The 57,671-nt window shown below is 44.0% G+C and carries 27 protein-coding genes and 1 pseudogene (2 of these 28 cut by a window edge); 24 read left to right on the forward strand and 4 right to left on the reverse strand.

From position 1 onward, the window contains the following. On the reverse strand, window positions 1–326 hold the 5' portion of the coding sequence (locus O0550_RS09120; protein ID WP_003339904.1) for an MptD family putative ECF transporter S component. 277 nt of this gene lie to the left of the window's left edge; the window shows 326 of its 603 coding nt (coding positions 1–326); its start codon is at window positions 324–326; its stop codon lies off the left edge, out of view. A 751-nt stretch (window positions 327–1,077) separates the two neighbouring features. Between O0550_RS09120 and O0550_RS09125 the strand changes: the two genes are divergently transcribed. From O0550_RS09125 to O0550_RS09215, 19 genes are all read left to right on the forward strand, one after another. After that, window positions 1,078–1,860, forward strand: a complete 783-nt coding sequence (locus tag O0550_RS09125; protein ID WP_258426089.1) for a thioesterase II family protein — start codon at window positions 1,078–1,080, stop codon at window positions 1,858–1,860. A 541-nt stretch (window positions 1,861–2,401) separates the two neighbouring features. Then, complete coding sequence (locus tag O0550_RS09130; RefSeq protein WP_258426090.1) at window positions 2,402–5,395, forward strand: salicylate synthase; 2,994 nt, start codon at window positions 2,402–2,404, stop codon at window positions 5,393–5,395. Window positions 5,396–5,422: 27 nt separating this feature from the next. Further along, a complete protein-coding gene (locus tag O0550_RS09135) occupies window positions 5,423–14,530 on the forward strand; it encodes a non-ribosomal peptide synthetase (RefSeq protein ID WP_258426091.1) in 9,108 nt (3,035 codons plus the stop codon). Between the two features lie 129 nt (window positions 14,531–14,659). Beyond that, the gene (locus O0550_RS09140; RefSeq protein ID WP_163245563.1) at window positions 14,660–15,775 is read left to right on the forward strand and encodes a saccharopine dehydrogenase family protein; all 1,116 of its coding nucleotides are present in this window, start codon (window positions 14,660–14,662) and stop codon (window positions 15,773–15,775) included. Between the two features lie 9 nt (window positions 15,776–15,784). Then, window positions 15,785–18,097 (forward strand): bifunctional Gfo/Idh/MocA family oxidoreductase/class I SAM-dependent methyltransferase, encoded by a 2,313-nt coding sequence (locus O0550_RS09145; RefSeq protein ID WP_258426092.1) that lies wholly within the window; start codon window positions 15,785–15,787, stop codon window positions 18,095–18,097. Window positions 18,098–18,164: 67 nt separating this feature from the next. Continuing rightward, complete coding sequence (locus O0550_RS09150) at window positions 18,165–23,681, forward strand: non-ribosomal peptide synthetase (RefSeq protein ID WP_258426093.1); 5,517 nt, start codon at window positions 18,165–18,167, stop codon at window positions 23,679–23,681. A 386-nt stretch (window positions 23,682–24,067) separates the two neighbouring features. After that, a complete protein-coding gene (locus tag O0550_RS09155) occupies window positions 24,068–24,664 on the forward strand; it encodes a TetR/AcrR family transcriptional regulator (RefSeq protein ID WP_428994074.1) in 597 nt (198 codons plus the stop codon). Window positions 24,665–24,671: 7 nt separating this feature from the next. Continuing rightward, a complete protein-coding gene (locus O0550_RS09160) occupies window positions 24,672–25,091 on the forward strand; it encodes a DUF3995 domain-containing protein (RefSeq protein ID WP_163245560.1) in 420 nt (139 codons plus the stop codon). A gap of 11 nt (window positions 25,092–25,102) precedes the next feature. Next, window positions 25,103–26,245, forward strand: a complete 1,143-nt coding sequence (locus O0550_RS09165; protein WP_258426095.1) for an FAD-dependent monooxygenase — start codon at window positions 25,103–25,105, stop codon at window positions 26,243–26,245. Window positions 26,246–26,438: 193 nt separating this feature from the next. Beyond that, window positions 26,439–26,735 (forward strand): hypothetical protein, encoded by a 297-nt coding sequence (locus O0550_RS09170; RefSeq protein ID WP_003336465.1) that lies wholly within the window; start codon window positions 26,439–26,441, stop codon window positions 26,733–26,735. Between the two features lie 346 nt (window positions 26,736–27,081). Further along, a complete protein-coding gene (locus O0550_RS09175) occupies window positions 27,082–28,182 on the forward strand; it encodes an ATP-binding protein (protein WP_003339890.1) in 1,101 nt (366 codons plus the stop codon). Then, window positions 28,143–30,524 (forward strand): DUF5682 family protein, encoded by a 2,382-nt coding sequence (locus O0550_RS09180; RefSeq protein ID WP_258426096.1) that lies wholly within the window; start codon window positions 28,143–28,145, stop codon window positions 30,522–30,524. Before O0550_RS09175 ends, O0550_RS09180 begins: the two co-directional genes overlap by 40 nt. Next, window positions 30,509–31,651: a VWA domain-containing protein gene (locus tag O0550_RS09185; protein ID WP_258426097.1), complete on the forward strand. Its 1,143-nt coding sequence runs from the start codon at window positions 30,509–30,511 to the stop codon at window positions 31,649–31,651. The genes O0550_RS09180 and O0550_RS09185 overlap by 16 nt, the downstream gene beginning before the upstream one ends. 33 nt (window positions 31,652–31,684) lie before the next feature. Next, window positions 31,685–35,236 (forward strand): DUF4132 domain-containing protein, encoded by a 3,552-nt coding sequence (locus O0550_RS09190; protein ID WP_258426098.1) that lies wholly within the window; start codon window positions 31,685–31,687, stop codon window positions 35,234–35,236. Between the two features lie 69 nt (window positions 35,237–35,305). After that, complete coding sequence (locus O0550_RS09195; RefSeq protein WP_258426100.1) at window positions 35,306–36,943, forward strand: SWIM zinc finger family protein; 1,638 nt, start codon at window positions 35,306–35,308, stop codon at window positions 36,941–36,943. A gap of 11 nt (window positions 36,944–36,954) precedes the next feature. Beyond that, window positions 36,955–37,242, forward strand: coding sequence for a hypothetical protein (locus O0550_RS09200; RefSeq protein ID WP_258426101.1), 288 nt, complete (start codon window positions 36,955–36,957; stop codon window positions 37,240–37,242). A 407-nt stretch (window positions 37,243–37,649) separates the two neighbouring features. Continuing rightward, the gene (locus O0550_RS09205) at window positions 37,650–38,126 is read left to right on the forward strand and encodes a hypothetical protein (protein WP_258426102.1); all 477 of its coding nucleotides are present in this window, start codon (window positions 37,650–37,652) and stop codon (window positions 38,124–38,126) included. 366 nt (window positions 38,127–38,492) lie between these two features. Then, window positions 38,493–40,130, forward strand: coding sequence for an AraC family transcriptional regulator (locus O0550_RS09210; RefSeq protein ID WP_258426103.1), 1,638 nt, complete (start codon window positions 38,493–38,495; stop codon window positions 40,128–40,130). Between the two features lie 116 nt (window positions 40,131–40,246). Beyond that, window positions 40,247–41,068, forward strand: a complete 822-nt coding sequence (locus O0550_RS09215) for an alpha/beta hydrolase (RefSeq protein ID WP_003339873.1) — start codon at window positions 40,247–40,249, stop codon at window positions 41,066–41,068. Window positions 41,069–41,149: 81 nt separating this feature from the next. On the opposite strand, the pseudogene O0550_RS09220 reads toward O0550_RS09215, so the two are convergent. The 3 genes and pseudogenes from O0550_RS09220 to O0550_RS09230 all read right to left on the reverse strand — a co-directional run. Then, window positions 41,150–41,643: pseudogene (locus tag O0550_RS09220) on the reverse strand (2-isopropylmalate synthase); the annotation flags it as partial. Between the two features lie 46 nt (window positions 41,644–41,689). Further along, window positions 41,690–42,400, reverse strand: a complete 711-nt coding sequence (locus O0550_RS09225; protein ID WP_174888167.1) for a DJ-1/PfpI family protein — start codon at window positions 42,398–42,400, stop codon at window positions 41,690–41,692. A 241-nt stretch (window positions 42,401–42,641) separates the two neighbouring features. Continuing rightward, a complete protein-coding gene (locus O0550_RS09230; RefSeq protein ID WP_003339868.1) occupies window positions 42,642–44,120 on the reverse strand; it encodes an Lsa family ABC-F type ribosomal protection protein in 1,479 nt (492 codons plus the stop codon). Window positions 44,121–44,630: 510 nt separating this feature from the next. Between O0550_RS09230 and O0550_RS09235 the strand changes: the two genes are divergently transcribed. The 5 genes from O0550_RS09235 to O0550_RS09255 all read left to right on the forward strand — a co-directional run. After that, on the forward strand, window positions 44,631–45,221 hold the full coding sequence (locus O0550_RS09235) for a TetR/AcrR family transcriptional regulator (RefSeq protein WP_258426104.1): 591 nt from the start codon (window positions 44,631–44,633) through the stop codon (window positions 45,219–45,221). Between the two features lie 21 nt (window positions 45,222–45,242). Beyond that, the gene (locus tag O0550_RS09240; protein WP_258426105.1) at window positions 45,243–45,872 is read left to right on the forward strand and encodes an HXXEE domain-containing protein; all 630 of its coding nucleotides are present in this window, start codon (window positions 45,243–45,245) and stop codon (window positions 45,870–45,872) included. A gap of 304 nt (window positions 45,873–46,176) precedes the next feature. Beyond that, window positions 46,177–54,042: an amino acid adenylation domain-containing protein gene (locus O0550_RS09245; RefSeq protein ID WP_258426106.1), complete on the forward strand. Its 7,866-nt coding sequence runs from the start codon at window positions 46,177–46,179 to the stop codon at window positions 54,040–54,042. Window positions 54,043–54,116: 74 nt separating this feature from the next. Continuing rightward, window positions 54,117–57,395, forward strand: a complete 3,279-nt coding sequence (locus O0550_RS09250; protein ID WP_258426108.1) for a non-ribosomal peptide synthetase — start codon at window positions 54,117–54,119, stop codon at window positions 57,393–57,395. A 2-nt stretch (window positions 57,396–57,397) separates the two neighbouring features. Beyond that, window positions 57,398–57,671, forward strand: the start of a protein-coding gene (locus tag O0550_RS09255; protein ID WP_258426109.1) for a GNAT family N-acetyltransferase. 359 nt of this gene lie beyond the right edge of the window; only the first 274 of its 633 coding nucleotides appear in the window; it begins with the start codon at window positions 57,398–57,400; its stop codon lies off the right edge, out of view.

The following is a 57,671-nucleotide window of genomic DNA, read 5'->3' on the forward strand; positions in this document are numbered from 1 at the left end:
GCAGCGCCTCCCCAAAGGATTAATTCGCAGATAATTCCGATCACAGCTAGTGTAAGCAGATAATAGGCATAACCAAAAGCTACGAAATACAAGCCTGTAATGATGCACGTAAAGAACAGTACACCGCGTTTGTTAATTTTGTTGGACATAACCATATAGATCGGCCCATTAAACAGTGCAGCGGCTCCTCCTACAACCAGATAAGAAACAACCGTAAAGATTGGACAAATCGTCATAATAATGAGCATCACCACATTGAAAATGGCAAGTGTAATGAAATCACGCATTTTCCATCTGTTTTGAGAGATTTCTGTCTGTGTTTGCATGTTAAATCCTCCTGTTTTTTCACATGTAGTCGATCGGCATACGGTTAGGCGGGATTTCCTGTACTGCCGAATTGTTTTCTTTTGCCTCCTGTCTGTTGACATGAGCCTTTATTTCAACTCAAATCGTACCCTTCAAATCAATAAAAGCCCCCTCTATTCCCTTTTTTGAAATGCTAGTGAAACGGTTATGTAGCCAGTCTCACGTAAAACGTAATGAAACTGGTATAGAATTACAATATTGATAATGAGAATCATCGTCAAAGTGGAAAAGCCTATATTTTGGCAGATATTCCTGCTATTTTCGCCAAATATCTCGAAGTTTCTTCGTATTTCTTGATCAATCCCCAAAATTTGGACTCCAAAAACTGGAATTTTAAAAAGAGAGACGATAGTCGAGCCATCAGCATGAAGCGAGAAGACAAAGAAATGACGCCCTTTTGACCCGATCATGCTTGGCGGCAATCAAAGTCGTTGCTAAGAAACTGGCATAATCTGCAAAAAAGTCAATCTGATGGACCTAGGACGAGATAATGGAGGAAAACTAGGGAAATTTACAAAAAATAGATCAAATGCAGATTTTGTAAATTTAGCGTTAATATGATTATGATAATCATTATCAAATGAATATTCATATCCACTATGGTCGAAGGTCGAAGTAGCACAGATCCAGTGACGCTCTCCTTAAAGAGCTTGTCAAAAGACATGGTGGAGCTTAGCACCCGACTCGACTGATGGAAAGAATGGGGGAGTTATGTTGGAAACTGATCAATCAGCCACTCCATGGCTGATTTCTCATCCTGAAGCGAAAGACACTATTCGTCTTTTCTGCTTGCCCTATGCAGGAGGAGGGGCATCAGCTTACCGAGGCTGGGCAAATGCGCTGCCCCGGGATATTGGAGTGTACCCTATCCAGCTTCCAGGAAGGGAGAACAGGATTGGGGAACAGGCTCTATGTGACATGGAGGCGCTAGTGGAAGCAATCTCTCAAGCAATTTATCCGTATTTGGATCGCCCATTTCTCTTTTTTGGTCATAGCTTAGGGGCGCGAATTGCTTTTGAGCTTGCACGAGCTGTTCGAAGAAAATGGAAGCTCCAGCCTTGCCGCCTGATTGTTTCAGGTAGTCGAGCTCCAAACATACCAGAGCCACATCCTTTGCACCATTTGCCTGATGATGAATTTGTCAGTGAACTGCGCCGTTTTTCCGGTACTCCCGAGGCAATTTTGCAAAACAGGGAGCTCATGAACCTGTTTCTCCCAGTACTGCGAGCGGATTTTGCTGTAGACGAAACGTACGTGTATGCAGAGGAAGCACTCCTCAAATGCCCGATATCTGCATTTTGCGGGACTGAGGATACGGAGGCGAATCGAGAGGAGATAGAAGCTTGGGAGGGTCATACCAGCTCTGATTTTACGCTTGAGATGATTGAAGGGGATCATTTCTTTTTGACAGCAAAAAGGGAGAGGCTTATGCAATCCGTTACAAAAATCATTTCACAGCAAAAAGAACGAACGCTTTCAAGAAGGGACAGCTAATGGATGGGGATCAATCGATCCAGCTAGAGAAATAAGACGCCTTTTTTCGCCATTGGGAATAACGAAATGGCAGGGATCACAACTAACATTGTTTCAACAGATCAGGCATGCACAGGAAGGCAAATTAGCCATAAAAGCGGGATATGGGAGTGTGTACGGACTACTTCCGCGCATCTTGTTGGTATAGTGGTGCCTTTTTGTCCAGAGCGCTATCGCATGCATCTCGACTGGAGAGTGTTCAAATGTCATTGAAGGAATCTTCTTAGTACTCTGGTAATACAAATGCCCGACGAACATGAAATGTAAGCCAAAAACCTGGCGGAATGAACGAAGGAAAAAGTGAGAAATTGGAAGGGAATTCAGCGTTTTTTTACCAATATCAAGAAAATTTGTGGCTGAAAACTATTGACAATGATTATCATTATCAATATCGTATTGTTAGACAAACCATCACGATCATGCAACCAGATTGACAGTACCCTGCATAATCCCGCTTTGGGTGCACAATGATTGACCCGCAGGTATTCAAGAGGAGGACATAATGAAAGCGACTACAGAATGGTTTGAGGATACTGCAAAAAATTACGAACAACTCGGATTTTGGGAGCCAAAAACGCTTGGTCAGCAATTGCGCATATGGGCCCAACAATACCAGAATCGAGAAGCGCTAGTGGAAGGAGATAGCAGACTCACCTACAAAGAGCTTGACAGTCAGGTTGATGAGCTAGCTTCTGGTTTCATTCAGATGGGAATCAAGAAAGGGGACAATGTGGCTGTACAGCTTCCGAATCGGATTTCCTTCGTACTCACATGCTTTGCTCTCTTTCGCATTGGTGCTTTGCCGATATTGGTCTTACCTGCTCATAGAGAGGCTGAACTAGACGGAATTTTTACACTCGCCAAACCGGTTGCTTATATAATACCAACTACGTTTCTTGGCTTTGACTACACCAAAATGGCGCAACAATTGGTTAAAAAGCATCCGTCCGTCAAATTTGTCATGACTGATGGAGAAAGCGACATCGGCATCAATCTTGCTGATATCAGCGGGACACCACAAGAGCTAGATGTACCATCATACAAGGACACGGCTCTGTTGCTCTTATCCGGTGGAACGACCGGTACTCCAAAGCTCATTCCAAGAACTCATGCCGATTACGCATACAATGCAAAAGCAGCCGCAACGCGCTGCAAACTGACTCCGCAAAGCGTCTATCTTGCTGTTTTACCGATTGCGCATAACTTTCCTCTCTGCTGCCCCGGAATTCTTGGCACACTGTCTGCTGGAGGCAAAGTCGTGCTGTGTCAAACAACAAGCTGCGACGAAGCTTTTCCCCTTATTGAAAAAGAGCGGGTGACCATCACTGCGCTTGTACCTTCTATTGTCCATGTATGGCTTGAAGTGCTGGAATGGGATACCTCCAACGATCTCTCAAGCCTTGAAGTTCTACAGGTAGGCGGCTCCATGTTAGATGAAAATCTCGCAAAACGCGTCATTCATGAAATGAAATGTAAGCTCCAGCAGGTGTTTGGAATGGCAGAGGGTCTCATCTGCTGCACATCCCTTGATGATCCAGAGTCTGTCATCATCAGTTGTCAGGGACGTCCACTCTCCGATGCGGATGAGGTTCGAATCGTTGATGAATATGGAAATGACGTTGAGGCAGGTGCATATGGGGAACTTATCGTTCGAGGCCCCTATACAATAAGCGGGTACTACAGAGCCCCGGAGCAGAACCGCGAGAGCTTCACTCCTGATGGCTTTTATCGTTCTGGAGACAAGGCAAGGATCACACCGGAGGGAAATTTCCAGATCGGGGGACGAATCAAGGAGCAAATCAACCGAGCGGGGGAAAAAATTATGCCTGCTGAAGTAGAGGCGTACCTGCGTATGCATCCAGATATCAAGGATGCCGCTCTGATTACTCTGCCAGACCCAACACTTGGTGAAAAAAGCTGCGCTTATATCATTACTGACAATCAGGACATCACCCTTGCTGACATTCATGCCTTTTTCCATGAAAAGGGAGTGGCGCGTTATAAGATGCCCGATCAAATCGAATTCATCGATTACTGGCCGCTTACTAGCGTCGGTAAAGTAAATAAAGCCAAACTCAAAGAATTAGCGACAGCACCAAAGAGCCATGCAACGACGTGCGAGGTCTCCTATCTGGAGGAAACGATTGCTTTTGAGGGAGACGTTCATTTGGCAGCTTCACAAATTGTTGAGCAAAGTCTATATGAAAACTATCTGCTTTATGAAAACGGTGATGAGCTGTCGTTGGGGATGGGAATTCATGCTCTTCTAACTGTAGATGAGCAACATACAACCCTAGCCTATGACAACCAAACAATCCGTTTTGAAAATAATTTGCTAAGTGCAACCATTGACAAAGCATTTGCTTCTATACCGCTAAAAAACTGGCGTGCTTATGGAACGGTTAACTTTGGAATGGCCCGTTATTATCAGAATCTGCCATTACTGTCTGAAGCCGGTCGTCTTATTAAGCTGTTTATTCCAGAGGTGGAGATTCGTTTTACCAAAGGCTCTATTCTGTTAAGAGCTCTACGTGAAGAAAAACGAAATGAATTCGCTGATTTACTGCGAAAGCTTCGAGAGAATGGACTCGACGACGAGAAAAATGCGCTTGTACAAAGAGTGGTCAGTCAAAAAATGGATGTTCCTGAGGTGGATACGTATGGCGCTGAAGCCTACATGCAAGGGGTAGCAGAGGCTGTTCGAGAGATTAAGGAGCGCAAATACCACAAGGTGATCCTATCTAGAAAAATTCCGATCCACCAAGAGCTTGATATGGTGGCTAGCTATATCGCAGGTAGAAGAGTCAACACTCCTGCTCGTTCCTTTTTGCTTAGCCTCGATGGTTTGCACGTGGCTGGCTTTAGTCCAGAAACGGTGGTTGAGGTTGATAGCAATGGATGGGTAAGTACCTTCCCGCTTGCAGGAACACGGTCGCGTGGATGCAACGAGGACGAGGGAGACAAGCTTAAGGATGAGCTTTTAAATGATCCTAAGGAAATCGCGGAGCATGCGGTATCTGTAAAACTTGCCTTTGAAGAGCTAAAAAGCGTCTGCGATTCTACGACGATCCTTTTAAGTGATTTCATGTCTGTTGCCAGTCGGGGAACCGTTCAGCATATTGCTTCAAGATTGAAAGGGAAAATAAAGCCTGAGTTTAACTCATGGGATGCGTTCCGTGCCCTGTTCCCTGCCGTCACTGCTTCTGGTATTCCCAAAAAAGAATCGATCGATGCCATAGGCAGACTTGAGTCTGAACCGAGAAATCTCTACAGTGGCTGCGTCATGACCTTTGACAGCGATGGTGCAATGGACGCAGCGCTGGTGCTACGAACAATCTATCAACAAAACAACAGTGCATGGCTGCATGCCGGAGCAGGCGTGGTAGAGATGTCTTTACCAACCAGAGAGCTGGAAGAAACACGTGAAAAATTGAGCAGTTTTTCCAGGCAGCTGGTTGTATCCAGCCGTGAAGTAGAAAAAGTAAAACCAGTATAGGCATTGCCTGGGAAGGTGGTAACTCTGATGAAACATCTGCGCATTGACAGCCAATCCACAAGCCCTGCCTCCTCATTAAGCTATGAGGAGGTGCGGAGGCAGATTCAGGCTATGCTGCCTGCGCCTGTCGAGTTTCATGATGATCAGAATCTGATCGAGCTGGGGCTGGATTCGTTACAAATGATGAGAATGGTCAACAAATGGCGAAAGGAAGGCGTGAAGGTTACGTTTGCTGAGCTGATCGCTTCCCCTCACCTGAGCGATTGGTGGGCGCTTCTGCAAAAAAACAGTCCAGCGCCTTCTTCCATAATTGACAATAATATAACAGTCCAAGCACAAACAGTCCAAGCACAAGAGGAGACGAATAGTCCTTTTGCGCTGACGGATGTGCAATATGCCTATTGGATTGGACGTCAAGATGATCAGCCGCTGGGCGGAGTTGGATGCCATGCCTATCTTGAGATTGATGGCACAGGCGTGGAGCATGGACGTCTGCAAGCCGCATGGGAACAGCTATTCAGGCATCATCCGATGCTTCGAGTAAGATTTTTGGCCGATGGACTGCAAGAGGTGCTGAACACTCCTTATACAACAACAGTGCCTGTACATGACCTGCGTTTATATACCGAGGATGAGCTCGCTCTGAAACTGGAGAGTATACGTGGCCGTCTGTCACATCGTCGTCTGGCGGTGGAGAAGGGAGAGGTAGCGGGTCTGGAGTTGAGTTTGTTGCCAGAGGGGCGTACCCGGTTGCATTTTGATATTGATTTACTTGTTGCTGACGTGCAAAGCCTGCACATTCTGTTACGTGATCTAGCAGCGGCATATGCACGTGGCTGCCAACCAGCGGCACCTGCTCATTGGAGCTTTGCCAGCTATCTTCAGCATGAAATACAGCACCGGACTTCAGATAGAAAGCAAGCCGCCCACTATTGGCAGGAGAGGCTGTCCACGCTACCAGGAGCGCCGGGCTTACCACTGAAGGAAAAACCGGAAATGATTAAGGCACCTGTTTTTACAAGAAGGAACTATTTCATGAAAGCTGAGGACTGGAAGCTTTTACAAAAACGATCCGCAGCCAAACGAGTCACACCGGCGATGGTACTGTTAACGGCATATGCAGAAATTCTTGATCGCTGGAGCACCCATTCGCAGTTTCTCATTAATATACCATTGTTTGATCGTCAAACCGGTGACGCTGGCATTGAAGAGGTTGTTGCCGATTTTACCAACCTGCTTTTGCTTGCTGTTGACCTACGTACCCGTCAATCCTTTTTGGACCGTGTTCATGCGGTGCAAGCACAGTTTCATCAGGATGTCGCTCACGCAGCTTATTCGGGCGTACAGCTTCAACGTGATTTGGCGAGAGTTCGCCCGGGGGAGCGGGATTTTGCTCCTGTTGTTTTTGCATGCAATTTAGGTACACCGCTCATCAATGAGGAATGCCGTCAGACTTTAGGACAGCTCTCCTATATGATTTCGCAAACGCCCCAGGTATGGCTTGATTTCCAGTCCTATGAAATGGATGGTGGCTTATTGCTGGCGTGGGATTCTATCGATCAGCTATTCCCGGACGGCATGATTGACCAAATGTTTACTGCTTTTGGCCAACTTATGGACTGGCTAGTTGCCCATGACAATGATTGGCAAGCTACGCCAAAGCTTCTCCCTAATCTGGAGCGGCAAAGGCAGAACCAGGACAGTGAATTGTTACTTGCACAACCGGGTCAATGCTTGCACAGTGCATTCTTTGCGCATGCTGCTACGAATCCGCAAGAAACGGCGTTGATTGATAGTCATACAGATACAAATATTTCGTATGGCGAACTATCTAGGTACGCGTTGCAGGTGGCGGCTTTTCTTAAGGAACAGGGAATAAAATCGAGCGATCCTGTTGCCGTTACCATGCCGAGGGGAATCAACCAAATCGCTGCGGTGCTTGGCATTATGGCACTTGGTGGCTGCTATGTTCCGATTGGCACCGGACAACCGGCTACTCGTCGCGAGCGAATTCATAAAAAAGCAGACATTCGATACGTTCTAACCGATGATGAATGGGCTCAAGCTTTGGATTGGCCAGAGGATGCCGTTGTCTTGTCAATCGCGAACGCGGTGAGCATAGCTCCTTTGAGTGAACCGGTTTCAATTTCTGGGGATAGTCAAGCTTATATCATCTTTACTTCAGGCTCTACTGGTGAGCCAAAAGGGGTAGAAATCAGTCATTTTGGAGCATGGAATACGGTTGCTGACATTAACACGCGCTATCAGGTTGGTTCCACTGATCGTATCTTAGCGGTTTCCGCTCTTGATTTTGACCTTTCTGTCTATGACATATTTGGACTATTGAGCGTGGGCGGCTCTCTTGTGCTGATTACCGAGGAGACACGCCGTGATGCTGGCCATTGGGCTAAGCTGGTTGACAAGTATCAGATCACACTCTGGAATTCGGTCCCAGTACTGCTCGATATGCTATTAATCGCCGCGGAAAGCGGACAGTACGACAGCTTGCCGATTCGCTTAACGATGCTGTCCGGTGACTGGATTGGCCTAGATTTGCCACCGCGTCTGAAACGTGTAGCCCCGCATAGCGAGCTGATAGCGATGGGGGGAGCTACAGAAGCATCCATCTGGTCAAATTTCTTCCAGGTTACATTGCCGTTGCCAGCGCATTGGACATCGATTCCTTATGGGCGTCCGCTGACCAATCAGGCGTATCGAGTGGTGGATATCAAAGGAAGAGATTGCCCCGACTGGGTAGCAGGCGAACTCTGGATTGGAGGAGCCGGTGTCGCATTAGGCTATCGGGGTGATTCGGTGCTTACCGAAGAACGTTTTGTTAATTGGAATGGTTCCCGTTGGTATCGAACCGGTGATCTAGGACGATATTGGCCTGACGGAACAATTGAATTTCTCGGACGCCAGGATTTTCAGGTCAAAATCAGAGGACATCGTATTGAGCTGGGTGAGATCGAAACGGCCATGAAACAGCATCCAGGTGTACGCGATGCAGTCGTCACAGCAGTGGGCGATTCTAGGGAAAACAAGCATCTGATCGGCTATGTGGTTCCAGAACAGGCAAATGAGTCATCCTTGTATGACAGCGTAAGCGCTGATCTGAAACAGACCGAGGTACTCTGGGACAATGTAATGAAGGCAGGACGCGAACAAGAATGGCTCAATGAGATTAGTCCAACAGATTTTCCTGTGTTTTGGGCCTATATGGAGCGCCTTGGTGTTCGCTATATTTGCCGTGCGCTGAAACAAGCAGGGGTAGATTTGCAGACAAATCAAAGCTACACGCTCGATTCTCTGATGCAGTATTGTAGCATTCAACCTCGTTACCGCGAGTTAATCAGACAGTGGCTTCAGATATTGGCCGACGAGGGCATTGTCAGAACAGAAGCACCGGACGCATTCGTGATCGTTCAGACCATATCGGAAGAACGGCTTGAGGAGACATTGGAAAGCCATTTACCTCCTGTATGGGAACAGCATGCACAAGCACTTTTACGTTATCTCCAGCAAATGGACAACGCCAATGCTGCACTTTTGACAGGAGAGCTTGATCCGCTGGCTTATTTCTTTTCAGATGAGCTGGGTTTGACCCCAAATGATCTGATGCAAGCACTTCCTGGCACAAAGCACAGAAATAGCATTGCACAATCAATCATGGAAGATATCCAACATGGCCTGCAAAACAGATCTGAACCGCTGCGTATTTTAGAAATTGGCGCAAGGAGCTCAGCGTTAACTGAATCGTTACTAGCTTTACTGCGCTCCGATGCAGCCCTTTATACATGCACGGACAACTCGACCTTCTTTACAAGTGCGGCTAAAAACAGATTCAAGAAGTATTCGTTTGTGCATTATCAGTTGTTGGATATCGATCAAAATCCACTGGATCAGGGCTATGATGCGCATCAGTATGACGTCATTATTGCCTCGGATTCTCTGCATCGTGCACGTAATCTTGAAACGGCTCTTTTACATATGCAATCCCTTCTTGCTCCTGGAGGCTTGCTGATTTTGCTGGAAATGACGCGCAATAGTCGTCTACAGCAAGTAAGTACAGGGTTCCTTGAGGACGGATTTATCCATTTTGAAGACGAAAGACACGCAGAACAACGACCGCTTTTATCTGTTGAAAAGTGGCAACAATTATTGCAGGAACAAACCTTCGCGCAGGTTGCCTCCTTCCCAGAGCAGAATGATCCGGCAAGTGTCTTTGGCCAGCATGTAATCGTTGCGCAGGCACCGCATCATGTTACACAATTCAGCCCGGGTAAGCTTTCTGGTTTTTTGAGCCAAAAGCTGCCTGATTACATGGTGCCATCAGCTTTCCTACTACTGAGCGAAATGCCACTCACTTCCAATGGTAAGGTGGATCGACAAGCACTGCCGACCCCTGACAAGCTGATCAAGGCTAAGGCGGAAAAGGCTTATACAGCTCCAAGGACGCCAATTGAAACAGACCTTGCGGCGATCTGGTGCCAGCTTTTTGATATGGATCGTGTTGGTATTACGGATAACTATTTTGAATTGGGCGGAGATTCTCTTTTGGCTACCAAATTAAGTGCTCTGGTACGCAGTAGGTTTGAGATAGAGCTGTCATTGGGGCGGATTTTTGAAAAGCCTACGATTGCAGGGATGGCAGAGCAAGTCCAGACGCTTAAGGACCAGAGAGGGCTGCATGACGATTCGGCGGAAGCTCTACCACAAATCGTACCGATACCACAGGATCGGAACCAGCCTTTCCCATTGACCGATATTCAGCAGGCGTATTGGGTGGGTCGAAGCGGTCTATACGCATTGGGCAATGTTTCCACGCATTGTTATTTTGAGATTGAAGGGCAAAATTTAGATATTGAGCGGATCAATCGTGCTTGGCAGAGACTGATTGATCACCACGAAATGATGCGGGCTGTTATCATGCCGGATGGCTGGCAGCAACGAATTTTAGAGGATGTTCCAGCCTATCTGATTCATGTCAATGACTTACGAGGAAAGGCCCCTGAAGAGGTCGAAGCCGAATTGGAGCAGATTCGGGAAGAAATGTCGCATCAGGTGCTTTCTACAGACGTGTGGCCTTTGTTTGACGTAAGGGCTTCCCGCTTTGGAGAAGAGTGCGTTCGTTTGCATATCAGCTTTGACAACCTGATTTTTGATGGGTGGAGCATGTTTCATCTTCTGAGCGAATGGACTAGGCTCTATCATGAGGCGGATGCACCGTTGGCGACATTAGAATTGTCATTTAGGGATTATGTTCTTGCCTTGGAAGAGCTTAAGGCATCTGAGCTGTATCAACGCGATCTCGATTATTGGATTGCTCGATTGCCTGATTTGCCTCCTGCTCCTCAGCTACCTTTGGCTCAAAGTCCAGAATCTCTTACGGAACAACGATTTAGCCGTTTGGAAGCAAAGCTGTCTAAACAAGCGTGGCAGAAGCTTAAAAAACGGACGGCGGAGGTTGGACTTACACCGTCAGGAATTCTACTGACAGCTTATGCTGAAACGCTTGGGGCTTGGAGCAAGAGCTCCCGTTTTACAATTAATCTGACACAATTCAACCGACTGCCGCTTCACGCACAGGTTAACGATATCGTAGGAGATTTCACTACATTGACCTTGCTGGCTGTGGAGCTTTCCAAAGGTAAGACATTGTTGGAGCGGGGACGGAATTTGCAGCAGCAGCTTTGGAGCGATTTGGATCATCCGTATGTTGGAGGAGTTCAGGTACAACGCGAATTGGCAAAGCAAACGGGTGAGCATCATGGTGTCACGATGCCGGTAGTCTTTACAAGTGCTCTTGGGGTTAGCCAGTGGAGCGGTAGCGAGACAGATGGAAAGTGGCTGGGCAAGCTCATGTATAACATTACGCAAACACCGCAGGTATGGCTCGACCATCAGGTAGTGGAGCAAGACGAGGAACTGCTCCTGATTTGGGATGCGGTAGAAGGGCTGTTCCCTGAGGGAATGCTTGCTGACATGTTCAGTGCTTATTGCCAATTGCTACAGCGTCTGACTGACGATGAGGCGATCTGGCAGAAAGAGACGTCTAGTCTTATTTCTGTTCCACGTTTAGAGGCAAGGATTGAGGCCAACGATACAGATGCGCCTGTATCTTCAGAAACGCTCACTGGACGATTTGCAAAACAAGCGGTTCAGCAATCGAACCATCCAGCCGTCATTTCTGCCAATCGGACTTTGACGTATGAGGAGTTATCCCTCTCTGCCGATAAAATTGCTAATTTGTTGCAGGCAAAGGGAGCCAAGCCTAACACACTGGTTGCCGTTGTGATGGAGAAAGGCTGGGAGCAGGTTGTGGCAACGCTTGGGATTCTGAAGTCTGGTGCGGCGTATCTGCCTATCGATCCAGCGCATCCTGACGAGCGTCGTTCGCAGCTATTGCGTGACGGACAAGTTCGCATTGTGCTTACTCAGTCATGGTTGGATGAGCGATTGAGCTGGCCTGAGGACGTTGAACGATTAGTAGTAGATCAGATGCCAGCAAGGGTTGAGGCAATGAGCCTACTGCCGTTTGCAGGGCAGCCAGAGGATTTAGCCTACGTGATTTACACCTCAGGGTCAACAGGTTTGCCAAAAGGGGTTATGATCGACCATCGAGGCGTTGTTAACACGATTGAAGATGTGAATCAACGTTTTTCTGTAGGACCACAAGATCGAGTACTGGCCCTTTCCAATCTGAATTTTGACCTATCGGTGTACGACATTTTCGGCATGCTGGCAGCGGGTGGAACGATCATCATGCCAGAAGCAGACAAGGCCAAAGATCCTGCCCACTGGATTGAATGGATGAAGCAGGAGCAGGTGACAGTCTGGAACACGGTTCCGGCACTGATGCAGATGCTGATCGAGTATGCTTCCGGAAGAAATTTAGAACTGCCGCAAACCCTGCGTCTGGTTCTGTTGAGCGGTGACTGGATTCCATTAGATTTGCCAGACAAGATTAAGGCTTATTTCCCACAAGTACAGGTGATCAGCTTGGGTGGAGCCACAGAGGCGTCGATCTGGTCGAATCTGTATCCGATCAAAGACATTGACCCAAGCTGGAAGAGTATTCCTTATGGTCGTCCGATGATCAATCAGCGCTTTTATGTGCTTAACGAATGGATGGAAAATTGTCCGGTATGGGTGCCAGGACAGCTCTATATCGGTGGAGTCGGCCTTGCAAAAGGCTATTGGCAGGATGAAAGCAAGACAAATGACAAGTTCATCAATCATCCGCATACAGGTGAACGTCTCTATCGTACAGGCGATTTGGGTCGTTACTTGCCTGATGGCAATCTAGAGTTTCTTGGTCGGGAAGACTTTCAGGTGAAAATCCGCGGCCATCGGATTGAACTAGGAGAGATTGAAACGGCTCTGAACCGTCATGACGGAGTGAAGAACGCTATCGTTGCAGTACCGGACGAATCAGGCGAGGAGAAACGCTTGGTGGGGTATGTGGTACTTGATCAGCTAAGAGGAGCGGAGCTGTTGGAAACCGAGCAGGCAGATCCGGCTGATTGTGAATCACGTTGGCAGGAAATCAGCAGTGCTGGTCAGCTACAGGCCGCCCAAGTTCCTGATTCTATGGATGTTGAGGAAATCGCGCGGTTCCTCCATGAGGCCGACCGTGTAAGCTCTGCCTTCATCTGCCGCACGCTAGATGAGATGGGGATGTTCTCAAGTCAAGGAGAGCGTTATTTTATTGATGATCTGGTGCGCCAATGCAAGATTCATCCGCGTTACAAGACCCTGCTGCTTCACTGGCTTACTGTGCTTGTGGAAGAAGGGCTACTCGTTAAAAATGAGGACGGAACATACCAAAGTCTCCGTTCATTACGCGAGGGGCTAGCTACATTCACTCAGGATAACACGTTGTCGGTATCACCTGCAGGTATGGAAGCAGTACAGGCTCTAGAAGATCATTTTTCGCGAGACTCTTCCTTGTTTATGAATCTTTTAACAGGCAAGCTTGATCCACTTGAGCTTTTCTTTACAGAAGATGCTTCGTTGACACCAGCAGGCCTGAAGAGGTTTGACTTTACGCGCGAGTATTACAGCAATCTTGCTAAAGAGGTGTTTTGCACCATAGTGAACAGCTACCCAGCTGGCAAAGAGCTGCGGGTGCTAGAAATCGGTACAAGGGTCGGAGGTTTGACACAAACACTTGTTTCCGCTCTGCCTGTGGAGCGTACTCGATATGTCTACGCTGACGAGTCTGCCTTTTTTACAGATAGGGCAAAACAGGAGTGGGGAGAGCAGGCGCCACTTGAATACGGGTTGTTTGACATGAATACAGCGCCGCTATGGCAAGGCTATGAACCGCATTCTTTCGATGTCATTGTCGCAGATAATACTCTCCATCGCTCACGAAACCTGGATATGACACTTGAGTACCTGAGAGGAATGCTGGCACCGGGTGGAGTTATGCTCCTAGTAGAGTCCACTCGTAATAGCCGACTTATGCTGACCACTGTCGGGTTCTTCGAAGATGGATTCAGTCATCTAGAGGATGAGCGTAAGGCGAATTATCTTCCTTTATTAGCGCCAGATCAATGGTGCACGAGACTGGAGAGACAGGGCTTTTCACATGTACGGGCATTCCCGCAAACCAATCAGGTCGCAGCAAAATTCGATCGACATCTCATCGTGGCACAGGCACCTGAAACAGTTAAGGTGTTTAGACCAGAAAAACTGTCCGATTGGATGCAGAAAATGCTACCTGACTACATGGTGCCAACCGAGTATGTGCTACTTGATAAGCTACCCCTTTCAGCTAATGGAAAAGTAGATCGTAAAGCACTTGCGAAGCTCGGCGGGAAGAAGGAAAGCTTGCCGAAAAAAGCACATGTTGCACCTTCCACACAGACAGAAATCAGCATAGCTAGTGTTTGGGAAGAGGTGTTGAATTGTAGCCCGATTGGGATACACGACAGTTTCTTCGCACGGGGCGGGGATTCGTTACGTGCGATTCAATGCATCAATCTCCTAAAAGAGCGATATCAAATTGGATTGTCGATGCAAACTCTTTTTGAGTATTCCACGATTTGCATGCTTGCAAAGTTCATTGACACAAGTGCTTCAGAGACGGAACAGCTTGCGGCAAATTATGACGAGGGAACTATTTGATGAACTAAAACTGACCTGCGTTGTCTTCAAGGAGAATGAACAAGGAACAGCGACTTTTTGCCAATCGTCAGCCTTGTCTTCTCTTTGAAGGCAAGCGCACAGAATCAGGCTGGAAAGGGAGAGAGACCATTGGATAAAAAAACGATTGGCATCCTGGGAGCTAGTGGAACCGTAGGCAAAGAAGCCGTACAGACCATTCTTGCCTTTACAAACCATCATGTTGTGTTAGGAGGCAGAAATCCTGCAAAGCTTGGTGAGCTTTTTAAGGGGATGGAAGAGAGGATCGAATGCCTGCAAGTAGATGTTTTTAACGAGGAACAGCTTCATCGCTTTTGTAGCCCATGCGATATCGTCATCAATTGTGCGGGGCCTTCCAAGCAAATTGTCGATACAGTCGCCTCTGTATGCATAGACCATGCCGTCCATTATGTAGATGTTTCAGGAGATGAGCATCTCTATCGTCAATTGCTAAAGAGACAGAATGAGATCACTGAGAAGGGACTGCTGTTTATCATTTCAGCAGGGGTTTACCCTGGGTTATCAGAAATTTTCCCGGCCTACATCGCTGAAAACGATTTTGAAGAAGTCGATTTTCTAGAATTGTTTTTTGCGGGTCAGGGCGATTTTTCCTTGAATGCGGCCTACGACATTGTGTGTAGCATTGAGGAAGATACCGGGTTGGGTATGACCTATTGCAAGCAGGGAAAAGCGCAAAAAATAGATGGCTCGTTTCATCGAAATTATGAATTGCCACTCCCGGCAGGCAAACGTGACACTTATCCGATCTTAACTCAGGAATTCAGCCAAATGGCTAAACAAAAGAATATATCATCCGCCTATTTTTACAATAGCTTTCAAAATAATTCTGTCTTGAATCAATTTGTGATGATCAAGGCTTTGCAGCAATACAAAACAGAAGAACAGAAAAAGGCTTCAGCCCAACTGCTGGTTGAGCAGTTCAATACAAAGAAACAGGGTGTTGAGGACTTCACTATGTTTCATCTGAATGCCACCGGTAACCGTAGCGGTAAAAAAATGCGGCTGGTTTCAACCCTTTTGTATCCGGGAGATTGGAATCGGTTATCGGGCATCATTGCCGGAACGGTAGCTCGTTTGATTGCAAAAGATAAGAGTGCCAACTCAGGTTGCTTCTTTGTGGCAGAAGGCGTATCGGCGACAAGTCTGATCGATGCTTTACGCGAGCAGACGATTGACCTTACGCATTCATTAATCGAAATAAAGTAGAGGTGGCATATGATAGAGAATCGTAGGTTGCGTACCGTGGTATGTGGTTCCCGATTTGGACAGTTCTATCTGGAGGCTGTTAAAGCATTGCCAGAACAGTTTGAATTGGTAGGTTTATTGGCAAAGGGCAGCGAGCGCTCCCGAAGTTGCGCAGAACGTTACGGTATTGAGTTATATACAGATATTGAGCAACTTCCTGACGATATTGATCTTGCTTGCGTCGTAGTACGCTCCACAGTCATGGGCGGCAATGGCACTGAAATGTCGCTTAAACTGCTTGCTCGCAACATTCACGTCATTTCTGAACAGCCGATCCATCACAAAGACTTAGCTCTTTGCCTCAAGGTAGCGCGACAGCATGGCGTACATTTCAAGACAGGGGATCTCTATGTACATTTGCCTGCTGTGCGCCGTTTTATTGCATGCGCCCAGACAATGCTACAACAACAACCAGCCCTATACATTGATGCTGTGTGTTCCACTCAGGTTTCTTTCCCGCTGATGCACATCCTGCAAGAAGCATTGCCGACCATTCGTCCATGGAAAATCAGTCATGTCATCAAGGATGAGGGACCGTTTCAAGTGTTAACCGGCCTGCTTGGAAAAATTCCGATTACCCTGCGGGCCCATAATGAGGTTGATCCCCATGATCCGGACAACCACCTTCATTTACTGCATCGGGTAACAATTGGCGTGGCAGGTGGCAGTTTGTCACTTACAGATACGCATGGTCCTGTTGTGTGGCAGCCGCGTTTGCATGTTCCGGATCTTCCGAACATTCATGAGCAACTGTCAGCGGCACCACCCGCACACTTGCTTGGAAATAGCACGCAAATATTGGGACCAGCAGAGCCTATCAGCTATAAGGACATTCTAATGACGCAGTGGCCCCGGGCCATCGGTAGGGATTTATTAGCAATGCGGGAGATGATCTTCGGGCAGGTTGACAAGTCTGTAATGGATACACAGGCGCAACAGGAGCTTTTATGCTCGCGTCAGTGGCAGGATTGGACTCAGGCATTGGGATATCCAGTGCTACGCTCCAACAGCAATCATCAACCGTTGTCGATCGAGTCTTTACAGGAAGCTGCCTTTCGTATCGCGGAAGCTGCATGCGATCATACCGAGTCATCAGTCGATCCTTTGACTAAAAATGATGTATTTTCTTGCACAGCATATGCTGAGAAAGAATGGAGAGGGATTAACGCTGAACAAGTGAGAATGTGCATTGAACGACTAGATGAAGCAGCTTTATCTTCCATGCTGTTTGCCTTGCAATCGCAAGGAGCGCTTATAACAGCCGAACAGGAATATAGAATGGAAGACATTTTCTCTGTCGCGAAGGTAGCATCACGTCATCAGCCTGTCATTATGCGTTGGTTACAGATATTGACGGATCGCGGTTATATAACGCAGTCCGATAAAAAGTATCAATGCTCGATTCAGATGACAGCAGATGAGGTGCAGCGTCGTTGGGAGTTAGTTAAGGAAGCATGGAACGGAAAACTTGGCTCTCCGATGGTCATCGACTATCTCATGGCTAATGCCGATAAACTCCCGGAGCTGATGAATGATAGTCAACAGGCCGCACTGCTATTATTTCCCGAGGGACGCATGAATGTTGCTAATGCTCTGTATCGGGATACGCTTATAGCGCGGTATTTAAATAAATCGGTAGCAGAAGCGGTGATGCGAATCGCTGCTATCAAACAGGCTACGTCCTCTTCTTTGTCTACTTCCTCTAAGGCTTCTCTACGCATTCTGGAGGTAGGCGCCGGGACGGGAGCAACCACGGATGTAGTTGTGGAGCGGCTGAATGCATCCGTTTCCAAACAGTTGAATCTGGATTATCTGTATACAGATGTGTCTCACTTTTTCCTTTCAACAGCTCGTGAACGCTTCAAAAATTACCCTTGGATGCGATTCCAGACTGTCGATATTGACAAAGATCTGTTTGAGCAGGGATTGACACCTGAAAGCATCGATATCGTTATTGCGGCAGGCATGCTTAACAATGCGCGCGACACGGATCAGGTCATCCGCAATCTCATGCAAAGTCTTGTTCCGGGAGGATGGTTGGTCATTACAGAGCCTACTCGGGAATTTGTGGAGATGCTGATTTCACAGGCCTTTATGATGACTCCTCCCGAGGACGATCGGAAAAACACGCAATCAACCTTCATGTCTGTTCAGCAGTGGACTGATGTCATACAGGGCGCAGGTGCCAAGGAGTTTGTCATACTGCCGAATGAAGAGCATCCGCTCGCTCCCCTGGGACAAAAGCTATTTGTTGTCAGGAAGGAAGCGGATGCTGACGTATAGCAGCATTGCTGTAGCGTCATCCATCTATAACGAAATGGTCAAGCTCAAAAAATAGGAGTGTGTACATATGCCCCAAAACCTCAAGACGAATTGTGCCGAGTTGCTGACGCGCCTTCGCAATGAAGGAATTTTTCTATGGGAAGAAAATGGAAGCCTACGCTACAGAGCACCCAAAGGAACGCTTGCAGCCGGCGATTTACAAGCGCTAAAAGAGCATAAAGAAGATATTTTGGCTCTATTGCATGCCGAAAAACGACCAGTGACGGTCATATCTGATCCTCAAGCCCGGTTTGAACCTTTCCCGCTGACAGATGTGCAGTCAGCTTATTTGCTGGGACGCCATGATCTGTTTGGTTACGGAGGTGTGGCATGCCACATCTATTTGGAACTAGACTATCCCAAGCTCGATCATAAACGAACACAGGAAGCTTGGAATCTGCTCATAGCTCGCCATGATATGCTACGGGCAACGATCGATCAAAATGGAGAGCAGCGGGTTCTGGAGAGTGTACCGCACTTCGAAGTGGCTTATACCGACACCAGCGGCTTGACTGAACAGGAGGCAGCAGCCAGACTTGGGGACATTCGTGAAAAAATGGGGCATCGTATTTACGATACAGCTCGTTGGCCCTTGTTTGATATTGGCGTGACCAAAATGAGTGATAATACCGTGCTTCATGTATCCATGGAATTTCTCATCGCCGATTGGGCAAGTATCTGGCTACTATTGGCGGAATTTGAGATGCTCTACAAAGAGTCAGAACGAACGTTGCCTGAGCTATCCCTTACATTCCGTGATTATCTAATCGCCGAGCGCAGCTTAAAGGAAACAACGGCGTACGTCAGGGATAAAGAATATTGGCAACAACGAATGGATACGTTGCCCCAAGCTCCAGACCTACCTTTAACTAGACAGCACGAAAACGCAGGAGAGGCCCGCTTCCAACGCCGATTCATCCGATTGGACAAAACGGCCTGGGACACGTTCAAGCAACGAGCTCAAAAACGTGGATTGACACCAACAACTGCTGTGATGACTGCCTATGCCGCTGTGATTGAGCGATGGAGTCGAAACAGTGCTTTTTGTCTGAATCTGACGTTATTAAACCGGCAGCCCTTACATGAGCAAGTCCATGATATTGTCGGCGACTTTACATCGGTCAATTTGCTTGCCGTAGATTTGGATGCGGAGCGCTCCTTCCAAGAACGAGCGCGTACCATTCAAAAACAGCTATTTGAAGATTTGGATCATCGCTTGTTTTCTGGTGTAGAGGTTATGCGAGAAATGGCACGCAGACGCGGACGTGAAGCTGCTTTGATGCCTGTAGTGTTTACAAGTGCGATCGGGCTTGTTGAACCCTCGGAAGGCAGCCAGCTAACAGGTAAAATCTCCGGGTACGGTATCAGCCAAACGCCGCAGGTTTTCATCGATTGTCAGGCTATGGATAGCTCAGCAGGGCTACAAGTCAACTGGGACGTGCGAGAGGGTGTCTTCCCAGATCAAATGATTGACGACATGTTTGATGCGTTTGCAGAATTGCTCCATGCGCTGGCTAGAACCGAGCAAGTCTGGGAGACAGGGGATGTGATTACGTTACCTGTCTGGCAGATTGCAGAACGCAACAGTGTCAACGCGACAGCGGCTCCCTTGCCGGACTATTGCCTGCACGAGCAAATAGTAAAGCAAGCATTGGCAAATCCAGACCGTCCTGCCGTGTTTGATAGCGAAGGTTACATGACATACGAAGAGCTGGTGAAACGTGCTTTTGCTGTGGCTAACAAATTAAAAGAGCTTGGCTGCAAAGCTCAGGATCGCGTTGCTATCGTGATGGACAAATGCGCGCATCAGGTTACAGCAGTGTTGGGTGCTTTACTAGCTGGAGCTGTTTACGTTCCATTTGACATAAAGCAGCCAGAATTACGTCGTCAGGCTATGCTGGAGCAAGCGAATGTCCGCTTTGTCTTAACGACGTCCACAATACAACTGTCATTGCCAAGCAACCTGCAAACAATTGAAGTGGATAACGTTGAGCCATCTCAGGATAAGCCGATCCAATCACCAGCAAATCCGGACTTACCAGCTTATATCATCTACACCTCTGGTTCCACTGGTCAGCCGAAAGGGGTTGTCATTAGTCACCGCGCAGCAGCCAATACCATTGCGGACATCAATCGCCGCTTTACTGTCAACAATGAAGATCGCGTGCTGGGTCTTGCTCAACTAAGCTTTGATCTGTCCGTCTATGATATCTTTGGCCCGCTGTCCGTTGGTGGTGCATTAGTTTATCCGAATGCCGATCGACAGACCGACCCATCTCACTGGGCCGAGCTAATGGTTGAGCATGGGATTACCGTGTGGAATTCGGTACCAGCCTTAATGCAAATGCTGGTCACTTATTTAGATTCTGAACCTAGCATAGATGCATTAGCATTGCGTCTGGCCCTGCTTTCCGGTGACTGGATTCCTCTGACGCTGCCTGACATAATGCAAAAACGAATGCCTTCTGTACAAATCGTCAGTCTGGGTGGGGCTACAGAGGCCTCCATTTGGTCCAATTACCATATATATAAAGGTCTTGAAGCTGACTGGAGCAGTATTCCTTACGGTCTGCCGCTCGCAAATCAGGGATTCCGTGTGTTAGATTCACAAATGCGTGATTGCCCGGTGTGGGTGACGGGAGAGCTGTATATTACTGGACATGGCTTGGCCGAGGGCTATGCGGGTGATCCGGCACTTACTCAGGAGCGATTTTTGCTACACCATGCAGATGGAGAGCGGCTTTATCGTACCGGAGATTTAGGACGCTACACCCCCGGCGGTGAAATCGAGTTTCTGGGTCGCGAGGATAACCAAGTCAAAATCAGAGGCCATCGGATTGAGCTTGGTGAAATTGAGTCCGCTCTACTTAAGCATCCTGCCGTCGCCGCAGCTGGTGTTGTGCTAGATAGTACGAGCGATGAACAAGTATTGCTGGGTGTTGTGGAAGCCGATCGCCAAAAAGACCGGAATCCTGAAGCAGAAAATGCCGAATTTACAATGCTGGTAAACGGGATCGGCGAGCAAGCCAGCGCTGTAGCAGATCGACTGAGTAAAGCAGAAATCGAGTCGGCGATGGCTGACCTTGATCAGGCCGTGCTCCATTCCATGCTAGCCGCGCTGCAAAAGCTAGGGTTCTTTACCAATAATGAAAAATATTCAATGGAAGACATTCTGCAATCTGACGGAATCCTTCCCCAGTATCAGTGGATTGTGCGACGCTGGATCGCAAAGCTGACAGAAGCTGGCATGCTGCTTGAGCACCCTGAAAAACAGTTCAGTTGCTCGATACTGCAAAACGCTAAGACGGTAGATGAGTATTGGACACAGGCAGAGACAGCGTGGACAAATATGCTTCAAACAGCGGGCTTTACCGCCTATGTGCGAAAAAATGCAGAAAAGCTGCCGGAGCTACTAAGCGGTCAGCAGGATGCGGTTTCCTTGCTATTCCCCGAGGGTAAGCTCGACCACGTACGCTCCTTGTATATTGAGCATGTCATGGCTACCTATCTCAATCAGTGCATGTGCGCACTTTTACAACGCATCGCCCAACAGCAGACCGGCAAGACCTTGCGGATTTTGGAAGTCGGAGCGGGTACCGGTGCAACAACAGAGAACGTCTTAAAAGCGTTAGAAGGCTTTGATGTCGAATATGTATTTACAGATGTTGCTGCCTTTTTCATTCCGGGAGCTAAAGCCCGTTTTGGACAATACCCAAATGTCCGCTTTGGAGTTTTTGATGTAGACAAGGATTATCGAGCACAGGGGTTGGCTCCTAACAGCTTTGATGTGGTGCTGGCTGCTGGGGTATTGGAAAACGCACGTGACATTCCGGCAAGCATGAACAGGCTGAAAGAACTCATTTGCCCTGGAGGCTGGCTCGTATTTACGGAACCAACTGTGGAGCACTTATGGATACTAGCTTCTCAGGCGTTTATGATGATGGAGCCGGGCGATCTGTTGCGAGCCGAGACTTCTTATCTGGACCATGAAGGATGGATGCAACTGCTACAGGAGGAAGGGGACGAAAATGTTCTATCGTTGCCTGAAGAAAATAACAAGCTCTCTTCTCTAGGCTTCCATCTGTTTGCCAAACGTTATAAACAGGACAGATTGCCAGTGAGAGCGGACGAGCTGGAAAGCTTCCTTTCCCTGCATCTTCCCGCCTATATGCTTCCTTCCCATCTGCAAATTATAGATGCACTTCCACTTACCGGAAACGGCAAGATAGATCGGCGTGAATTGGCAAAATGGCGGCCTGCATCGAATGTACAAAACACCATAGCAGAAACAGAAGAGGCTGGTCTGGACATGCTGGAAGAACAGCTTGCTCAAGTTTGGGCGGAAGCATTGGGTATTTCTAGAATCGGCAGAACGCAAAGCTTTTACAAACACGGCGCTGATTCACTCATCATGGCGCAAGTCGCAGGAAAGCTACGTGACAAATTGGCTGAGGACCCTACACACGGGGAAATTCCTTTTGATGCCCTGCTCAGACAAATGCTGAACTATCCGACCGTGGCTGCATTGGCAGAATTCATACGCTCACGCAGTTCAGAAGGAAAACAAAATCATAATCAGGAAGTGTCTTGGCTAAAAAATCAGGGAAATTCAAGCAATGCAGTCATTATTCCATTTGGGGGCAAGGAGACAGGCCCACTGAGAGTTGTGTTCCACGCTGTCTTGGGTACAATGGACAGTTTCCGTCCACTTCTGGAACAACTAAAAGAACAGAATTTGGGGAACGTAGTGGGAATCGCCATCGCGGATATCGAGCGATATTGCGCGCTTGATCCGTCCGAACTCATCGAGGCAGTTGCGGACGATTATGCGGAGTGCCTGCTACAAAGCGGTCAAAAGCAGATGCAGCTTATTGGTTATTCCCTAGGCGGTTTAATTGCAATCGAAGTAGCCAGACGCCTTGTTGAACGGGGAATTCATCTCGCAGACCTAGTTCTAATTGACATTCCGCCGATTATCACGGAATTCGATGATGATCTGCTGGTCGAAACACTCTTCGTCCCAAATCTGAATATCACGCTTGAACAAGCTGGTTTTGGTGGAGTCCAACAGGATGATTTGGCCCGAGGTATCATGCAGCTTATTGAGAAGCACGGACATTTTATTCCACAAGGCTCTGGATGCACTATCGGTGGGGATGACGGACTTGACAAGGTGGGTGAGCTATTCCAACGATTGTCTACACTCGACAGGAGAGAACGCTTTACGGCTTATGTTGAAGCAATTGCCAAAGCTACTGGAGAGCAAATGCCTGTTGAAATGGCGGAAGGCTTGTGCAAGGTCTTTCATCAAAGCTTTAAGGCTGCCCGCTTCACACCTCCACCGTACATGGGGGACATCCGTTTGTTGTTGGCAAACGAGCCGTTTCTATTTTTACCGCGCACCAATGAGACGACCGTTGATTTCTGGACAGACATTTGTCTGGGTGAACTAGAAGTAATAGCAATCGGCGGGAACCATTTTAGTTGCATAGCGGAACCGAACGTAAGGGATCTGGCACGTCTGTTAGCAGTACCACTTGGTTAAAAATAAGCACTCCGAGGAACTAAATAGGGGAAGATAGTATAAGAGGGATGTCTTAGGTGTACCTATTAAAGCGGGTTCACCAGAGAGGGCATCCCTCTTCTTTTGCCTTGCCATACGAAAAAACAGCCTTGGGACTGAAGCCATCGAAGCCATCGAAGCTAAATACCCTTGCAGAATCCATCTCTCTAAATAAAAACTCACAAAAGCTCTGACATTTTCGCTTTTGTGGAGGTTTTTTTGCTCTTTTACATAGAAGAGTAGCTTTAATCTGAGAGCACATCCAACAATAAATAAATATTGAAAAAAATTCCTTTTCTGTCTATAATGATGACTGTAGTCATAAAATGACTGTGGTCATTTAATCAGAATGGATGGTGATGGTTACCTTGTTAAGGGATGTAAGGAAACAAGAGCTAAAGGAACACATTTTCATGCAGGCTTTACAATTATTTAAAGAAAAAGGCTTCGAGAATGTGACGGTTGAGGAAATTACAAAGGCATGCGGCATCGCGAAAGGCACGTTTTATAATTATTTTCCCAAAAAAGAAGCCATTCTACTTCATCTAGGCCAAACACAACTGGAATCATTTTATCAAGGGGTAATACGCTACGCTGATGAGCCGGATTTAAAGAAAAAGCTCACGCTGCTCTTTCACAATTTGTTTGCACGTTATAGAGAGCATTCCGATTTAATTCGACTCATTATTTTAGAATTGATGCGTTCTACCTTACATATTCAAGAGGAAATGGGTGTCGTACAAAAATTTCTAGAAGCCATTATGTCCATACTTGATGATGCCAAAAAAAGCGGTCAGCTTTCCGAGCATATGAATACGGAGGATGTTGCTGCTGTGCTTATGGGTATTTATTTTAATTCGCTGATGGTTTGGTTATCTCAAGACACGGACGTTACGGAGATAGAAAACATTTTTCAGCGCCAATTTGAGATTGTCTGGCAAGGTATTTGTCATTTGGAGGATTGAGGAATAAATGGATATTCTTCTTGGGATGTCTGTCCTACTTTTGGTGAGTATTAGCTGCATGCACGTATATTGGGCGTTTGGCGGAAAATGGGGAGGAAGTGTTGTTATACCTACCGATGAATCCCAACAGCCTACATTTGTCCCAGGCACCTTAGCTACCTTGCTTGTTGCTTTCCTGTTGCTTGGAGCGGCACTGCTTCTGATGGCACGTGCTGGGATTTTCTTATCCATTTCCTCTCATCCACTTGTAAAGTGGGGATGCTGGATTTGTATGGCCGTATTTGGACTTAGAAGCGTGGGCGATGGTAGATACGTGGGGTTATTTAAGAGGATGAAGCATACACGTTTTTCTACGTATGATACTTATCTGTTTACACCGATTTGTTTATGGCTATGTTTCAGCTTTTTATATGCAATCAGTCGATAGGAGGAGAAGAGATGAAAAATAAATCTTTTCTGATTATAGGTGGAGGCATTGCTGGCCTGACAGCTGCTATTGCGCTACAGCAATTAGGACTTGATGTAAAAGTGTATGAACGCTTTCCAGAGATTCGCCCTGCTGGAGCTGGAATAATGATCGCTCCTAATGCTTTAAGAGCCCTAGCACGCTTAGGCTTAGACAAAGCAGTGCAAAAGCAAGGCTATGTAAGTCCTAGAGGCATTGCTATTCTAAACAAACAAGGTTCTGTATTATCTGAAATTTCTACAAGCTCACAGCAGTATTCTACGGTATCCATTCATCGAGCGGAATTGCATCAAATCCTACTCTCAGCCCTACGACCAGGCACTGTTATTTTTGGAAAGGTATGCTCTGATACTAAGCAGGATGAGGATGGTGTAACCGTTACCTTTGCAGATCAGACTGAGGTTTCGGGAGATTATTTACTTGCGGCAGACGGTATCCATTCGGTTGTAAGGAAGAAGCTGTTTCCTTCCATTAAGCTACGATACTCGGGCTATACTTGCTGGCGTGGTGTTGCTCCATGCTGGCCAGATTCTGGAGAGGATTCGCAATTTACTGAAACATGGGCTGCACAGGGACGTTTTGGCGTCATACCATTAACAAATGAACGAACCTATTGGTATGCCTTGGTCAATGGACCATCTGGGGATAAGCGGTATGCAGAGTATCGGATTAAGGATATCATCCAAATATTTGAGGGATATCATTCTCCAGTTGCGCAGGTATTATCAAGAACCCCTGATGATAAGATGATTCATAACGATATATTTGATTTAGAGACTCCTGAGCAATTTATTTCCGGTCGCTCGCTCCTCCTCGGTGATGCGGGACATGCGATAACGCCGAATTTGGGACAAGGGGCTTGCCAGGCAATCGAGGATGCCTTAGAGCTTGCACGTTGTTTCATACAGCATTCGACTGTCGAGTTAGCCTATCGAGCATTCGAGATGCGACGAATAGAAAGAGTAAGAGCAATCTCTCAGCTATCTCTTAAAGTAGGTAAAATTGCCCAATTAGATAGCCCACTTCTTTGCGGGTTGCGAAATAGTGTCATGAGACTCACACCAGCTTCTCTACAAAATAAACAAGTAAGCAATCTATTTCATGTAGAATTTTAAGCTAGCCGATAGAAGCAAGCTTCTCTAGCAGTACAACTAGAGAGGTTTGCTTTCTATTTTTTTATGTCTATTTTTACATTAGAAATATTCATATAATTATTATTTAATTTTATCCCAGGTTTATCCATTTTTATTGATTTAATGGTAAATTATATACAGGTAAAACAAATATATTACTTGGGAGGAAACAATTGTGTTTAAAAACCAAATGAGAAGAGTTATGGCTGTTGGAATGTTGAGTTTTGCTGTTCTGTCAGTAGGGTCCGTAGTTAGTGCTGCACCTATCTCAATAGATCACAGTAAGTACTCTATTGCTCCCGCAAGTGATTATTTACAAGGGATACTACCAAAAGAAGATTTCCCTACTATTGAAAGTATTCCGACTGAAAAAATGAGCGGAGGTTGTTATGCCCTTACTAAGTATGTTTTAGAGAAGGTCGAAGATGAGGGTGATAATTGGCTAGTTACGTATAAAAAAGTTGATGAATAAACTAAAAGATATAAATTCTTTTCTATATATCGCTGTTTATAAAAAGGCGCTTCTAGCGTCTTTTTATGTTGTTATAGCAAAAAAAATCTGAGATTCTACGACAAGTCACTGTAGTGCCATGCATAAAAAAACGTAAAACCAGAAAGTTATGTCAAAATTTCATCCAACAATCCCAATTTTTACCCAATAATATTGCTGTTAATGCCCGTAAACCCTACATTGAGACTTTCTGCCCTTGTGGTAGTAATTCATATTTTGTTATACCATGTATAGTTCTTCCTTATTAAAAGGAATACCTTTCCAATCCGGGAAGGAATGCTAGAAGAAAGGATGTGCTATGGAGCCTATGATGACCATGAAGCCCACGATGGAAACGTTGTATGAAACCGAGCTAAAAGCCCTAGTAGCTAATGACAAAGGTTCTAAACCTCCAAATTGGCTATTGTCCCCGAAATCTGTCAGAGATTTTATTCTGGGTGCAGAGGCTCCGCTAAAGCTAGGTGAGGAAGAAATCACCATCACGAAGAAATTTTACGGCGATGACGTGCTAATTGAAAGAGCCATTGTCTCATTAGCTGGTAATCGAGGGCTAATGCTAGTGGGTGAACCAGGGACGGCAAAAACAATGCTAAGTGAACTATTATCAGCGGCGATATCAGGAATAAGTACCAATACGATTCAAGGTACTGCTGGGACGACGGAGGACATGATTAAGTATTCCTGGAATTATGCCATGCTATTAGATAAAGGTCCTAGTTTTGAGGCTTTAGTTCCTTCTCCTTTATATACAGGGATGAAAAAAGGCATCATTACCCGTTTTGAAGAGATTACACGATGCCCGTTTGAAGTCCAGGATGTATTAATTAGCATTTTAAGCGACAAGGTGATGAACATACCTGAAATTGAAGATGGGATTTTGTTTGCAAAACCAGGCTTTAATATCATTGCGACGGCAAACATCCGTGATAAAGGCGTAAATGAAATGAGCAGTGCCTTAAAACGTAGATTTAATTTTGAAACGATTTTCCCTATCAACCATGTGAAAATGGAGGCGCAAATTATTGAATCCCAATCTAGGAACATGCTGCAACAAAGTGGGATTGATATTGCTGTTGACTCTTCCATTGTAGAAGTTCTCGCCACCACGTTTTTAGAATTGCGAACAGGAGAAACGTTGGAAGGCTATAAAATTGATAGTCCACAAGCCGTCATGAGTACTGCTGAAGCTGTTTCGGTCTATGTTCAGAGTGCGATGACCTCTTATTTTTATGATCATAAGCCTATTACTTTAGAACGATTGGTTCAAAATATGCTGGGTGCTGTAGCGAAGGAGAATCATAAGGATATTCATATTCTACAAACCTATTTTTCAAAGGTTGTGAAACAACGGGCAAAGGAAGAGGGCTTATGGGGAGATTTTTACAATCAGAAGAAATGGATCAGATAACCGAGCTATGTGAGAAAAAAATTTATAATTTTGCCAATCAGGTTGTCTATTTCCCGATTCGTCATCACAGCCCTGCTTGTTCTTTCCACCTTAAAAAAACGATTGAGGCCTATAAGCCAGAAATTATTCTGTTGGAAGGGCCAGAGAATAGCAATCATATGATTGAAATACTGACACATGAGGATACAACGCCACCCGTCAGTATCTATTATGCCTACAGGAAAGAAGAGCATAGCTATGCCTGCTATTTTCCCCTGCTAGATTATTCACCTGAATATGTAGCTTTAAAGGAAGCGAAACGAAGAGGGATTCCCGCCCAATTCATTGATATAAGCTACGGAAGTCAGCAAGAAAGTAAAGAACATGGGCATGATGATAAGCAAGAATCCCGAAAAATCTCCTATCATGACGAAACTTTGCTTGCCAGTTCAATTTTTATTAAACAACTTTGCCAAAAACTGAACTGTCGGCATTTTAATGAGCTTTGGGAAAAGGTTTTTGAAGTGGAAGGACTCAAGAAATCTACTAAGGATTTCGTGAAGGAAGTATATACATACTGTTATTTCTCCAGAATGTGCTATGAGGAAGAGATGCTAGAGACAGAAGGGCACCTCATCCGTGAAGCACATATGAAGAACAATATTGTAAAAGCACAAAAAGAATATACGAGAATCCTTGTCGTTACAGGAGGGTTCCATACCTATGGATTACTAGAGGATAGAGATGCAACCTATAAAATCAAACAAGTAAAAAATGAAAAAGTATATCCGATGGTATATACCTTTCGTGAAGCGGATCACGTAAATGGGTATGCAAGCGGAATGCCCTATGTGAATTACTATGACACGGTCTGGAGGGCAATTCAGAAGAAGCAGGCCCAGCCTTATAACAAAAGTGCGGTTCTGTTCTTGGCCCAATTAATAAAGAGCTTGCGAGAAAAAGGAGAAACGGCGTCAGTTTCAGACGCTATTGAAGCCTATCATTTAGTACAGGGGCTTGCTAGTTTTCGTTCCAAATCGGAGGGCGGGGCCTACGAGCTGCTTGATGCTGTTACCTCTGCATTTGTAAAAGGCGAGTTCTCACTTGCCACATCACGGCCCTTAGATACATTACGAGAGCTACTCACGGGCGATAAAATTGGGAAAATTGCCAAGAATGATTTAGATGTGCCGATTGTACGCGATTTTAAAGAAAGAGGCAAAACATATAAGGTAAAGCTACATACAACCAGTAAAAATAAGAAAACAGTAGACCTGTATGCTAAACCGCTGCATCGAGAGACTAGTTACTTTTTTCACTGTCTACAGTTTTTAGTACCAGAGTTCTGTCAAAAAATCACGGGGCCTGATTGGCTCGAAAATCGCAATATTAATTTAGGGAGAGAAACCTGGGCCTACAGCTACTCCTCCTACATAGAAGCAAGACTCATCGAAAATTCGATTCACGGAGGAAGCGTTCGAGAAGCGGCGATTCATAAAATCGAGGAGTGTATGAAGGAGCTTCCGGATCATCATAGCAGAGTGGCAGCTAAATGGCTTTTGAAGTCAATGCTCATGGGACTAGAGGAATTGAGCAGCAAGCTTTTCGATCTGGTTGAACAGTTTGTCAAGAAAGATGGAAGCTTTGTCTCTCTGTGTCAAACTCTTCAAACACTTACAGTTCTTTCGGAACAAAAACGCTTATTTGCGCTGAAGGAAACGGACCGATTGCAAAAGCTCATAGAGGAAACCTATTACCATGCAGTAACTAAAATCTATGAGATCACAAAGCCTAACCCAGATGAAATAAACCACATCGTAGAATACCTGAAATTTCTTTACATGCTTTCCTCCAAGGAGAGCTGGGGGCTTTCCGTTGATATTTTTAGAGATCAACTTGCTAGTCTCCTTGCCGTCAATGATATTTTGCCTCGGCTTAACGGCGTTATCATCGCTATTTTATGCAATCTGGACGTATTGGATCGAGAGGAAATCGCGTTAAAAGCAAGGGCGTACATGCTTGGTACTCCTGAAAACATGTTGCATACTGCAGCGTATTTACAAGGGGTATTTACAATAGCTCGTGATGTGCTTTTACACGATAAACAGTTGCTAGAGGATTTGAACAATCTGATTGACAAGCTGTCCTATGAGGAGTTTTTGCAGATCGCACCAGAGCTGCGTTTAGCCTTTACTTATTTTACACCTATGGAGATCATGCTTATTTCAGAGAAAGTGGCCGCTATATTCCAAACTACCGAGGAGGATGTGCAAGCTCCAGTCATTGAGGAACGACTACTGCAACAGGCGAGGAAGATGGATCAGGCTATAGAGAAGGAGTTTGCAAAATGGAACCTCATATAAACAAAGAGAATCTCAATCGCTGGAGGTTATTATTGGGTGAGAATTCCAAAGAATCATTAAACCGTATTGATGGCTATGAAGAGGCCGATTTTACCTACTCTGAAATAGATGACATCCTAGGCTACCTCTACAATCGAGAGTATAAAGAAGAGCAAGGGTATCGCGTAAAAGGCGGACAGGGAGGCTCCCAGCTTACTGTTCCTACCTGGATACGTAAAATCCGGACCATTTTTCCGAAGAAAACGGTTGAGATTCTTGAAAAGCAAGCGATTGAAATGTACAACATGACCGAGCTACTCACGGACAAAAAAATGCTTGAAAAGCTTGAGTCTAATATGACATTGCTAAAAAATATTCTTCAATTTAAAGGATATATGAAGGGCGAAGTGGTCAAAACTGCCAAGGACATGGTGCGAAGAGTGGTAGAGGAATTAAAAAAAACACTTGAAATTCAAATAAAAACGAGTGTTGTGGGCAAGCGAAATTATCATCGCAGGGGATACATAAAGTCAATTAAAAATCTGGATTATAAGAGAACAATCAGAAAAAATCTGAAGAATTACGATAAACAAAAAAAACGCTTATTTTTAGATGAAGTATATTTTCACAGCAATACCCAGCAACAAAATAAATGGAACATTATTATAGCTGTAGATGAGAGTGGGAGTATGCTGGACTCGGTAATATACAGCTCTGTCATGGCAAGCATTTTTCATCAACTGTCTTCTCTTAAAACAAACCTCATCATTTTTGATACAAAGGTAGTAGATTTGACAGATCAATTAGAAGACCCTGTTGATCTATTGATGAGTGTTCAGTTAGGAGGAGGGACACATATCGCAAAGGCGCTGAAATATGGGAAGACTTTGCTTGAAAACCCCAACAAGACAATATTTATTTTAGTGAGCGATTTGGAGGAAGGCTACCCTATTAATGACATGTATCGTACAAGTAAAGAGATTATTGATACGGGCTGTAGATTCTTGGTTTTGACTGCATTGGATTTTGAAGGAAACGGGGTATATAACCAGCATGCCGCACGCACCTTGGCCGATATGGGAGCGCATGTTGCCGCCATTACGCCAGATGAGCTTGCGCGTTGGATTGGTAAGATTATCACCTCATAACCTTATTAGAGGGCATATTAAGGAGGGTTTTCGATGGTTTTAAAAAAAATAGGAAGTAATCCGTTAATCACTCAATTTGCTGATAAATTTGTGAAAGACTACCCTGGACATTACTCCAGACATAATCCACAAAGCTATTCCATTGACTCCAATCAGTATAATCAGATCATTGCTTATGTATCTGGTGAGTCGGACAAGTTCCCTAGTATTCTCGTCCATCCAAAAGTATATGCCTACGGTTGCATGTCTCACCTAGAAAAGATGGGGAAAAACGGGACAGACGAAGCCTTCTTTAGAGCAGCAGCTATCCTCTTTAAAACGAGTGCAAATGAAAGCCATAAAAGTAATGTACTTCGTATTTGCATTGAGAATTTTATGAAAACGATCATGCTGTCACAAACCAACAAGGATGTAGAGGAACAAAAACAGATCGTCGTCCGCCAACTGTGTGATACGAAGAAATATATAGGAGATGCAGCGGTTTCCTTTTATGTCGACACGCTCATGAAGAGTTATACATCAAGTATAAAAAACTCATATTCCGTCACAGAATCTGCTGTTCCTCTGTTGCTAACGCTCCATTATCTGTCTCTTATTGATAGCAGCTATCTTGAAGAGATAAAGGAGCAAATTCAACCCTTTATGTACTACCTGCTTACTGAGAATGTAGAGGGCTTACAGCAAGAGATTTCGACAGCAATCAAAGCCTTAGCTTCTAGTACCTTGGCGAAAAAAGATTGTGTATCGGCTATTTATTTGGATAAACAAATCCACAAGGAGAAGATAGGGGCTGTTCAAAAGCAGCTTCAACTGATTCCTGAGTCTCAACCAGAGAAAACTCTCAGCCGTTCTGAGTTTAATCTATATGCAATGCTAGTTCCGGCGGCTCTTCTCTACCGAGTAAATGTACGAGGCAGCAAAGCCAATTTCTTAGAGCAACAAAATGAACTAGATCGAAAGCTATTAGGTGCAATGACCTTGCTCTATGAAATTCTCCCGCTTGATGTAATCAATTCCTTATCTTCCGGTCATCGAGAGCAGGAAGCGGACCTGTATGAAATGCTTGAAGGGATTATACCATTGACAGAACCCTATGAATTAATTATCTACGCAATTAGGGAAATGCGTGGTTATCGAGTGGAGTGGCAGACGGTAGAAAAAAGATTCCTTGTGAATACCGAGAGAGCGAAAAGAGCGATGGTGCTTGTGTCGGATTGGTTAATGAAGGGATATATATTCAAGACACTTCAGGATCATGGGATTGATATGTCAGATCAGAATATCACATTGCATGATATGGTGCTTGCTTCTCTCAAGGAAAATAACAGAACTCATAAGCTCTATCGCTACCTTACCGAAAAGATGTCCCTGCAAGAAATCTTGGATGAATTTACGCAACCAGCTTCATCTGCTACTAAATTTAATTCCTATGATATAAAGGATCAATTATTTTTATTCACGTTCCTACCAGTGGAGAATCCGATCATTGAACGATTTGTCGCTTTTCTCAGTCATTATGGGACCCAACAAGAGAACATGTCCCTTATTCATATGCTGTTCTCCTCATCAGCATTTGACCCTGAGAAATGGATAGCTGCGTATGCGGATCATCCACAGGTGAATATTGATCGTTTTTTACTTCATATCCTTAATTATAAAGGTTCAGTTGATTACTACAGCGAGCTGTCAGAGGATTCTTACCAAAGAATTGTTTTAGGGAATATCGAAAAAAGTCTACAATTGTATAGCCAATTAGGTGCCGAAGCAAGAACGTCCATTTTAGAAAATATTTTTGAGAAAAAGAATGAGCTAAGCCAAGATTACTACTATCAAGCCATTCAGCTGGGTCTGCAAGATACTTCTAAAAAAGCAAGCAGCACAGCGCAAGCAGAGTTTACGAATATAAAAAACAAAGACCTGTATATTCGTATCTATCAAACGGAAAAGAAAGCTAAGCTAAAAGAGCTGGCCTTAGACGCCCTGCGCGGAGTAGAGGACTATCAAAGCATTTATCGGGAGCTACTATCAAATGAGACGAGTGCTAAGTTCAAAACGTTACTGCAAAATGTAATCGATGCTGCTAACCAAAGTCCAGATAAGGCACATGCAACATTTGGAACCGTAGTAGACAAAAGAAAGCTAGTACGGTTGAAATGGCTGGTGATTGAACAATTGCCAGTACTGCTAGATAAAGAAGGCGGGGAGCTGGATGCAGAAGTAAAAGAATACATTTTGACACAATCTGTTGATTTTACGACAGCACCCAACCCTCATGTTTTAAAGGTGAAGGACTATGCTGCTCCCCATTCATTAGCTGATTTTGCAATGGAATTATACACGATATGGCTGGCTAATCAGGCCCCTGCTAAGGAAAAATGGGTTTTGTTTGTATGCACCTCTCTGGGAGATCGAAGAATCATAGATGAGTTAAGCAAACAGATCAAGGTATGGGCGGAAGCAGGACGAGGGGCACTTGCATCAGATGCCGTTAAAGCCCTGTCCTTTATGCAAGAAATAGCGGCGTTTGTGACCATTGATCAGATGAAACGAACTGTGAAAAATAGACAGGTGAAGGCAGCGGCAGCAGAAGCCCTAACCATGGCAGCACACAACTTAAACATAACGCCTGAGGAATTAGAGGATCGATTAGTTACGACACTAGGCTTCGATCAACGTGGAAAGCGTATTTTTAGCTACGGACAGAGAACGTTTACCGTAAAAGTAAATAATGACCGCCAATTACATGTAACCAATGATGAAACGGGAAAGGTAGTTAAAAATTTACCTGCACCTGCACAAAAGGATGATGCTACCTTAGCTGAGCAAGCTAAATTGGAGTTCGCCCAATTGAAGAAGGATGTAAAAAACCTCGTTACGATTCAATCCTTACGACTGGAAGAATCGCTCTCTAAACAAAGGCTGTGGAGCACAACAGCTTGGAAAAATCTCTTTGTAGAAAACGTGATGATGCAGAAATTTGCGATTGGTCTTATTTGGGGTGTGTATGAGGATGGCAAACTAACAGATACCTTCCGTTACATGGAAGATGGTACTTTCAATACGGTAGATGAAGAAGAGTATGAATGCAAGGAAGATGCGCTTATTGGATTGGTGCATCCAATCGAGCTTACAAAAGACGATCTGCAAGCATGGCAAACACAGCTTGAGGATTATGAAATAAAGCAGCCATTTCCTCAGTTGGATCGAAAGCTTTACTTCCCAACCGAAGAACATCTAAAAACGAATAGAGTTACCGATCTGCCAGCAGAAGAATATTCACCAACTGCCTTTCCTAAAACAATAGAGAAGTATGGCTGGTATAAAGGAATGGCACAGGATGCGGGCTTCTACCATGAGTTCTATAAAGAATATGGGGATATGATTGTAGAGCTAAAATTCAGTGGTGCTAGTATTTCTTATTATGATGGCATGGATGATATTTCTTTAGAAAGCTTAGCTTTTTATACTAATAAATTTGATCGTTATTATTACTATGAAAAGAGCCAGCCCTTACCGATTTCTACTATTTCACCGCGTTTATTTAGTGAAACGATTTTCGATATCATGCGAGCTACAGGAAAATAATAGGCTACGTACTGAGGTGGGAGAAATCTCACCTCGGTGCTGAAGCTATTTTTCAATAAAGAGGTGCGTATGACAGATTTTTTAATTCAATTTGAGCAACTTATAGCACGTTGTACAGAAGAATTTCTGATCAAACATGCGAACAAAGGCTTATATAATCGTGCCGTGAAGGATATGGAAAAAGGGTTACAGGTGGCATTTACGTTTGAAGCTGATCAGGTGGTTTGTAAGCTAGAAGACGAGATTGTATGTCATGTAAAAGCTGATATGAATAGCCATGTCTGTAGCTGTCCCTCAGAGAAAATCTGTAAACATATCATAATGGCTCTCTTATCCTATAAGCAAAATTATGAGACGAAGGTAGAAGCGAAGCCTGCCGATTTTTCGTGGCTTCTTACCAAGCCCTTGGGTGAAATATACGATCAGTTTACGGAAGCACAGGTGGAGGAGGTTCTGTTTCGGATTTCCTATGCAGAGGAGCTAGAGATAGGAGAGAGTTCGTTCCTTACCATAAAAATGAGCTGGCAGGACGTAGAGGTTTCTTTTATGGAAGAGGCAGATATACGGAAGAGCATTTGTAGCTGTAAACAAAAAGAAAGCTGTATTCATAGATTAGAAGCGATTCTTAGGTATAGAGCAATACATCAGGTGATTGATGATTCGTGGTATCAAACAAATAAACAAATCAATTACTCGTTGGACGTGGTGCAGGATAGCAAGCAGATCATAACGGAAATCATTAGTCTGGGCTTGGCTAAATTACCTGAGACGATTTGTGCAAGATTAGAAGTTTTAGCCATTGCAGCGCATAATGGGCAGTTAGCTCAATTGGAAAAGGATATGAGAAATATCCATGGACAAGTAACGCTGTTTTTTCAGCGGCATATCCGTTTTTCTCAAAAAGCATTTCTCGAAAAGCTAACAAGTACCTATTTACGTACGGTTGCCTTAGAAAAAGAACAAAGTCAGGAGCAACTACGACAGGTAATGGGGCGTTTTAAAAGTAGATACTACACAATTCCCAGATTGCGACTATATGCGCTAGGAGCGAATCCGTGGGTGACCCGATCCTCCTATAAAGGGATTACCTATTACTTTTACTGCACAGATGATAAAAAAATATATAGCTATACGGATTCGAGACCTGTTTATTATGAAGGAATCGAATTTCACTTTAAAGAACAGTATGGGCAGAGATCTCCTTGGGGAAGAGAGTGGAGGATGAATGATTTATCTCGATCTCAGCTTGAGCTACGAGCATGTAAAGTAAATCAGGAGCAACGCATCTCTTCAAGTGAGGAAACGCTGCTAGCATTAAAATCAAGAGAATCCATTGAGAATGTGGATTTGGGGGATTTCCTTATTCATAATTGGAACGAAAGGCACGCTAGAGATCAGCATATGGCTTTATTCCAGGGCAGACAGGAGCAATTGGCTATCATACAAGTAAGTAAGGTAAACGGCTCGACCTATGAACAAGGAACGCAAAATTTTATCTTTACTGTCAATGATCAGAAGGGCAATGAGCTTGTGATGACGATCCCCTATAACCAGGAATGGGAAAAGACGATTCCTTTTTTAGAGAAGGATAAGAAATTTTTAGAGCTTCGTGATTTTTATATATTTGCTCACGTTTATGAACAGCATATCTATCCAATCAGCTTTTTAAAAGGCGAGGCAGTGACCAATCTGAAGCTGGATTTTTAGGGGCGTGATACATGATGAATGCGCTGGAGCAGCTTGTTGATCGAATAAATCCGTGGAGTGAACGGCTTTTGTTAAAGGGTTTAGCGAAAATAAACGAGCAAGACATACAGGAAGTAAATCAATTTATCACGGCTGCAAGGCAATTGGACATGAACTTTTTGATACAGTTGCTAGAGAGAATAGAGGCGCAGGGGAGGGCATATGTGCGGAGTAGCAGAGCAGATATAGCTGATGTAACAGAAAGCTATTTTTATCTTTGTCAGTATATGGAGTTTATTAACAAAGATACCTCTCTATAATAGAATGATTTTTAGGCTTTGAAAAAACTCAGAGTCGGGTAAAATACATGAAAAGCTGTTCAGATATGTTTCGGGTGCACCTATGAATAGGGGCACTTTTTTTGTGCAAAACGAGCCAATCGTTTGGTTGCTGTACATTTCCCTATGTTGTCTAGGATGTTACCCATTATTATGTTTTGATAAAATTTATGCTCCAATTTCTGGATATTCTGCATACTTCCTTTGTTTTTTACATACTCTTGTTCAAAAGAGGTAAGACTTCCTTGAATATCAGTAATTTTTTATTGACTTCTGTATAACAAGTATTCTTCCTACATAACCATTTTAAAGAATGGGTATTCGCCTAACACAATTCATTTCCGTTTATCATTCAATATCTAGAGGGATTGATAGGAGGTGTAAATGTTATGTCTGGACACATATGTAGGTCAGATGAAAAAATTACTTATGTTACAAATGACTTTCTTCCACAAGTGATTCGTCCTGCTAACATAGTGCCTGTAGTCATCAATTTGAATAGCGCCTCAAATGCATTTGGCATTATATTTGAGCCAACAACCGACACCATTACGATTATCAAGACTGCAATATATCTCACGCAATTTAGCATACAAATCTCTACTATTTCTTCTCCTCCCCCAGCAAATCCTACTTCTCTTCTTACATTCGAGTTACTTCAAAATGGGGACACGATTATTCCATCTCAAACAAGCTTTCATGCCAATCATCTCGATACAACTTATGTAACCTCCACTTTATTACCCCAACTCTTTCATAAAGGGGATAAGGTTCAGATGGTACTGTCCTCACCAAATCCTTTACCTGCTGACACATTGCTCCAGATTGATTTTGCTAGCATCACGATTTTCGATATTGATCTGTAATTTTTGCTGATCATGCTAAGATTGAAAGCGTTCACTTTTCTTCATACACGCTAAAGGGGATTCCTAGGTAGCTTGCCTTGGGAATCCCCTTGAATTTTATAGATTCCTTTTTGGATTTTCGCTATTGAGAAGTAAACATCGATGAATTCCTGTCAGAATAAAAAATATATTTTCTGGAAAACGAAAAATGGTATCATTTTTACTATCTAGCGGTAAGTCAAATAGCATGATTTGTTAAAATAGAAAATTCTAGCTTCATTTGGTAAAGTGGATGTTATGAAAAATAAAACCTGCCTTTTTCGCAATGATCAGTGTATATGCATAGAAAGCTGTAGGTAAATGATGGATATTGGTGGTGTACATAGGATGGACAACAGGATATGCCGTAGCACTGATAAATGTATGCTTGATGAGTTATCCTTCAGACTTCGATCCATTGAGGCTGTGAAGGGTGGGGCTCTTTGCCAATTGAAGCAACAACTTGCTTTTTCCTATGCGCTTATTGTCATGACCAGTGGAGAAGTGCAGCTCGTACTGGATCATCAGCAATGGGAACTGGATAAAAATTCAGTGTACGTATGTAGACCAGGACAAACCTTTGGAACACTCGCATTGAGTGAGGAGATGGAGCTCTATGTGTTATATTTCGATGTATTTAGGCACGAGCCCAATCATGTAAGCTGTATGACGATAAGCAAGGATGAACAGTTGTTTCCTTATAAGGGGAAAATCTCTGTTTACCCTTCTGATAAATTGGCATCCATGTGTGAGGATTTGAATCGTCGTTGGCAAAGCAAAGCTCGTACAGGCCGTTTTCGTTGTCAGATCGATTTTCAGGAAATCCTGTTCTATATCAATCAGAATTGCCGGACGAAGCCGGAAAACGCATATTCAGCACTCGAATATGTAAAGCAATACATGGAGGAACACTATACCGATTCATTAACGATCGATAAGCTGGCACAGGTGGCCGAAATCAGTCCGAAATATTTTGTCGATTTGTTCAAAAAAAAATACGGGATAAGCGCGATGGAGTATGTTGCTAAGCTACGAATACAGCAAGCGAAGCGACTTATGGCGCAATCAGATGCTAGGCTGCGCGACATCGCTCATCAGGTAGGCTACGCGGATGAATTCTATTTTAGCCGTAAGTTTAAGAAGGAGATAGGTGTTTCACCTAATGTTTATATGAAAAGTCGCCGTCGAAAGCTGGTGGCATACAGCCCGGCGCATGTAGGCTATTTATTACCGCTACATATTATGCCGTTTGCCGCTCCACTTCACCCCAAGTGGACGGAATATTATTATCGAGAATATCGCAATGAAATCCCTGTTCATATCAGCGCGTATCGTCAAAACCAGAACTGGCAGGAAAATATAGAGCTGCTTAAGCAGATATCAGCAGACGTCATCATTGCAAATGATAATCTTCCGAAAATAGAAAAGCAGGCCTTAGAAAAAATAGCTCCCGTGTTCTATCTCTCTGTGTCGCAAATGGAATGGCGTCAGCAGTTTCGCCTTCTAGCGGAGTTTTTGGGAGAGTCCTGGCAAGCAGAGAAGTGGCTTGAGGAGTACGATCGGAAACTTCAAATGGTAAAAGAGCGATTGCAGCCTGGGCTGGAGAAGGAATCGGTTGTTGTGATCCGATTAGTACAGCAAAATATGTTTATCCAAAATAATCGTGGGATCTCAGGCATGCTGTTTGATGATTTGCAATTGAAACCAGCTAGTGTGAATAAAGCATTAGATGCTACTAAGCCCATTTCCATAAAGGAGCTGAAAGCATTGAATGCTGATCGCCTTTTCATGATGATTCGTCAGGAAAGCGAAACATTGGCTATCTGGGAAAAAATCCAAAATGAACCGCAGTGGCAAACCATGTCAGCGGTTCAGCAGAACAGAATTCATATGCTTACTTCTGATCCGTGGCTGGAATATTCCCCGCATGCCCATCTCCGAATGCTTGATCATCTTACGGAGCTATTAGCTGTAAATCGTCCATAATTGTTCTGGATATTGTCTATGGTACTGCGATGGCTAATTCGCTATGATCAATGTTGATAATGGTTATCAGTTGGATGATTTGTGCAGGCAGCGGTGAGGAGAGGGTGAATTTGGCGATGAAACAAACAGAAAAACGTTCAGCCTTCGCCATTCCGGGGGCAGAGCAACGGACAGTAATAAGCAATCGTGGTGCATCATACCGAATTATGGTGTACAAACCAGAAGTACCTGCACCCGAGACTGGTTTTCCGGTTATATATATGCTGGATGCAAATTCAGCGTTTGGCTCGATGGCGGAGACTGTTCGCCTACAGACGCGTGGACCGCACATGCTTGAGCCAGCAGTAGTAGTTGGTATTGGATATGATACTGATCAACCCTTTGAAACGAATCGACGGTTCTATGATTACACCGTGTATGCTGATAAAACGGAGCTCCCTAATCGCAAGGACGGCTCTGAATGGCCGACAACAGGCGGAGCAGATGTATTTTTGACATTCATTGAAGAAGAGTTGAAGCCGTTGATTGAACAGGAGATTTCCATTGACCGTAATCGTCAGACGTTATTTGGTCATTCCTTGGGCGGACTGTTTACATTATATACGATGTTTACAAAGCGTCAGGCTTTTCAGGTTTATGCTGCCGGAAGTCCATCTATTTGGTGGAAAAATCAATTTCTGTTTCCATTAGCAGAACGTTTTGCTAAGGAAGCGAAGGAATCAACAGCAGAGCCTATGCAAACTAGTCTTTTGATAGGGATAGGCAGTGAGGAAAAGGCTGAGATGGTCGTGGATGCCAAAGAGATGTATGAACGTCTATCCTCCAGTAACATTCCTGGCTTGCAGGTTCAATATCGTTGCTTTGATGATGAGGGTCATCTATCCGTTCTTCTCCCATACATCGGACTCGTTATTCGATCTGCATTGGCTTGGAAATAATCGCATCGTGTGAAAAGGTACATATAACAAAAACGCATGCTTTGTTCTAACAGACAGGTGCATGCGTTTTTGTTATTGTGTTTATGAAGTTACGAATGCTGGTGCTAGTGGTTTTGTCATTTCTAAACTGGCATTGTACTCTGGAGCCACCAAGACAATATTGGTATAGGTACCGCTGCCAGATACATATTTATACGTATGCTGTAAGCCGGCTGGTATAAATATAGAGGCTGGACTTCCCCCTCCATTTCCACTTCACATTGCAAGCCTGATCCATCCGGTTCGGCTCCCCAGAAAATAAAAGCACTGTCGCAATGGTCGGAGTGAGTATCTACATGAGATTTTGAGAAGGAAGCAGATGTATGATGAGAAAATACTCGTTTGATTACATAAAAGGATGCTCGTTCATCTGTACGGTGATCCAGTTGTACACAGCGATCACCTGGGCCATCACGATGAAATAAAAGCTCCGATGCGCCTTTTATAAAAGGGTGGCCTACACGTAGAAAGTGAAATAGCTTTGGGTTTTTTCTTGAAGACATTGCTTCATCAATTCTAAGCGTTCTTATGATGATACGAAGGACAGATGACGTTCATTTTGTAGTATGGAATCTAGCGAATTTACTCTATGACAATGTCATACTCCATCCGTTTCGCTGTCTGTTCGGCGGTTTCTTTTCCTAGTAATCGTTGGACCAAGTGGAATGACATGTTAATGCCAGCGGAAATGCCCCCTGAAGTTACGATTTTTCCTTCATCCACAAATTTTACGTCCCTCTTCACCTTTAGCTTCGGATAATCTTTTTCAAGTCGATCATATGAATTCCAATGGGTGGTCACTGTTTTGCCATGTAGCAATTCTGCTTCTGCTAGAATTAATGCTCCTGTGCATACGGAAGCCATAATATCAACGGTTTTCATTCGCTCTTGCACCCATTTGATTATGTGTTTGTTATACATTTCCGTACGGCTGCCAGGTCCTCCTGGAACGATGAGAATGTCAAAGGCGGGAGCATTGTCAAAGCTGTAATCAGGCTGAACCTTCAATCCATTTCGTGCTGTAATCATTTTACCATCCTCTGAAACGGTTTTAACATGAAAAGGCTTACCTGACGTATCCTGTTCGGTAACAGCAAAAACCTCGAAAGGACCTGCAAAATCCAATACTTCCACATCGTTGTACAGCAAAATTCCTACCGTCCACTCGTTTTTTTCTGATGTTCCTTCTGAAGACTTGGGAGAATCGGGTACGGATGATTGTCCCCATGCACTTGTACCAAAAGTGGCAAGGAACATTGCTACCATGAGGATATAACTACACAATTTTTTCAATTTACTCAGCTCCTTTTTATTGGGAATTATTTCTTTCGCAAAAATAATATCCCAAATCTACAAACGTAAACATGACTAATAAGGGTTAGAAAATTATGAAAATTGCAATTTGAATATTTATAAAAAAACGTATGCTTTGTCTGTATAGACAGTTGTGTGCGTATCGAACCCCAACAACTGTCGGGGTTCTTTTTTATAAGGGAAAAAATGTTCGAGAAAAATCAAGCCTTAGATGAAAGGCTTAAAGTTGAACATGCTTTGTAGCGATATTTTTGCAAAATTCCCTGTCATGCTCCACAAACAGGATGGTTGGAGCGTATTCAAGCAATAGCTCTTCAATTTGCATGCGGGAAATCACATCGATAAAATTAAGCGGCTCATCCCAAATATACAAATGCACTTTCTCACAAAGACTTTTTGCAATCAGCACTTTCTTTTTTTGACCGCCGCTAAAAGCCGAAATATCTTTTTCAAATTGAACTCTGGAAAAACCAAGTTTTCTTAAAATAGATTTAAACAGGCTTTCATCAATCCCATTGTTTCTAGCGTAGTCCGTTAAATTTCCCTGTAAATGGGAGGTATCCTGTGAAACATAGGATATTTTGAGCTGACTACCCTTGTCAAAAGTCCCCGTAAAGTTGAGATGCTCACCGCAAATAAGCTTGATAATACTTGATTTTCCAGAGCCGTTTTTACCACAAAGCGCTATTCGCTCCCCTTGCTCAATTGTAAAGCTTATATCCGTGCAGACCATTTTCTCCCCATAATAAATGGAAACATTTTTAAGTTCAGCAAGCTGGTTTTTATGAAAGGCAAGCTGTGAAATTTTTAAGCTTTCAGCGTTTTCGATGTTTTTAAGGAGCTTAGACCTTTCCTCAATAGCAGATTGCTGTCTCTGCTCAATTGTTTTCGAGCGTTTCATCATTTTAGCGGCCTTGTGACCAATATACCCTTTATCTACCTTGGAACCGGAATTTCTTGTGCCATTTTTCGTTTTTTCCACTTCGTGCGACCAGTTGCTCGTTCGTTTAGCAGAATCCGACAAGCGTTTAATATCTTTTTTTAGCCGTTCGTTCTCTGCAAGCTCGAAGTTATCCTGTCTCTGCTTATTTTCCCACCAATCGGAGAAATTGCCTTTTTGTATTTCGATGTTGGTCCTATTGATTGAAAGGATATGATCTACACAGTTATCAAGGAATGACCTGTCGTGAGAGACAAGAATAAATCCGCTTTTGGTTTTGAGATAATCACTGACAAGTTTTCTTGCATGCATGTCGAGATGATTGGTTGGTTCATCAATTAACAGAAAATGATTTTCCTTGAGAAATAATGTAGCTAACAGCACTTTCGTTTGCTCCCCGTTGGACAATGAATCAAAGGGGCGATATAAAACATCCTCAGAAACCTGTAGCAATGAAAACTCACGCATCAATTTCCAGTGAACAAAGTCTGGATCAATGTCGCTGATTACATCAAGGGTATTATTTGCCTTATTTTCGACAGGGAAAGGAAAATATTCAAAGCTGACCGTAGCAGAAATATTTCCGCTGTATTCATATTTACCAAGCAATAGGTTAAGAAATGTTGTCTTCCCTTTGCCGTTTCTTCCGGTAAATCCTAATTTCCAATCCGTATCGATTTGGAAGCTTACGTTTTCAAATATGTTATCGAAACTGCCATCATAGGCAAACGTCAGGTTTGTAACATTGATTAATGACATAAGATATCCTCCTGTATAAAAAAATAAAAGCTACAAGAAAGTTACTTTCTTGTAGCTCAAATAAATACAGCAAATCCAACCCGCGATGGAGTCAGATAAGGATATATTGCTTGAGTGAAAGATGTAGTAACCTTCTTGCATATAAAGAATAAAACATACGAAAAATATCGCTTTTGTAGTTTTATTAATTTATATATTCGCAAGAAAAATTACTCCATGTTTTCAACTCCAATCATTAATTTACACGTATCTTATCATACTCGTTTCTTGATTTCAACATATTAAATTCCGGACAAGCGAGGTTACCAATACTCGATATGTAGTGCTGTAGTCCGACTTCCGCTATGTAGTACCGCAAGGCGTGTTGGGAGAGGGATACGTTTTAGCTATGTATTTTCAGAGAACAAAAAACGCATTGATTTACCGAAAGAACGGTGCTATCATTCTATTAAACATCGTTTAAAACAATGTTTAAAATCCTGGTTAAAAACCGTGATGAGGAGGTAGAAAATGACACATTCTGAAACAAATCAGGGTACCAAAGAAAAAATTCTTAAAACAACATTGGAATTGATTAAAAAAGAGGGCTTTGAGAGTGTGACCATCAGGAAAATTGCAACAAAATCAGAAACCAATATCGCGCTTATTAATTACTATTTTGGATCAAAAGAAAGACTGATAAGCGAGACTATTAAAGTTCTGCTAAACAGCTTTCAGGATACCTTTACTATTTTAGATGACCTCAGCTTATCACCAAGGGACCGTTTACAATCCTTCCTCATCCATTACGTTCAAGTCATCTTGCAATACCCAGAGCTTGTATCAAGGATTATTGCGATGGGGACAGCACCGTTTGCTTCACAGCAAGAATATGGAGAATTTCTACAAACAATGGGCTTTCAAAAGGTTCTGGCGACATTACAAGAGATCACGCAGGAAAGCGACCCAAATCAATTAATGATGATGACGACGCAGCTATTTGGTGCAATCTTTTTGCCGGCGTTAATGAAGCCAATACTGGAATCAGGAGCAGGAATAACCTTTGCGCCAATCGAAGAGCAAGTGAAATTCCTATTTGATCACTATTTTTCTTGCAAATAAGAGAATAGGGGAGAAGTAGATATGAACTTCTTACGGAAATATTGGCAGGATTTAGGTATAGCTGTTGCTCTGATCGTCGGGCTTTTTTTGTATGTGGAATGGCAGAATATCACGGAAATACGCGCTATTTTATGGCTTAGCTTTGTGGCAATTCTTCTCCACCAATTTGAAGAATATCGCTGGCCTGGATATTTCGGAGGATTGTTCAATGTGCTGATTTTTAACAGTGAATATCCGCAACGCTATCCATTAAACCCTCAATCGGCTATGATCATCAATCTAGTTATCGCTTATGTTTTTTATCTGCTTCCAGTGCTATTTCCAGATGTGATCTGGCTTGGTATTGCTCCTATTCTGATGGGCTTCTTTCAATTTATCTGGCACGGCATTTTTGCCAATATAAAAGGAAAAAGACTGTATAATCCGGGCTTGTTTGCTGTTATCTTTCTTCACATTCCGGTTGGCTGCTGGTATATCGATCACATTGTTAGTCATAGCTTAGTGACTACAGTTGATTGGGTAGCTGGTACGATTTATTTTATCGTCGCTGTGAATGTTCTGATTATTAAAGGGAATATGTGGTTGAAGGATAAAGAGGCGCGGTATAGCTTTTCTAAGCAGCAGATGGGGTCTTATAATAAGGGGATGTGACATTGTTCCTATTGAACTACACTCACTAGAATGGGCGCCAGCCGATTTGCCAACAATAGAGAAACTCTCAAAAGAACATATATTACAGTTTCGCTAAAAACATGACCCGAGTAACGGATAGACCATATGTCCGTTGCTCGGGTTTTTACTTGTATCCCTATCCCTATCCTTCATTTATCAAATTCTCTACTCCCCCGCCCCACTGTAAAAAATATTTTCGTGGAACATCTTTTCCTAATTTTGTTATAATTCTACTGGGAATAAATGTTTGTTTGTGAATAAACCAAAAAAAGGGAGAAAGCTGATGCAAAAAACCTATGCGCTATCGAATCCCCAAAAGAGAATTTGGTATACGGAAATGATGCATCCTGACACAGCGGTTAACATCATGGCAGGTTTTATAAAAATCACAGGGCAGTCTTCTGATTATTCAAAGCTTTGTCAGGCGATAAATGTAGCTATTTATGCCCATGATGCCCTTCGAATCCGTTTAACAGATGAAGGACAAGCAGAACCACGGCAATATCTAGTAGATTATCAGGAGCGGCAGTTTCCTGTCAGGGATCACAGCAAAAGGGTAGCGCATGCTAAGCTTGAAGACGATGTATCGATCATACAAGAGTGTGAAGCAAAGTCAATGATCAATAAAGTAGTAGAATGGGCCGAAAATCAGGCAAAGACCCCTATGGAGTTGTTCCACTCTGACTTGTACGATATTTCCATTCATTTGATTGATGATGAGCAAATGTGGGTGTATTGCCAATTCCATCATTTGATTGCCGATGGTGTGTCGATTGATATGTTTTGCAATCAGTTTATGGATAACTATGTTCGCTTGCTTGCAGGAGAGGCAATCGAGCTGAAAGGACAACCCTCCTATCTCTCTTATTTGGACAGTGAAAGGGAATATGAGTCATCTGTTCGCTTCCAGAAGGATAAGAGCTTTTGGCAGGAGGCTTTCTCCAGTCTCCCGGACGTAAATGGAATCAAACAAGTGCCTACCTATCAGTCGAGTACCTTGGCAAAGAGAGAATCTGTTTCTATTCCAGAGGAGCTTCAAGCATCGGTTCATTCCTTTTGTAAAAAATATCAGGTCAGCGTGAATGCCTTATTCTTGGCTGTCCTTTCCATTTATGTACAGAAAGTGACCCTGTCAGATGATAGTACGCTTGGTACGCTTTATGGTAATCGGACGAACCGCACGGATGCTAATATGTTTGGCATGCTCGTAAGCACTCAGCCGTTTCGCACACAGGTGAATGCTCAGCTAGATTTTGCCGCCTATGTCCGCCATATTACTCAGAAACAGGTCTCTATCCTACGCCATCAGAAGTATCCTTATAATTTACTCATGCAGGAATTACGGACGAAGCATCGAGGAATGGATGAGCTTTTTACGATTGTACTGGAGTATCAGCCGATGAAATGGGGAGAAAGGGGACAGCTTACATATAGCATGGAATGGCTCTTTAATGGTCATGCTGGCTACCCGTTGTATGTACACGTAAAAGAGAATCTGGACAGTGGACAGATCATGCTTACCTTGGATTATCAAATTGAAATGTTTGATAAGTCAGAAATAATGAGGGTGGCAGAGCAGCTTTTGCTTCTGTTACAGGATGGTGTAAAAGAGCCTAGCAAAAAGATCGGTGAACTACAGCTTCTATCCGAGCAGGAAAGACAGCTACTTCTATCCTTTCATGACACGACAAATGCGTTTCCCTTGGACAAAACGGTGCATCAATTGTTTGAGGAGCAGGTTGAAAGGACCCCTGAGCATATAGCAGTGATTTTTGAGAAGAAGCACCTCACTTATCGTGAAGTAAATGAGCAGGCAAACCGTCTGGCAAGAAGACTAAGAAAAAAAGGAGTAGGACCCGATCAGGCTGTTGCCATCATTACGGAACGATCCCCAGAAATGCTAATCGGTATTTTTGCCATTATGAAAGCAGGCGGGGCCTATTTACCCATCGATCCTGAATTTCCGGCAGAACGAATTCAGTATATGCTACAGGATAGTAGGGCGTCTTTATTGCTTGTGCATCCTTCTTTTGCTGGGCATTTCCCATTTGAGGGGGAGGAGCTCGTCATACAATCCGAGCTTTATGCAGATGAGGATGGGGCAAACCTAGAACCACTGGCAAAAGCAGATCATCTTGCGTATATCATCTACACATCTGGCTCGACAGGAAACCCAAAAGGGGTCATGATCGAACACCGATCTGTTGTCAGTCGCAATGATTGGTCGCAGAGAAGGTATCCGCTTACGGAGCAAGATACGATTTTACAAAAAACACCGTACACATTTGATGTCTCCGTGTATGAATTATTTGGCTGGTCTTTTGTAGGGGCCAAGGTCTGTTTGTTACAGCCTGGAGCAGAAAAAGACCCAGCGATGATTATTCAGACCATCCAAGAGCATCACATAACAATCATACATTTTGTCCCCTCTATGCTTCATATTTTCCTTACCTATCTTACGGAGACAGGGATAGCAGAGCAGGTCAAAAATCTCCGACGGATATTTGCTAGCGGGGAAGCGCTCAAGGCCCAGCATGTTGCCAAATTCCATGACATTCTGCAACCGTATGGCATTTCCCTCCATAATTTATATGGTCCTACAGAGACGACCATTCAAGTAACCTACTATGACTGTGATACAGCTAGCATGCCATTTGTCCCGATAGGTCGGCCTGTCGATAATGTTCAAATTTATATCGTTGGTCCGCATGGTGAGCAACAGCCGGTGGGAGTGACAGGCGAACTATGTGTGTCTGGTGTAGGTTTGGCAAGAGGGTATCTCAATCTACCAGAGATGACGGCAAGTCGTTTTGTCGCGAATCCCTTTACAAATAAAGGTGAACTGATGTACAAGACAGGAGATTATGCTAGGTGGATGCCTAATGGACAATTGGAGTATCTAGGACGCATTGATCATCAGGTGAAAATCCGGGGATATCGTATCGAGCCAGAGGAAATAGAAGCGCAGCTAGTCAAAATCGACGGCTTAAAAGAAGCAGTTGTGGTCGCGGTTGAGAATGAGCCGGGAGTGCAAGAGCTGTGTGCGTATATTGTGGCGGAGCGAGAGTATCGGATTGGGGCGTTGAGAGAGGAATTAGCAAATGTATTACCCACTTATATGATCCCTGCTTATTTCATCCCTCTTCAGAAGATACCGCTAACACCAAATGGCAAGGTTGATCGCAAAAGTCTTCCATTACCTAAGCGAGGTACAGACACACTTGGCACAGATGAGGTTTATATGGAGCCAAAAAATGAAAGAGAAAGGCTATTGGCAACGATATGGGAAGATGTGCTACGAGTGGAGAGAGTAGGAGCGAGGGATCATTTTTTCTATCTGGGCGGAGACTCTATTAAGGCCATACAAGTGATGTCTCGTCTTCGTGCCAAGGGTATGTCCTTAGAAATGAAGCGCCTGTTTCAATTCCCTATTCTATCGGATGCGGCACGAGAAATTTCCTTATTGGAACAAAAGCTAGAGTCTCGACTGCCAAAAGCTTCAGCTTCCTTAGTCTCGTTTCCAGTAGAGGAGCTTTCTTTATTGCAAAAACAAATAGAAGAGGATATTCCAATGGGGAGCATGGAACAGGCCTATCCCTTAACACCATCTCAAGAATGGATGTATGCTCACAGCTCGATGAATCAGCCCTCCTCCTTTTTTATTCAATTGGAGCTGGCACTAAAAGGGCGGGTAGACGTTGATTTGCTAGCAACTAGCCTACAGTGTGTAGTGGAGCGCCACGATGCTCTTCGTACGATTTATCGTGATACGAAAAGAGAAGTTCCTGTGCAATGTGTTCTGAAAAATCGAGATATTCCAGTGTTGCAGGCAGATGTAACTCACTTAGACGAGCAAGAACAACGTCACTATTTACAAAACCTGCGGACGGCTGATCGTGAACGTGGTTTTGATCTTACACAAGATGTGATGCGCTTAGCTGTGGTTACGTTATCTGTCAACTCTTATCATATTCTGGTGAGTACCCATCACATTCAACTCGATGGATGGAGCTTGCAGATTATGCTACAGGAATGGATGGAGCATTACCGTGCTGTACTCCACAACGCCCCGGTGAACTTCGAAGAGGCTGTACCGTTTTCTACCTATATGAGATGGATTGAACAGCAGGATCAGGAGGAATCGCTTCGTTTCTGGAGCCAGTATCTTCACGGATATGAAGACCCTACCCCTCTCCCGAACATGATGGTTACAGGCTGGAAAAAGGAAGAAAAGGATATAGAGCCAAGAATTGATCACAGACAGAAGAGTATAGGGTACGAGCAAGCTGAGACGATCATGTACATCGAAAAAACACTCACATCACAGCTACAACGTATCGCCCGGGAATATCATTCTACGATAGGAGCTATCCTGCAAACGGCATGGGGTATCCTGTTAGGTAAATATAATGACAAGCGAGATGTTGTATTCGGAAGGACAGTTTCTGGAAGACCGTCTGAGGTGGAAGGTGTAGAACAGATCATTGGTTTATTCATCAACACCAATCCTATCCGGGTAAGCTGGGATGAGCAGAGTACGTTTTTGAAGCTGTTGAAAATAGTCAGTGAGCAGGCTGTTGAAGCTAAGGCCTATGAATATTGTTCCTTCTCAGATATCCAAGCACAAAGCCCAGTTAAGCAAGGGCTAATTGACCATCTGTTTATTTTTCAGAACTACCCATTGGATGTAGCGGGGCTCGCTCAAACGACCCAATCCCTAGGGTACACAATGGATTTGCATACTTATTTTGAACAGACACACTATGACTTTACCGTAAAGGTGACTCCAGAGGATTGCTTGCAGTTCCATTTTATTTACAATAGAGAACGCTATGCCAAAAAGTACGTAAAACGTTTGATGGAGCATTTTCTTACGCTGTTGCAGGGGATTGTTGAGAACGTAGATCAACCGATAGATCAGCTAGAATTAACCTCGCCAAAAGAAAAACGGGAACTGCTAGAACGCTTCAATGATACAAGAGTGACGTTTCCAAAGGATAAAACATTTACGCAGTTGTTCGAGGAGCAGGTGGTAGCTACACCTAATGAATGTGCCATCGTGTGGAAGGATCAAACAATAAGCTATCGGGACTTAAATAAGAAAGCGAATCAATTGGCAAGAACGTTGCGGGAAAAAGGCGTGATGGCAGAGGCTATCGTGGGTATTCTCATGGATCGTTCTCTTGAAATGTTCGTTAGCGTGCTTGCGGTATTAAAAGCAGGTGGAGCTTATGTGCCAATTGATCCTAGTTATCCTAGCGAGCGAATTTACTACCTGCTCAGGGATAGCGATTCCATAATTTTACTGACAACGAGAGCGACAGAGGCGCATATTCAGCTAGAGAAGGAAGCATTTACGAAAGAAATCGTGTATGTCGAGGATGAATCGAATTATCACCCAGATAACTCTAATGTAGTCGCTGTGACTAAGCCCGATAACATGGCCTACCTGATTTACACCTCAGGCTCAACCGGAAATCCTAAAGGTGTAATGATTGAACACCGAGGCTACGTAAATGCGGCCTATGCCTGGATGCAGGAATACGATCTGAAGCAATCACCTTGTCGTTTGTTGCAAATGGCTAGCTTTTCCTTTGATGTATTTGCTGGGGATATGGCAAAGGCGCTTCTTACAGGCGGTCAGCTCATTATTTGTCCAGAAGACATTCGGATTCATCCCCCCGCTTTATATGAATTTATGCGCAAGCATCAAATCAGCTTGGTTGATACAACACCAGCTCTATTTGTACCCATTATGCGATATGTTGCAGAGGAGGGCTTGGAGCTTCCCGATCTGAAGCTAATCCTGCTTGGAGCAGACACTGTGTCGATGAATGATTTCACTTATTTATTACAGAAATTTGGATCAACCATACGTATTCTAAATACCTACGGAGTAACGGAGGCAAGTATTGAATCCAGCTATTTTGAAGAGGAAGCGGATTGGTTACATGGAAAAAGTCAGGTCCCCATTGGAAAGCCGTTACAAAATACCAGCTACTATATTGTCAATCAACAGAATCAACTATTGCCCGTAGGAATTGCTGGGGAATTGTGCATAGGAGGGGTTGGTGTAGCGCGTGGCTATTACAAGCAACAGGAATTAACTCTGCAAAAATTTGTCCCAAACCCGTATGTGCCTGGTGAAATGATGTATAAAACCGGAGATAAAGCTAGATGGCTGCCAGATGGAAATGTAGAGTTTTTAGGGCGTCTGGACCATCAGGTAAAGGTACGCGGATACCGTATCGAAACAGGGGAGATAGAGGCGAAAATCAGGAAGCTTGAATATGTCAGAGAAGTCGTGGTTTTTGTGTGGACAAACTCTCAGGGGGAGCAAGAGCTTTGCGCTTATCTCGTCTCGGATGAAGCATTGTCGTTTGCTAGGTTACAAGAGGAGCTAGCGGCTTTTTTACCAAGATATATGATCCCTACACATATGTGCCAGATCGATCAAATTCCTCTTACACCTAATGGCAAGATTGATCGAAAATCATTAACCATTCCTGACAGAAATGAGCTTCTCAGGCAAGCATATGTGGCTCCAGGCAGTGAGCTGGAAGCTAGATTGGCAATCATATGGCAGGACCTACTAGGAATCAGTCCGATTAGTATCTATGATGATTTTTTTGAATTGGGCGGGCATTCTTTAAAAGTAATGATGCTGGTCGCAAAGGTCCATAAGGAGTGGCATGTTCTATTGCCAATTGAAAAAGTCTTCCAAAATCCCACAGTAGCATCGTTGGCAAAACTTCTTCCTGAAATGGAGAAAAGCGTGCAGATGAGGATTCAGCCTGCACCAAAAAGCGAATATTATCCGCTTTCCTCTGCACAAAAAAGATTGTTCCTGCTTCATCAATTAGACAAGGCTACCCGAAGCTACAATATTCCGACTGTAATGATGTTGGAGGGAGCTGTCGATCGCGATCGAATGGAAATGGCTTTGCAGCATTTGATTCAAAGGCATGCTACATTGCGAACCTCCTTTGAAATGGTACACGGGGCACCGATGCAACGGGTACATGATAGGGCGGATTTTACGATCCAATATGAAGATCTAAGAAATAACAACACAACAGAGCAGGATATCCAGTCACTGATTCAAGCATTTATTCAGCCGTTTGATCTAGAGACACCGCCATTACTTCGAGTTGCTCTCATTTTGCTTGCGACAGATCGTCACCTTTTACTTGTGGACATTCATCACATTATTTCAGATGCCGTTTCCATGGCTACCTTTACGGCTGAATTTGTACGGCTGTATCAAGGGGAAGAGCTACCTGCGCTACAACTACAGTATAAGGATTACGCTGTATGGCAGCAGGCTTGGAAACAAACCTCCTCCTATTTGAAGCAGGAAGAATATTGGCTCCAGCAGCTAGCAGGAGAGCTTCCTGTTCTACAGCTTCCGCTTGATTACAAGCGTCCTGAAGCTCTCACATTTGAAGGTGATCAAGTATTGATTCCCCTTGATCAAAAAACATCTCGTCTTGTGCACCAAGTAGCAGAGGAAACAAAAACAACACCCTTTATGCTGCTACTTTCGACGTACAGCTTATTACTCGCTCAATATAGTGGTCAGCAAGAAATCTTGATAGGATCACCGATTGCGGGGAGGAGAGATGACGATCTTCAACGGATCATTGGAATGTTTGTTAATACATTGGTACTACGAATGCATCCGGCGGGGAGTAAATCGTTTGCAGCTTATGTAGATGAGGTCAAAATGACTTCATTAGCGGCTTTTGAAAACCAAGACTATCAATTTGAGGAACTAATCGAAAAGGTAAAGGTTGAGCGAGCTCCTAACCGCAATCCTCTTTTTGATGCAGTATTTGTCCTTCAAAATACAGATAGGCAAACTGACCAAGTAGGTGAACTAACGCTAACACCCTATCCGTATACTCATCAAACAGCAAAATTCGACCTTACTTTGCAGGCGATAGAGCAAGGAGACGTGTTTCATTTTACCTTCGAGTACCGAACAGCGTTATTTAAACGAGACACCATTGAGCAGATGGGACAGAACTACGTGGAGCTTCTTCGGATGGTTACAGCGAACAAGGACATGCTCATACATGAGATTCCCTTCCTTCGCACGAAAAAAATGGAGAGTGCCATAACGGAGGACTTTACGTTTACGTTTTAATAGCTAAGATTTTTCTCTGATATAAAAGGGAGGGATACCTCTCTCCCTACTCGATCAGATAAGGAGAGAAAAAGATGCGCGACACATTGAGTCAATCAGGTACAATGACGACTGGAAAATGGCAAGAGGAACAGCAATACTGGCTAGACAAATTACAAGGAAATGTGGTCGCGAGTGGATTTTTAGAGGATTTAATCAGAACAGGCAAGGAGAATACTAGATGTGTCTATAAAGCGATTTTCCCTGCCGACCTGTCTGAAAAAGTGAGAGCGACCAGCAATGAATCACCGTTTGGAATGTATGTTTTACTTGTGAGCGGTGTGAAGCTGTTGCTTAGCCATTATACAGGCAGTGAGGATATTCTAGTTGGCATGCCACCTTTTCATCTGAAAAGCAGGGAGGAGACTGCCAACCATCTTCTAGCTCTGCGAACCGTTGGGACGAAGAAGGACAGCTTTGCTGAATGGGCGGGAAAAATCAAACAAACAGTCATGGAGGCAGACCAGCATCCCAATCTTTCTTTTGCAGAAATCGTACGGATGCTACATCCAGAGATAGACGATTCTTCTCAGTTGAATATACAGACCGTCGTTTTACTTGATAGCGTTCATGACGTGAAAGAGATTGATACCATACAGACTAACATGCTCTTTTTATTCCGGGATAGGGGAAACAGTCTGGAATTAGAGCTGCATTACGATTCAGAATGCTATCTGGAGGGGACCATTCAGCGAATTGTTCAGCATATGCTACGGTTACTTCAACAGGCTCTGTCAAATCCGAAACAATCCAGTCAGGAGATCGAATTCTTGTCTGAGCAGGAAAAGCATCAGCTCGTCTTTGGTTTTAATCAAACGCAGTCCGGTTTTCCGCAGGACAAAACAATTGTTCAGCTATTCGAAGAGCAGGCCAAGAGGCATTCGGCACGAGAAGCCTTGGTATGTGATGATCAGCGTATGACATACGAGGAATTGAATAGACGTGCTAATCAGGTAGCGAGAGCACTGATAGATCGTCAGGTTCAGCCTACCGATATCGTTGGGATCATGGTTGAACGTTCCCTAGAAATGATTGTGGGTATACTTGGCATTTTAAAAGCGGGAGCAGCCTACCTTCCTATTGACCCGATTTATCCACAGGATCGAATTACTTATATGCTAGAAGATAGCGGGGCGAAGCTTCTGCTTACCGATAGACACAAAGCAACGGCTTCCACCTATTCGGTGGGAACAATCCTTCCTTTCCATGATGAAACCCTGCAAACGTATGCTAGTGAAAACCTGTCTGTTGAGATTTCCCCACAAGCCCTAGCGTACATCATCTATACATCAGGGACGACTGGTCATCCCAAGGGGGTCATGATTGAACACAGACATGTCGTGCGTTTATTCGTTCCAGACACTCCGCTATTTTCCTTCACCCATCAAGATGTCTGGACATTATTTCATTCCTTTAGCTTTGATTTTTCGGTATGGGAAATTTTTGGAGCCCTGCTGTTTGGAGCAAAGCTGGTAGTGGTTCCTAAGCTGGTGGCTCAAGATACCAAGGCCTTTTTACAAGTATTACAGCGTGAGCAAGTAACGATACTTAATCAAACACCCACCGCTTTTTATCAACTCATCAATGAAGAGCTAAAATCCGCTGATCAGAAATTACATCTGAGGTACGTCATTTTTGGCGGAGAAGCCTTAACGCCAAGACAGCTACAGCCCTGGCAAGCAAAATATCCTCAGACCAAACTAATCAATATGTATGGCATTACTGAAATCACAGTCCATGCTACTTTCCGTGAGCTGACCGAGGAGGATTTTCATCAGCACGTAAGCAACATAGGCCAACCGATTCCGACTCTGTCCATCTATGTCTTGGATCAGGATAGAAAGCTGCTGCCAATCGGGGTACCAGGCGAAATGTATGTATCAGGCGCAGGCGTTGCCAGAGGATATCTGAACAGATGGGAGCTGACGCAGGAGCGCTTTATCGAAAATCCTTATATAACGGGGGAACGCATGTATAAGACAGGCGACCTGGCCAGATGGCTGGCAGACGGCACCCTTGAATATAGAGGACGACTGGATCATCAGGTGAAAATTAGAGGGCATCGCATTGAATTGGGCGAGATTGAAGGGCAACTGCTGTTACTTGGCTTTGTGCAGGAAGCAGTAGTAGTGGCTAGACAAAACAAGGATGGAATCAATGAGCTATACGCCTATTTGGTGGGTACAGAAGACATAGGAGACATAGATGTACGAAAAGCGTTATCTGTTTCTTTGCCTGACTATATGCTTCCTACGTATTTTATACAGATAGAAAAAATGCCGCTAACTCCTAATGGGAAAATCGATCGAAAAGCTCTGCCTAAGCCAGAGAACAGCCTGCGCTCTAAGCAAGAGTATGTAGCACCCAGAACGTCTCTTGAAGCTAGCTTGGTTAGCATCTGGGAGGATGTTCTGGAAATTAAGCCGATCGGAATTAAGGACAATTTCTTCGAGCTAGGCGGATATTCGCTAAAAATGCTCAAGATGATTAATCAGGTGGCGCAAGAATTAAACGTTGAGATTCCCTTAAAATTACTGTATGAAAATCCAACGATTGAATATATGGCTGAACGGGCCTTTGCTGTCTATATGGAGGAGAGTAACCATCATATGACGCTATTAAATCGAGCCGGTGATCTCAAAGTGATTTGTTTTCCTCCCATAAATGGTTTCATCTTTATCTATAAACGAATTGCGGAATTACTAGCTCAGGAAGCTACGTTTTATGGATTCGAATATATAGAACAGGAAAATCGCATCGAGCTATATGTCCAACAGATTTTGGATGCGGAGCCAGAAGGACCGTACATTTTCCTAGGTTATTCAGCCGGTGGAAATCTTGCATTTGAAGTGGCAAAAGCAATGGAAGAGAAGGGACACACTGTATCCGATATCATCATGTTTGACACCTATATGAAAACAGAACAGATGAAAATGACTCTCAAGGAGCAAGAGGACGAGATCGAGCGCTTCCTGCAACTAGAGAATATCAGAGAAATCTTAGACTTTAGTCATGGTGATGAGGTTGTCAAAGAGCGGGTTCTCAAGAAAACGAGGGCTTATGTTGCTTATTTCCTTCAGTTGGCTCATGTAGGTCATGTACATGCGGACATTCACTTTGTACAGGCAGAGCCAGATGAGGCCAATATTGCACAGCCTGCCGATTTGCAAATGTGGGGAAAATTTACAAAAGGGGCATATAGAGAATATCAAGGTGCAGGCATGCATTACAGTATGTTCAATGGGGATTTTCTACCAAGGAACGCTACACTGATTCAATATATGTTACACCAGATGAAAAGAAAGGATAGATAGCTATGGCTCAGATCGTACCTGTGTTGAAACAAAGCAAAACGGATCGTATTATTTCATTTCGTTCACCGACAGCAAAGGATGCTTCGAGGATTCGCAAGCATTACGAGCGAGTCTTTCATGACAATCCCTTTATGCTCACCTCTGGAGATGAATTTATCGCAAATGATGAACAAGTCGCCGCTGGTATTGATACCTTCTGGAATGATCCTAACAAAGTGGCCTTTATCGCAGAATGTGAGAAGGATTTAATAGGAATTATGACCGTCACGCCAAGAG

It is taken from the genome of Brevibacillus halotolerans, assembly GCF_026891775.1.
In the GTDB taxonomy this organism is placed as follows: Bacteria; Bacillota; Bacilli; order Brevibacillales; family Brevibacillaceae; genus Brevibacillus_B; species Brevibacillus_B halotolerans.

Bases quoted from the DNA above. Each gene is read 5' to 3' on its own strand.
- O0550_RS09125 (WP_258426089.1), top strand. From the start codon at position 1,078: ATGTTGGAAACTGATCAATCAGCCACTCCATGGCTGATTTCTCATCCT.
- O0550_RS09130 (WP_258426090.1), top strand. From the start codon at position 2,402: ATGAAAGCGACTACAGAATGGTTTGAGGATACTGCAAAAAATTACGAA.
- O0550_RS09135 (WP_258426091.1), top strand. From the start codon at position 5,423: ATGAAACATCTGCGCATTGACAGCCAATCCACAAGCCCTGCCTCCTCA.
- O0550_RS09145 (WP_258426092.1), top strand. From the start codon at position 15,785: ATGATAGAGAATCGTAGGTTGCGTACCGTGGTATGTGGTTCCCGATTT.
- O0550_RS09150 (WP_258426093.1), top strand. From the start codon at position 18,165: ATGCCCCAAAACCTCAAGACGAATTGTGCCGAGTTGCTGACGCGCCTT.
- O0550_RS09160 (WP_163245560.1), top strand. From the start codon at position 24,672: ATGGATATTCTTCTTGGGATGTCTGTCCTACTTTTGGTGAGTATTAGC.
- O0550_RS09165 (WP_258426095.1), top strand. From the start codon at position 25,103: ATGAAAAATAAATCTTTTCTGATTATAGGTGGAGGCATTGCTGGCCTG.
- O0550_RS09175 (WP_003339890.1), top strand. From the start codon at position 27,082: ATGATGACCATGAAGCCCACGATGGAAACGTTGTATGAAACCGAGCTA.
- O0550_RS09180 (WP_258426096.1), top strand. From the start codon at position 28,143: ATGGGGAGATTTTTACAATCAGAAGAAATGGATCAGATAACCGAGCTA.
- O0550_RS09185 (WP_258426097.1), top strand. From the start codon at position 30,509: ATGGAACCTCATATAAACAAAGAGAATCTCAATCGCTGGAGGTTATTA.
- O0550_RS09190 (WP_258426098.1), top strand. From the start codon at position 31,685: ATGGTTTTAAAAAAAATAGGAAGTAATCCGTTAATCACTCAATTTGCT.
- O0550_RS09195 (WP_258426100.1), top strand. From the start codon at position 35,306: ATGACAGATTTTTTAATTCAATTTGAGCAACTTATAGCACGTTGTACA.
- O0550_RS09200 (WP_258426101.1), top strand. From the start codon at position 36,955: ATGATGAATGCGCTGGAGCAGCTTGTTGATCGAATAAATCCGTGGAGT.
- O0550_RS09205 (WP_258426102.1), top strand. From the start codon at position 37,650: ATGTCTGGACACATATGTAGGTCAGATGAAAAAATTACTTATGTTACA.
- O0550_RS09210 (WP_258426103.1), top strand. From the start codon at position 38,493: ATGGACAACAGGATATGCCGTAGCACTGATAAATGTATGCTTGATGAG.
- O0550_RS09215 (WP_003339873.1), top strand. From the start codon at position 40,247: ATGAAACAAACAGAAAAACGTTCAGCCTTCGCCATTCCGGGGGCAGAG.
- O0550_RS09230 (WP_003339868.1), bottom strand. From the start codon at position 44,120: ATGTCATTAATCAATGTTACAAACCTGACGTTTGCCTATGATGGCAGT.
- O0550_RS09235 (WP_258426104.1), top strand. From the start codon at position 44,631: ATGACACATTCTGAAACAAATCAGGGTACCAAAGAAAAAATTCTTAAA.
- O0550_RS09240 (WP_258426105.1), top strand. From the start codon at position 45,243: ATGAACTTCTTACGGAAATATTGGCAGGATTTAGGTATAGCTGTTGCT.
- O0550_RS09245 (WP_258426106.1), top strand. From the start codon at position 46,177: ATGCAAAAAACCTATGCGCTATCGAATCCCCAAAAGAGAATTTGGTAT.
- O0550_RS09250 (WP_258426108.1), top strand. From the start codon at position 54,117: ATGCGCGACACATTGAGTCAATCAGGTACAATGACGACTGGAAAATGG.